The sequence below is a fragment of the Streptomyces sp. NPDC002676 genome, assembly GCF_053592455.1.
Window position 1 is genome coordinate 1 of the sequence record NZ_JBSFVT010000009.1, and the last position, 57,671, is coordinate 57,671.

At 72.7% G+C, this 57,671-nt stretch carries 35 protein-coding genes and 4 pseudogenes (1 of these 39 running past the window's edge); 19 read left to right on the plus strand and 20 right to left on the minus strand.

Annotation, left to right across the window (positions count from 1 at the left end; all coding sequences use genetic code 11):
* The 10 genes and pseudogenes from ACWD3E_RS24435 to ACWD3E_RS24480 all read left to right on the plus strand — a co-directional run.
* A pseudogene (locus tag ACWD3E_RS24435) lies at window positions 1–528 on the plus strand (fumarate reductase/succinate dehydrogenase flavoprotein subunit); the annotation flags it as partial.
* Window positions 525–1,280, plus strand: coding sequence for a succinate dehydrogenase/fumarate reductase iron-sulfur subunit (locus tag ACWD3E_RS24440; protein ID WP_451389688.1), 756 nt, complete (start codon window positions 525–527; stop codon window positions 1,278–1,280). The pseudogene ACWD3E_RS24435 and the gene ACWD3E_RS24440, both read left to right, overlap by 4 nt.
* 330 nt (window positions 1,281–1,610) lie before the next feature.
* Window positions 1,611–1,964, plus strand: a complete 354-nt coding sequence (locus tag ACWD3E_RS24445) for a GYD domain-containing protein (RefSeq protein WP_451389689.1) — start codon at window positions 1,611–1,613, stop codon at window positions 1,962–1,964.
* A 121-nt stretch (window positions 1,965–2,085) separates the two neighbouring features.
* The gene (locus tag ACWD3E_RS24450; protein ID WP_451389690.1) at window positions 2,086–7,377 is read left to right on the plus strand and encodes a beta-ketoacyl synthase N-terminal-like domain-containing protein; all 5,292 of its coding nucleotides are present in this window, start codon (window positions 2,086–2,088) and stop codon (window positions 7,375–7,377) included.
* Window positions 7,374–10,826 carry a MupA/Atu3671 family FMN-dependent luciferase-like monooxygenase gene (locus ACWD3E_RS24455; protein WP_451389691.1) on the plus strand — a complete coding sequence of 1,151 codons (3,453 nt, stop codon included), beginning with the start codon at window positions 7,374–7,376 and terminating at the stop codon, window positions 10,824–10,826. The genes ACWD3E_RS24450 and ACWD3E_RS24455 overlap by 4 nt, the downstream gene beginning before the upstream one ends.
* On the plus strand, window positions 10,823–14,236 hold the full coding sequence (locus ACWD3E_RS24460; RefSeq protein ID WP_451389692.1) for an amino acid adenylation domain-containing protein: 3,414 nt from the start codon (window positions 10,823–10,825) through the stop codon (window positions 14,234–14,236). The genes ACWD3E_RS24455 and ACWD3E_RS24460 overlap by 4 nt, the downstream gene beginning before the upstream one ends.
* Window positions 14,233–15,774 (plus strand): annotated as a pseudogene (locus tag ACWD3E_RS24465) (condensation domain-containing protein); the annotation flags it as partial. The gene ACWD3E_RS24460 and the pseudogene ACWD3E_RS24465, both read left to right, overlap by 4 nt.
* Before the next feature lie 135 nt (window positions 15,775–15,909).
* Window positions 15,910–16,464: pseudogene (locus tag ACWD3E_RS24470) on the plus strand (AMP-binding protein); the annotation flags it as partial.
* Window positions 16,465–16,566: 102 nt separating this feature from the next.
* A pseudogene (locus tag ACWD3E_RS24475) lies at window positions 16,567–19,539 on the plus strand (MupA/Atu3671 family FMN-dependent luciferase-like monooxygenase); the annotation flags it as partial.
* Window positions 19,540–19,569: 30 nt separating this feature from the next.
* Window positions 19,570–20,376, plus strand: a complete 807-nt coding sequence (locus ACWD3E_RS24480; protein WP_451389693.1) for a methyltransferase domain-containing protein — start codon at window positions 19,570–19,572, stop codon at window positions 20,374–20,376.
* Window positions 20,377–20,705: 329 nt separating this feature from the next.
* Here ACWD3E_RS24480 and ACWD3E_RS24485 read toward each other — a convergent pair whose 3' ends face one another.
* The 18 genes from ACWD3E_RS24485 to ACWD3E_RS24570 form a co-directional block, all read right to left on the minus strand.
* Window positions 20,706–21,554 carry an alpha/beta fold hydrolase gene (locus ACWD3E_RS24485; protein ID WP_451389694.1) on the minus strand — a complete coding sequence of 283 codons (849 nt, stop codon included), beginning with the start codon at window positions 21,552–21,554 and terminating at the stop codon, window positions 20,706–20,708.
* Window positions 21,551–23,035, minus strand: coding sequence for a 3-carboxy-cis,cis-muconate cycloisomerase (gene pcaB, locus ACWD3E_RS24490; RefSeq protein WP_451389695.1), 1,485 nt, complete (start codon window positions 23,033–23,035; stop codon window positions 21,551–21,553). The genes ACWD3E_RS24485 and pcaB overlap by 4 nt, the downstream gene beginning before the upstream one ends.
* Window positions 23,036–23,102: 67 nt before the next feature.
* Window positions 23,103–25,046: an FAD/NAD(P)-binding protein gene (locus ACWD3E_RS24495; protein WP_451389696.1), complete on the minus strand. Its 1,944-nt coding sequence runs from the start codon at window positions 25,044–25,046 to the stop codon at window positions 23,103–23,105.
* The gene (locus ACWD3E_RS24500; protein ID WP_451389697.1) at window positions 25,043–25,879 is read right to left on the minus strand and encodes a 4'-phosphopantetheinyl transferase superfamily protein; all 837 of its coding nucleotides are present in this window, start codon (window positions 25,877–25,879) and stop codon (window positions 25,043–25,045) included. Before ACWD3E_RS24500 ends, ACWD3E_RS24495 begins: the two co-directional genes overlap by 4 nt.
* Entirely contained in the window at window positions 25,876–28,101 is a 2,226-nt protein-coding gene (locus ACWD3E_RS24505; protein ID WP_451389698.1) for an anthranilate synthase component I, read from the minus strand. The genes ACWD3E_RS24500 and ACWD3E_RS24505 overlap by 4 nt, the downstream gene beginning before the upstream one ends.
* 130 nt (window positions 28,102–28,231) lie before the next feature.
* Window positions 28,232–29,863: an FAD-dependent monooxygenase gene (locus ACWD3E_RS24510; protein ID WP_451389699.1), complete on the minus strand. Its 1,632-nt coding sequence runs from the start codon at window positions 29,861–29,863 to the stop codon at window positions 28,232–28,234.
* A gap of 5 nt (window positions 29,864–29,868) precedes the next feature.
* Window positions 29,869–31,410 carry a class I adenylate-forming enzyme family protein gene (locus ACWD3E_RS24515; protein WP_451389700.1) on the minus strand — a complete coding sequence of 514 codons (1,542 nt, stop codon included), beginning with the start codon at window positions 31,408–31,410 and terminating at the stop codon, window positions 29,869–29,871.
* A gap of 5 nt (window positions 31,411–31,415) precedes the next feature.
* Complete coding sequence (locus tag ACWD3E_RS24520) at window positions 31,416–31,673, minus strand: phosphopantetheine-binding protein (RefSeq protein ID WP_451389701.1); 258 nt, start codon at window positions 31,671–31,673, stop codon at window positions 31,416–31,418.
* Between the two features lie 112 nt (window positions 31,674–31,785).
* Window positions 31,786–34,044: an MMPL family transporter gene (locus ACWD3E_RS24525; protein WP_451389702.1), complete on the minus strand. Its 2,259-nt coding sequence runs from the start codon at window positions 34,042–34,044 to the stop codon at window positions 31,786–31,788.
* 47 nt (window positions 34,045–34,091) lie between these two features.
* Window positions 34,092–35,087, minus strand: coding sequence for a transglutaminase domain-containing protein (locus tag ACWD3E_RS24530; protein ID WP_451389703.1), 996 nt, complete (start codon window positions 35,085–35,087; stop codon window positions 34,092–34,094).
* Window positions 35,084–36,646: a class I adenylate-forming enzyme family protein gene (locus ACWD3E_RS24535; RefSeq protein ID WP_451389704.1), complete on the minus strand. Its 1,563-nt coding sequence runs from the start codon at window positions 36,644–36,646 to the stop codon at window positions 35,084–35,086. Before ACWD3E_RS24535 ends, ACWD3E_RS24530 begins: the two co-directional genes overlap by 4 nt.
* The gene (locus ACWD3E_RS24540) at window positions 36,646–36,930 is read right to left on the minus strand and encodes a hypothetical protein (RefSeq protein WP_451389705.1); all 285 of its coding nucleotides are present in this window, start codon (window positions 36,928–36,930) and stop codon (window positions 36,646–36,648) included. Before ACWD3E_RS24540 ends, ACWD3E_RS24535 begins: the two co-directional genes overlap by 1 nt.
* 59 nt (window positions 36,931–36,989) lie before the next feature.
* Window positions 36,990–38,135 (minus strand): SDR family oxidoreductase, encoded by a 1,146-nt coding sequence (locus tag ACWD3E_RS24545; protein ID WP_451389706.1) that lies wholly within the window; start codon window positions 38,133–38,135, stop codon window positions 36,990–36,992.
* 148 nt (window positions 38,136–38,283) lie between these two features.
* Window positions 38,284–39,168 (minus strand): alpha/beta fold hydrolase, encoded by an 885-nt coding sequence (locus ACWD3E_RS24550; RefSeq protein WP_451389707.1) that lies wholly within the window; start codon window positions 39,166–39,168, stop codon window positions 38,284–38,286.
* Window positions 39,169–39,483: 315 nt separating this feature from the next.
* Entirely contained in the window at window positions 39,484–41,478 is a 1,995-nt protein-coding gene (locus ACWD3E_RS24555) for a BTAD domain-containing putative transcriptional regulator (RefSeq protein WP_451389708.1), read from the minus strand.
* The gene (locus ACWD3E_RS24560; RefSeq protein ID WP_451389709.1) at window positions 41,475–41,681 is read right to left on the minus strand and encodes a hypothetical protein; all 207 of its coding nucleotides are present in this window, start codon (window positions 41,679–41,681) and stop codon (window positions 41,475–41,477) included. Before ACWD3E_RS24560 ends, ACWD3E_RS24555 begins: the two co-directional genes overlap by 4 nt.
* Window positions 41,678–42,592 (minus strand): helix-turn-helix domain-containing protein, encoded by a 915-nt coding sequence (locus ACWD3E_RS24565; RefSeq protein WP_451389710.1) that lies wholly within the window; start codon window positions 42,590–42,592, stop codon window positions 41,678–41,680. The genes ACWD3E_RS24560 and ACWD3E_RS24565 overlap by 4 nt, the downstream gene beginning before the upstream one ends.
* Before the next feature lie 289 nt (window positions 42,593–42,881).
* Window positions 42,882–44,252, minus strand: coding sequence for a class II 3-deoxy-7-phosphoheptulonate synthase (locus tag ACWD3E_RS24570; protein ID WP_451389711.1), 1,371 nt, complete (start codon window positions 44,250–44,252; stop codon window positions 42,882–42,884).
* A gap of 622 nt (window positions 44,253–44,874) precedes the next feature.
* On the opposite strand from ACWD3E_RS24570, the gene ACWD3E_RS24575 reads away from it, so the two are divergent.
* From ACWD3E_RS24575 to ACWD3E_RS24605, 7 genes are all read left to right on the plus strand, one after another.
* Window positions 44,875–46,098 carry a beta-ketoacyl-[acyl-carrier-protein] synthase family protein gene (locus ACWD3E_RS24575; protein ID WP_451389712.1) on the plus strand — a complete coding sequence of 408 codons (1,224 nt, stop codon included), beginning with the start codon at window positions 44,875–44,877 and terminating at the stop codon, window positions 46,096–46,098.
* A 199-nt stretch (window positions 46,099–46,297) separates the two neighbouring features.
* Complete coding sequence (locus ACWD3E_RS24580; protein ID WP_451389713.1) at window positions 46,298–47,050, plus strand: GntR family transcriptional regulator; 753 nt, start codon at window positions 46,298–46,300, stop codon at window positions 47,048–47,050.
* Window positions 47,051–47,383: 333 nt separating this feature from the next.
* Window positions 47,384–47,575, plus strand: coding sequence for an SPOR domain-containing protein (locus tag ACWD3E_RS24585; RefSeq protein WP_451389714.1), 192 nt, complete (start codon window positions 47,384–47,386; stop codon window positions 47,573–47,575).
* A 68-nt stretch (window positions 47,576–47,643) separates the two neighbouring features.
* On the plus strand, window positions 47,644–48,072 hold the full coding sequence (locus ACWD3E_RS24590; RefSeq protein WP_451389715.1) for a (deoxy)nucleoside triphosphate pyrophosphohydrolase: 429 nt from the start codon (window positions 47,644–47,646) through the stop codon (window positions 48,070–48,072).
* 291 nt (window positions 48,073–48,363) lie between these two features.
* Entirely contained in the window at window positions 48,364–48,798 is a 435-nt protein-coding gene (locus tag ACWD3E_RS24595) for an ATP-binding protein (protein ID WP_451389716.1), read from the plus strand.
* Window positions 48,799–49,116: 318 nt separating this feature from the next.
* Window positions 49,117–51,705, plus strand: a complete 2,589-nt coding sequence (locus ACWD3E_RS24600; protein ID WP_451389717.1) for a SpoIIE family protein phosphatase — start codon at window positions 49,117–49,119, stop codon at window positions 51,703–51,705.
* Between the two features lie 323 nt (window positions 51,706–52,028).
* Entirely contained in the window at window positions 52,029–53,630 is a 1,602-nt protein-coding gene (locus ACWD3E_RS24605; protein WP_451389718.1) for a TROVE domain-containing protein, read from the plus strand.
* A 15-nt stretch (window positions 53,631–53,645) separates the two neighbouring features.
* Here ACWD3E_RS24605 and ACWD3E_RS24610 read toward each other — a convergent pair whose 3' ends face one another.
* A complete protein-coding gene (locus ACWD3E_RS24610; RefSeq protein ID WP_451389719.1) occupies window positions 53,646–55,205 on the minus strand; it encodes a hypothetical protein in 1,560 nt (519 codons plus the stop codon).
* Window positions 55,206–55,284: 79 nt separating this feature from the next.
* Here ACWD3E_RS24610 and ACWD3E_RS24615 point away from each other — a divergent pair, with 79 nt between their 5' ends.
* The gene (locus ACWD3E_RS24615) at window positions 55,285–56,598 is read left to right on the plus strand and encodes a hypothetical protein (RefSeq protein ID WP_451389720.1); all 1,314 of its coding nucleotides are present in this window, start codon (window positions 55,285–55,287) and stop codon (window positions 56,596–56,598) included.
* A gap of 101 nt (window positions 56,599–56,699) precedes the next feature.
* Complete coding sequence (locus tag ACWD3E_RS24620; protein ID WP_451389721.1) at window positions 56,700–57,029, plus strand: hypothetical protein; 330 nt, start codon at window positions 56,700–56,702, stop codon at window positions 57,027–57,029.
* Here the strand turns inward: ACWD3E_RS24620 and ACWD3E_RS24625 are convergent.
* Window positions 57,010–57,671, minus strand: the 3' portion of a protein-coding gene (locus ACWD3E_RS24625; protein WP_451389722.1) for a succinate dehydrogenase/fumarate reductase iron-sulfur subunit. 109 nt of this gene lie beyond the right edge of the window; only the last 662 of its 771 coding nucleotides appear in the window; the start codon falls outside the window, past its right edge; the stop codon is at window positions 57,010–57,012. The two genes, ACWD3E_RS24620 and ACWD3E_RS24625, sit on opposite strands and share 20 nt — an antisense overlap.

Genomic DNA, 57,671 nt, shown 5'->3' on the forward strand with positions numbered 1-57,671 from the left:
CCCGGGCAGGGCGAGGTGGGTTCGGACCACCCCGCCGTCAAGGAGGTCGCGGCCGAGACCGAGGCGCGGCTGGCGAAGCTGCTGGCCGTGGACGGGGACCGTACGCCCGACTCGTTCCACCGCGAACTCGGCGAACTCATGTGGGAGTTCTGCGGGATGGCCCGAAGCGACGCCGGTCTGCGCAAGGCCCTCGACCGGATCCCGCAGATCCGCGAGGAGTTCTGGCGGCGCATCAAGGTCCCGGGGACAGGCGAGGAGTTCAACCAGTCGCTGGAGAAGGCCAACCGCATCGTCGACTACCTGGAACTGGCCGAGCTGATGTGTCTGGACGCGCTGCACCGCGCCGAGTCCTGCGGCGGCCACTTCCGCGAGGAGTCCCAGACGCCCGACGGCGAGGCGGCCCGCAGGGACGAGGAGTTCTCCTACGCTGCGGCCTGGGAGTTCACGGGCACGGGCGAAGCCCCGACCCTGCACAAGGAAGACCTGGTCTTCGAGTACGTCCACCCCACCCAGCGGAGCTACGCATGAAGCTCACCCTGCGCGTCTGGCGGCAGAAGAACGACACCGCGCCGGGCGCGATGGAGACCTACGAGGTCGACGGCATCTCCTCGGACATGTCGTTCCTGGAGATGCTCGACACTCTCAACGAGGAGCTCATCCTCAAGGGCGAGGACCCCGTCGCCTTCGACCACGACTGCCGCGAGGGGATCTGCGGGGCGTGCTCGCTGGTCATCAACGGCGACGCGCACGGCCCGGAGCGCACCACCACCTGCCAGCTGCACATGCGGTCCTTCAAGGACGGCGACACGATCGACATCGAGCCGTGGCGGGCCCGCGCGTTCCCGGTGATCAAGGACCTGGTCGTGGACCGCACGGCCTTCGACCGCATCATCCAGGCCGGCGGCTACATCACCGCGCCCACCGGTTCCGCTCCGGAGGCCCACGCCACGCCGGTGCCCAAGCCGGACGCGGACTACGCCTTCGAGCACGCCGAGTGCATCGGCTGCGGCGCGTGCGTGGCCGCGTGCCCGAACGGCGCCGCGATGCTGTTCACCTCCGCCAAGGTCAACCACCTGGGCGTCCTGCCGCAGGGTGCCCCCGAGCGCGAGACCCGCGTCCTCGACATGGTGGCGCAGATGGACGCGGAGGGCTTCGGCGGCTGCACGCTCACCGGCGAGTGCGCGACCGCCTGCCCCAAGGGCATTCCGCTCCCCTCCATCACCGCGATGAACAAGGAGTGGCTGCGCGCCGTCCGGAAGGCGAAGCAGCCCGCTTCGTAGGACTCCGTACGACGCGGGCAGCGCTTACGGCGACTCGACATTCACCAGGGAGTGCTGGGACCGACCCGGGCCAATGGCCCGGGTCGTTTTCGTGCGGTGACGGCGGTCCTGGCCGCTGGGCGACAGCGGGTGTCGTCTTGCTGTCACACGGTTGTTTCCGTAAAGGGCCCCGGGAAGCATTGTTGATCGTGATCCCGCACCGCGGCACGGAGTGAGCCTCCGCAGTGCGCCGCGAGCCGTTCTTCATGCGGCCCGCTTCTTCGCAGAGCATTCCACGCGCCCCACGAGTGCGCCCCGAGTGCGCCGTCCACCTATGCCCGGGAGGTACCCATGCAGTTCATGATCCTGGCCCGTTACACCCAGGACGTCGTCAAGACGATCCTCGAGGACCCGCGGGCCGTCATCGCGCGCGACGAGCACGCCTTCAAGTTCTACGGGGCGCTCGGCGGCACTGTCGTCAACTACTGGTTCACCCGCGACATCGAGTACAACTTCGCGGTCGTCGTGGACTTCCCGGATGTGGAGGCGGCGCACGCGGCCGTGCTGACCGGCTACTCCACCGGCGCCTTCGAGGAGGGCAAGGTCATCCCGCTGGCCTCGGCGGAGGAGATGGTGGGTGCGCTCAAGCGCGCCGCCCCGGCGGTCGAGCTCTTCTACCCGCCGCAGTCGCCGGACGCCAACTAGTCCTCAACCCACCCTCGAAGCCGGAGCGGTCACGGGCACCGCGCACGGCGGTTCCGGTGTCACGGCGAGGCGGACCAGTCGCCGTGCACCGGCATCTTCTGATGTTCTGAGAGAGGAAGACGTGAGCGGTATTCCCCAGTCAGCGCCGTCGGACGTGCCGTTCCGCACCCTGGTGGACCTCCTCAGGGCGCGGAGCGAGGACAACGGACGGCAGGTGGCGTTCAGCTTCCTGCCCGACGGCACGGCCGTCTCGCAGGAACTGACGTTCGCCGACCTGGACGTGAGGGCCCGGGCCATCGCGGCCCGCCTCCAGGAGATCGCCTCGCCCGGCGACCGCGTCCTGATGCTCTACCCCTCGGGGCCCGAGTTCGCCGTGGCCTTCTACGGCTGCCTCTACGCGGGCATGGTCGCCGTCCCCGCCTACCCGCCGCGCTCCGACAAGCACGCCGCGCGACTCTACGCGGTCGCCGAGGACTGCGGTGCCACGGTGATCGCGGCACCGGGCGCGCTCCACGACCAGCTGGCCGCGCGCGGCACGGACATGGCCCCCGCCACGTCCGCCCGCTGGATCGCCACGGACTCCATCCCCTCCGAGGCCGCCGACGACTGGCGCCGCCCGGACCTCGAGGCGGACCAGCTGGCCTTCCTCCAGTACACCTCCGGGTCCACCGGCAACCCGAAGGGCGTGATGCTCACCCACGCCAACCTGCTGCACAACCTCGGCATGATGGCGCACGCCATGGACCACGCCGAGCGCCCGGTCCTCGTCTCCTGGCTGCCCCTCTTCCACGACATGGGGCTGATCGCCAACCTGCTGCTGTCCCTGTACTGGGGCGCCCGGCTGGTGTACATGCCGCCCGAGGCGTTCCTCCAGGACCCGATCCGCTGGCTGCGCGCCCTGTCCGAACACGGCGGCACCTTCACCTGTGCCCCCAACTTCGCCTACGACCTGTGCGTACGCCGCACCCGCCCCGAGGACCGCGAGGGCCTGGACCTCAGCGGCTGGCGCATCGCGCTCAACGCCGCCGAGCCCATCAGGGCCGACACGCTGGACCGGTTCGCCGGCCTGTACACCGCGCACGGCTTCCGTGCGAGCTCGTGGTACCCGGCGTACGGACTGGCCGAGAACTCCGTGTTCGTCACCTCCGGCCTGGCGGGCGAGGGCGCGCGCGTCCACCACCTCGACGGCCTCGCACTCGAGCAGGACCGGGCCGTCCCGACGGAACCCGGTGCGCCGGGTGCCCGCGCGGTGCTCGCCTGTGGCCGCCCCCACCTCGACCAGCGCCTCCTCATCGTCGACCCCGACACCCGGATGCCGCTGGAGCGGGGCTCCGTCGGCGAGATCTGGCTGAGCGGGCCGAGCGCCGGTCAGGGCTACTGGCAGCGGCCGCAGGAGAGTGCCGAGGCGTTCGGCAACACACTCGCCGAGGATGCCGCGGGGGCCGGCGAGGCAGCCGGCTCGCTGCCGTGGCTCGCCACGGGCGACAAGGGATTCCTCGACGCCGACGGGCAGTTGTGCATCACCGGGCGCATCAAGGACCTGATCATCGTCCGTGGCCGCAACCTCTATCCGCAGGACCTCGAGCGCACCGTCGAGGACGCCGACCCGGCGTTCAGGCCGGGCTGCACCGCGGCCTTCGCCGTCGACGCGGAGGGCCAGGAGCGCGTCGTCGTCGTGCAGGAGGTCCGCCACGACGAGGTGGACGCCGAGCGGATCGGACCGGCGGTCGCCGCCGCACTCGCGGCCGAGCACGAGGTGACGCTGGACGCGCTGGTCCTGCTGCGCACCCGCGCCATCCCCAAGACCTCCAGCGGGAAGATCGCCCGCCGCGCAGCCAAGCAGGGCTACGTGAACGGCACCCTCGACACCGTCGCCGTCTGGCGCGCTGCGCGGCCGGCGCCCGTGGCCGCCGACGCCGCCCGGCGGGCCGGCGCGGGGGCGGCGCGGACCCTCCCGTACGTCGACGAGGTGATCGCCGTCGTCGCCGAGCACCTGGGCCTCGACCCGCGGGACATCTCCCCCCGCGAGAACTTCGCCGCCTACGGTGTGGACTCTGCCTCCGCGGTCGCCATCTCGGGCACGCTCCAGCGCGCCCTCGGCCGTCGGCTGCCGGCGGGTCTGCTCTACCAGCTGCCGACCGCCGAGGACGTCGCCCGCTACCTCGCGGGCGAGGAGCGTTCCGCGCGGACGCAGGCGGCGGAACGGGCGGGAGCGCCGGCCGCCGACGAGCCGATCGCCGTCGTGGGCATGGCCTGCCGTTTCCCGGGGGCCGAGGACGTCGGCGCGTTCTGGGAGCTGCTGCGGGACGGCAAGGACGCCATCACGGAGGTGCCCGCCGACCGCTGGGACGCCGCCGCGCTCTACGACCCGGAGCTGAAGCGGCCCGGCTCCATCAGCACCCGGTGGGGCGGATTCGTCGGCGACGTCGCCGGATTCGAGCCCGAGTTCTTCGGCATCTCACCGACCGAGGCCGCCGCCATCGACCCGCAGCACCGGCTGCTCCTCGAGGTCGCCTGGGAGGCGCTGGAGAACGCCGCGATCCACCCGGAGTCCCTGGCGGGCACCGCCACCGGCGTCTACGTCGGCATCAGCAACAACGACTACACGCGCCTGACCGCGGGCGCGGATTCCGCCCTCGACGCCTACTACGGCACGGGCAACGCGCTCAGCATCGCCGCGGCCCGGCTGTCGTACCTGCTGGACCTGCGCGGCCCCAGCCTCGCGGTGGACACGGCGTGCTCCTCGTCGCTCGTGGCCGTGCACCAGGCGTGCGAGTCGCTGCGGCGCGGCGAGAGCGCGGTGGCCCTCGCCGCGGGCGTCAACCTCATCCTGTCGCCGGAGATGACGTCGGTCTTCTCGCGGGCCAACATGATGGCGGCCGACGGCCGTTGCAAGGTGTTCGACGAGCGCGCCGACGGGTACGTGCGGTCCGAGGGCTGCGGTGTCGTGGTCCTCAAGCCGCTGTCCCGGGCCCTGGCCGACGGCGACCAGGTGCTCGCCGTCGTCTCCGGCTCCGCCGTGAACCAGGACGGCCGCTCCAACGGACTCACCGCCCCGCACGGGCAGGCCCAACTGGACGTCCTGCGCGACGCCTGGGACGCGGCCGGGCTCGACCGCGACCGCCTCGGCTACGTCGAGGCGCACGGCACCGGCACCGCGCTCGGCGACCCCATCGAGTTCGAGTCGCTCACCGGCGCGCTGCGCGAGGGCCGGGACGGGGACGTGGCGCCCTGCTACGTCGGGTCGGTCAAGGCCAACATCGGGCACACCGAATCCGCCGCGGGCATCGCCGGGTTCATCAAGGTGGTCCTCGCCCTGCGGCACGGCACCATCCCCGGCCAGATCCATCTGAACCGCCTCAACCCCCACATCGCCGACCTCGACACCCCGCTGACCGTTCCGACGGCCGCGCAGGAGTGGCCGCAGGACCGGCGCACCGCGGGCGTCAGCGCCTTCGGCTTCGGCGGGACCAACGCGCACGTGGTGCTCACCGAAGCCCCGGCCACCGTCGAAGCCCCGGCCACCGCCACAGCAGCCCCCGCCGGCGACGCCGGAGCCGCGGACGCCGAACCGCCCACCCCCGAGGTGCTGGTCCTGTCCGCCCGCACCCCCGACACGCTGACCGCCCTCGCGAGGCGCTACGCGGACGCTCTCGGCACCGCCGACCCCGTCGCTCTCGGCGACGCCGTCCACACCGCCGTCACCGCGCGCACCGTCTGGCCGCACCGGCTCGCCGTGACCGCCGCCGACGCCGAGGAGGCACGGCGGACGCTGCTCGACTTCGCCGAGCGGGGCAGGACGCAGCAGGACGCCGCCGTGGGCCGCGCGCCCCGCCGGAGCGGCCCGCTCGCCTTCCTCTTCACCGGGCAGGGGGCCCAACGGCCGGGCATGGGCAGCGAGTTGTACCGGACCGAACCCGTCTACCGCGAGGCGTTCGACGCCTGCGCCCGCATCGTCCAGCACCACTTCGGCTGGGACCTGCGCGATGTGGTCGACGACGCCGAGGCGCTGGCGCGCACCGAGTACGCACAGCCCGCGATCTTCGCAGTGGAGTACGCGCTGGCCGCCCTGTGGCGCGCGTACGGGGTCGAGCCGGACACGATGCTCGGACACAGCGTGGGCGAGTACGTCGCGGCCTGCCTCGCCGGGGTGTTCGAACTGGAGGACGCGCTGTTCCTGCTCGGGACGCGAGCCCGGCTGATGCAGGGCCTTCCGGCCGGCGGCGCCATGCGCGCGGTACGGGCCGGGGAGCCGGTGGTTCGCGAGGTGCTTGCCCCGTACGCCGACCGCGTGGCCGTGGCCGCGGTGAACGGCGCCGACGAGGTCGTGATCTCGGGTGCCGCGGACGCCGTGGACGCCGTGGCCGAGGCCCTGCGGGAGCGCGGGCACAGCTCCGCATCGATGCGTACTTCGCACGCCTTCCACTCGCCCCTCGTCGACCCCGTGCTCGACGAATTCCTCCGCGTCGTGGAGCAGGTGGCGCTGCGTCGCCCGAAGGTGCCGCTGGTGTCCTCGCTGACCGGGCGGCCGGAGGACGCGCTGCCGGCCACCCCCCAGTACTGGGTGGACCAGCTGCGGCAGGCCGTCCGCTACGCCGACGGGGTCGCCGCGCTCGTGGAGAGCGGCTGCACGACGGGCGTCGAGATCGGACCCGACGCCGTGCTCGCCCCGCTGGCCCGGCGCCTCACCCGGGGCGTCGACGGGGCGCGCTGGATCCCCTCTCTGCGCGCCGGCAAGCCCGACCGGCGCTCGCTCGCCCAGGCGCTTGCCGCCTCCTGGACCGTGGGCGTGCCGGTCGACTGGCAGGAGGTACGCAGGGGCCGGGGCGGCAGCCGCCGCGCACTGCCCGGCTACCCCTTCCAGCGGCGCCGGTTCTGGCTGCCGGACCAGCTGTCCGGCAGGGGAGCCGTCGTGGCGGGGTCCTCCGCGCAGGCCGACCGGTCGGCGTGGCACCCGCTTCTCGGACGGCCGTTGCAGCCGGTGGCGGCGGAGCCCGGGCGGCACGTCTGGCAGCGGGTGCTCGCCCAGGGCCAGGTGGCGGTGCTCGACGACCACCGCATCCAGGGGCGCGTCGTCGCGCCGGGGACCAGCTACATCGAGATGGCGCTGGCCGCCGCCCGCGAACTGGACCCCGGGGCCCGCTACGTGCTGCGGGACGTGCGCTACCACAGCATGCTCAGCGTCCCGCCGGACGGGGCGCGCGTCGTCCAGGTCAGCCTGCACGGCTCGCCGGGCGGGGAGCTGGCCTTCAGCGTCCACAGCCAGGACGAGGCCGGTGGCTCCGACTGGACCCAGCACGCCAGCGCGCAGCTGGTCGGCGTCGGCCACGGGCCGGCGGACGACGGCGGCCCGCGCGGCACCACGATCAGCGGCCCGCGCGGCACCACGGGCAACGGGGAGGGTGAGGCATGAAGTTCAGCCTGATGTTCTTTGCCAGCGACGAGAACTCCCTGACAGGGGCGGACCGTTACGACCTGCTCGTCAAGAGCGCGCGCTTCGGCGACGAACACGACTTTCTCAACATCTGGGTGCCGGAGCGCCACTTCACGCAGCTCGGCTCGCTCTACCCGAACCCGGCCCTGCTGCACGCCGCCCTCGCCCGCGAGACCCGGCGCATCGGCCTGCGGGCGGGCAGCGTCGTGGCACCACTGCACGACCCGCTGCGGGTCGCGGAGGAGTGGGCGGTCGTCGACAACCTGTCCGGCGGCCGGGTGGGCATCTCGCTGGCCTCCGGCTGGAACCCGGGCGACTTCGCGTTCTTCCCCGAGCGCTACGCCACCCGCAACGCCTACCTCAGCGAGGCCATACCGACTCTGCGGGCCCTGTGGCGCGGCGAGCAGGTGCCCGCCACCAGCGGCACCGGCGACCCCATCCGCGTACGCACCTATCCGCGTCCCGTCCAGGACGAGCTGCCGCTGTGGCTGACCGCCGCGAGCTCGCCCGCCAGCTTCACCAAGGCGGGCGCGTCGGGCGCGAACCTGCTCACCCACCTCCTGGACCAGGGCGTGGAGGGGCTCGCCGAGAACATCGCCCTGTACCGTGCGGCGCGCGCCGAGGCGGGCCTCGACCCCGCCGAGGGCCGGGTCACCGTCATGCTGCACACCTTCGTGGGCGAGGACGCCGATGAAGTGACGCAGCTGGCCAAGGACCCCTACTGCAGGTACCTGAAGGGCAACCTGGGCCTGCTCAAGGGCCTGGCCCGCAGCCGGGGGCACGGCAACGACACGGACATCAGCACCCTGCCCGACGAGGAGCTGACCCGGTTCGTCTCCTTCCTCTACGACCGGTTCGCCGCCGAGCGGTCCCTGATCGGCTCCCCGGACTCGTGCCTGCCCCTGGTCCGCCGCCTCGCGGCCGTCGGCGTCGACGAACTCGCCTGCCTGCTGGACTTCGGCCCCGCGGCCGACGAGGTGCTCTCCGGACTGCCGCACCTGGACCGGCTGCGCTCGCTCGCCGAGACGGACACCGAGGTGCTGGCGGTCATGGCGGACCGTGCGCATGGAGACGTCTCCGCTCCCGTCGTACGGGCGGCTGTTGATTTCAGCCCCGGGGCGCCCGCAGCCGGCTGGGACGATGCCGATGCCGTGATCGCCCGCAGCGTCACCGAGGTCGATGTCGAGGACTTCTTCGCCCGCATCGAAGCGGCCGGTGCCGCCTACGGCCCCGAGATGCGCTGTCTGGAACAGCTGTGGCTCGGCGAGCGCGAGGTCCTCGGCCGGCTGACCGTGCCCGGCGATCCGGCACAGGGCGCGTACGAGTTCCATCCGGCTCTGCTCGACAACGCGTTCCTGCTGCTCGGTGCGCTCGCCCCGGGCGCCCTGACCGGTTCGGAGGCGCTCGCCCTGCCCAACGGCGTGCGGACCTTCGAGACGCTGCGCCGGCCCGAGGGCACCGTGTACTCCCACGTCCGGCGCACGCCCGGGGCGGAGCAGGAGGGCGAACTCGTCGCCGACGTACGGCTCTTCGACGCGTCCGGAACCGTCGCCCGCGCCGAAGGGCTGCGGATGCGCCTGGTGGAGGCCGGCGACGAGCACCGTGACCCGGGCGCGGAGCTGGCCTACCGCACCGACTGGACCGAAGTGCCCGAGCCCCCTGCCGCGACGGACGGCGCTGCCCCGGGGCGCTGGCTGGTGTTCGCCGACTCCCTGGGTGCCGGTGACGCGCTGGCCGCCGAACTCACCGAGTCCGGGCACCAGGTGGACGTCGTCAGCACCGAGACGGCCCCGGACGCCGTGGCGATCCGCCGCGCGCTGTACCAGGCGGTCGCCACCGGGCCACTCGACGGTGTCGCGTTCCTGTGGCCGCTGGACACCCCCGAGCCCGCGGACGGCGACGCCACGACGCAGTCGGTCGAGGACGCCCAGGCGTACGGCGGCGAAGCGGTCCTCGCGCTGATCCGCGCCGGACTCGAGCTGGACGACCCCACACGCTGCGGGCGGCTGTGGCTCGTCACCCGGGGCAGCCAGCCCGTCGCCGACGGTGAGGTCACCGCGCGCGGCGTGCTCCAGTCCCCGGTGTGGGGCCTCGGCCGGGTTCTCGCCGTCGAACAGCCCGACCTGTGGGGCGGGCTCGTCGACCTCGACCCGGCGCGGAAACCGGACCGCGCGACGGCACGGCTGCTGGCGTCCGCGCTGCTCGGCCCCCGCGACGGCGCGGAGGACCAACTCGCCGTACGCGGGGACAAGTTGTTCGCCCCGCGTCTGGTGCGCGACACGGCCCTCGCCCACCCCGCCGACCCGCTGCCCCGGCTCGACCCGGCCGGCACCTACGTGCTCACCGGCGGCCTCGGCGACCTCGGGCTCGTCATCGCCCGGCGCATGGCCCGGCGCGGCGCCCGCCACCTGGTCCTCACCAGCCGCGGCGGAGTACGCACCGACGCCCAGCGCGAGGCGGTGGACGAACTGGCCGCCCTCGGCGTCCGGGTCCACACCACGGCCATGGACGTGGCGTCCCTCGCCGCTGTCCGGGCGCTGCGCGAGGAGCTGGCCGTCGCCGGCCTTCCCGACGTCGTCGGCGTGGTCCACCTCGCGGGCCTCGTCCGCGGGGCGCTCCTCGGCGACCTGGACACGGAACGGCTGCGCGAGGTGGCCGCGCCCAAGATCGCCGGTTCGTGGAACCTGCACCAGGTCTTCGGCGACGCACGGATGTTCCTGCTCGTCTCGGCGCTGCCCGCGGTCTTCGGCCCCGTCGGCGTCGGCGCCGCCAACTACGCGGCAGCCAACGCCTTCGTCGACGCCCTGGCCCAGCACCGCCGGGCCCGGGGCGCGGCCGGCTCGGCCCTCGGCTACGGCCCGTGGAACCACGTGGGCATGGCCGTCCGGGAGGAGGGCCTCGACCAGCTGGCCCGGGTGGGCGTGGGCAGCATGACGCCCGCGGAGGCACTGGAGATCCTCGACCGGGTCCTCGACAAGGACCCGCGGCAGACCACGGTTGCCCGCCTGGACTGGGCCGGCGTCTTCGAGGCCTTCCCTACCGTCCGGCACACCCGCCAGTTCGCGGGCTTCCTCGCCGAGGCCGGCGACGCGGGCTCTGCCGAACTCCTTGCGAAGTGCGCCGGAGCCGACGCAGCCGAGCGCACCGGGATCATCTCCGGGTACCTCACCGACCGCATCGTGGCCGTCCTCGGCGTCGACGCGGCGGAACTCGACCCGCAGCAGCCCATCACCGAGCTGGGCCTCGACTCCCTGATGTCCCTGGACATGCGCAACCGCATCAAGACCGACCTCGGCGTGGTCGTACCGATCGTGCGCTTCCTGGAAGGCGTCAGCGTCGAGCAGCTGACCACGCACGTGCTCGACCTGCTCGCCGACGTACTCGACGAGCTGGACGACACCGCTGAACGAGAGGAGATCACGCTGTGAACGGGGGACAGCGGCCCTCCGGGGTCTACGAGGACCTCGCGGGCCTGTTGGACGACGTGGATGCCGCCCGCATACGGCTCACGGTCGACGGCGGCGAGCTGCGGGTGTCGGCGGCCAAGGGCGCCCTCACGCCGCAGCTGCGCGAGCGGCTCACCGACCTCAAGCCGGAGCTCGTCGCGCACCTCAGCGCCCGCGCACGGGCCGCCGAACCCGTCGTCGCCCGGCCGCGCGACGGCCGCACCTTCCCCCTGTCCGCCGGACAGGAGGCGCTCTGGCTCCTCGACCAGGTCGAGGGAGGCGAGTCGACGTACGTGATCAGCGGCGGCGTACTTCTGGAAGGGCCGCTGCAGCACGAGACGCTGATCACCTGCCTCTCCCAGGTGGCCAACCGGCACGAGGCGCTGCGCACCGGGTTCCGCACCGGGCCCGACGGGACGCCCCACCAGGTCGTCCTCGACCCGGCGCCGCTGCCCGTACGCCAGGAGGACCTCAGCGGGCTGCCGCAGGAGGAGCGGGAGCGGGAGCTCGTCCGCATCGCCCGGCAGACCGGAAGCGAACCCTTCGACCTGGCCGCGGGACGGATGCTGCGGGCCACCCTCGTGACGACCGGGCCGCAGGAGGCACACCTCGTCCTGGCCGTCCACCACATCGCCGCCGACGCGGCGTCGCTGTCGGTGCTCTTCCGCGAACTGTTCGTCCTGTACGAGGCGGACGCCGAGCCCTCCGCGCTGCCGCCCCTGTCCCTGCACTACGCGGACGTCGCCGAATGGCAGCGTGAGGCACTGTCCCCGTTCACCGCACACCAGCAGATCACCTACTGGAAGCGGCAGTTGGACGGTGCGCCGCCCCTGCTGGAGCTGCCCGCCGACCGTCCCCGGCCCAGCCGCCAGTCCTACCGCGGCGACCTCGTCGAGTTCTCCCTCGGCCCCGGCACCGCGGCCCGCCTCGCCGAGGTCGCGGCCCGGGCCCGCGTCACCCCCTACGTGGCGCTCCTGGCCGGCTGGGCCGCCGTACTGGCCCGCGTCAGCCGTGCCGACGAGGTGGTCGTCGGCACCCCGGTCAGCAACCGCGACCACCCGCAGACCGCGTCCCTGGTCGGCTTCTTCGTCAAGACCCTGCCGCTGCGTGTCGACCTGACCGGCGCCCCCACCTTCGAGGAGCTCCTGGGGCGCGTCCATCGCGCATTCCTGGAGGGCCTCGGCCACCTCGACGTGCCGTTCCAGCGCATCGTGGCCGAGACCAGCCCCCAGCGCTCCCTCAGCCACTCCCCGGTGTTCCAGGCCATGCTGACGCACTACGAGGCCCCGTTCGCCACGCTGGAGTCGGGGGGCGTCAGGGTCAGCCGGTCCGACGTGCACAACGGCACCGCCAAGTTCGACCTGACGCTGTTCGCCGAGGACCGGGGCGAGGAGCTGGCCTGCTCGCTGGAGTACGCGCAGGACCTCTTCGACCGGGCGACGGCGCAGCGCCTCGCCGACGCGTTCCAGGAGTTCCTCGGCGCGGCCCTCGACGACCCGGGGGCCGAGCTGTCCCGGCTCCCGCTGCTGAGCCCCGCGCAGCTCCAGGAGACCGTGGCCGCCGCCGAAGGCGCGGCCCGCACCGTGGACCTGGACCGGCCCGTGCAGCAGTACGTCACGGAACAGGCCGCGCTGCGCCCGCACGCGCCCGCCGTGACCTTCGCCGGAGAGTCGCTGACCTACGCCCAGCTCGACGAGGACAGCACCAAGCTGGCGTCCCTGCTGCGCGCCGGAGGGGCGGCGCCCGGCGTGCTCGTCGCAGTCCACGCCCACCGCTCGCTGCGCCAGATGGTGGCGCTGCTTGCCGTGCTGAAGTCCGGCGCCGCGTTCCTGCCCCTCGACCCCGACCAGCCGGCCGAGCGCATCCAGCAGATACTCGACGAGGCGGGCCCCCGCCTCGTGCTCAGCGACACCGCGCTGGACCTTCCCGAGTCCGGCGGCCCCGCACTGCTGCGCCTGGACGAGCTCGACTGGTCCGCCGAGCCGGGCGACCAACTCGCCCCGGTGACCGGCCGGGACGACCTGATCTACGTCCTCTACACCTCGGGCTCCACCGGCCGCCCCAAGGGCATCGCCATGCGGCACGGCCCCCTCGCGAACCTGCTGGCCTGGCAGACCGCCACCTTCCCCTTCACGCCGGACGACCGGGTGCTGCAGTTCAGCCCGCTGCACTTCGACGTCTGCATGCAGGAGCTGTTCGGCACGTGGGCGGCGGGCGGCACCGTCGTCCTGGTCGACGCGGACACCCGCCGCGACGCGATGCGGCTGCTGCCCTACCTGCGGGACCAGGGCGTCAGCCGCCTGTTCCTGCCGTTCGTGGCGCTGCAGCAGCTCGTGGAGGTCGCCGCCGCCCGCGACCTGTGGCCGACGGCGCTGCGCGATGTGTTCACGGCCGGTGAACAGCTCCAGATCACCGAGGAGTTGCGCACGTTCTTCACCCGGACCGGAGCCGGACTGCACAACCAGTACGGCCCCTCCGAAGCGCATGTGATCACCTCGCACACCCTCCAGGGCCCGCCCGAGGAATGGGAGCCGCTGCCCGCGGTGGGCCGTCCCATCGACAACGTCCGCGTCCACGTGCTGGACCCGCACGGCGTACCCGTCCCCCAGGGCGTGGCCGGCGAGGTGTGCGCGGCCGGGCCGTGCCTCGCCCGGGGCTATCTGCACCAGGACGCCCTGACCGCCGAGGTGTTCGTCGCCGACCCCTTCGCCGAGGGTGAGCTGATGTACCGCACGGGCGACCTCGCCCGCTACCGCGCCGACGGCACCCTGGAGTACCTCGGGCGGATGGACCACCAGGTGAAGGTGCGCGGCTTCAGGGTCGAGCCCGGTGAGGTCACGGCGGTGCTGATGGCCCACCCGGGTGTCAAGGAGGCTGTCGTGGAGGCCCGCGGCAGCGGCGTTGCCCAGGCGCTGATCGCCTGGGTGGTGCCGGGCGGCGACCTGCCGGGCACCGAGGAGCTGCGCCGCCACTGCGCCGAGCGGCTCCCCGAGTACATGGTGCCCACCATCTTCGTACCGCTCGACGCCCTGCCCCTGACCATCGCGGGCAAGGTGGCGCGCAAGCTGCTGCCCGAGCCCGAGCGTGCGCAGTCGACGGGGCGCGAGCCGGACACCCCGCTCGAGAAGTCCGTGGCCGCCGTCGTCGCCGAGGTGCTCGGCGTCGAACGCGTCGGCTGCGACGACGACTTCTTCCAGCTGGGCGGCCACTCGCTCGCCGCTACCCGGGTCGCCCTGCGGCTCAGCGCCGAGCACGGCGTCGAGCTCACGGCACGGGCCGTCTTCGCACGGCCCACCGTCGCCGGGCTCGCCGAGAACGTGGAAGTGCTCCTGTGGGCCGCCGCACAGCCGGCCGCCGACACCGATGGGGACAGGGAGGAAGGGGAGCTGTGACCGCGCCCGCCGATTTGCTCACCGAGCTGCGCGCCCGCGACATCCGCCTCTGGGAGGAGGACGGGCGGCTGCGCTTCAGCGCCCCCGCCGGCGCGCTCGACGACGCGTTGCGCAGCCGCGTGCGAGAGCACCGCGACGCGCTGATCACGCTGCTCAAGGAGGCTCGGGGAGGCCGCGCCAAGGCGACCCGGCCGCCGATCGGCCCAGCAGCCGTGGAGAACGGCCGACTGCCGCTGTCGTACGGGCAGGAGCGCATGTGGGTCATGTCCGAGATGCTCCCGGACAGCGGCGCGGCCGCCTACGTGCTGTCCGGCCGCGCCACGCTGGACGGGGACGTCGGCCCGACCGCCGTGGCCGCCCTGCGGCTGGCCCTCGCCGACCTCGTACGCCGCCACGAGGCGCTGCGCACCGTGGTGCGGGTCGAGGGAGACAAGCCCTACGGTCACGTTGTCGAGGACTGCGAAGTGCCGCTGTCCGAGCAGAACCTGACGCAGGGCCGGACGATCGAGGAGGTCGCGGCCGAGGAGGCGCGGCGGCCCTTCGACCTCGCCCACGGACCCCTGCTGCGCGCGGCCCTCGTCCACGAGCGCCCCGGCCGCGCGCACCTGCTGCTCTCGGTCCACCACATCGCGGTGGACGCCTGGTCGCTCGGCGTGCTCTATCGCGACCTGGCCGCGCTCTACGCGGCGCGGGTCGGTGACGCCCCGGAGCCGCCCGAGCTGACGGTGCGCTACGCGGACTACGCCGCCTGGCAGCGCACCCACCTCACGCCCGAGGCGCTCGGCCCCGAACTGGAGCACTGGACCGCCACGTTGGCCGATGCGCCCGGCCTGCTGGAGCTCCCCGCGGACCGCCCGCGTCCGGCCGTCCAGTCCTACCGCGGCGCCGCCGTGCCGTACCACCTGCCCGCCCCGCTCATGGAGCGCGTGCGAGACCTGGCGCACCAGCACGGCTGCACCCCGTACATGGTGCTGCTCGCGTCCTGGTCGGCGCTGCTGTCGCGGCTCAGCGGCGCGGACGACCTCACCGTGGGCACCCCGGTCGCCGGGCGGATACGTCCCGAAGTCGAGCCGCTCATCGGCTTCTTCGTCAACACGCTGGTCCTGCGGGTGGACGCGAGCGGCGACCCCGCGTTCGAGGACCTCCTCGGCCGCGTCCGCACGACGTCGCTCGGCGCCTTCGACCACCAGGACCTGCCCTTCGAGCGGCTGGTCGACGTGCTCCAGCCGGAGCGCACGCTGAGCTACAGCCCGCTCTTCCAGCACATGTTCATCCTCCAGAACGCCACCACGGAGATCCTCCAGCTCCCTGGCCTTCAGACGCACTTGGAGGAGGTGCACACCGGTACCTCCAAGTTCGACACGACGCTCATCGCCGAGGAGGGGCCGGACGGCCTGCACGGCGTCCTGGAGTACGCGACCGACCTGTTCGACGCCGCGACGGCCCGCCGCTGGCTGGGCCACTGGCGCACCTTGCTGGAAGCGGCCGTGGCCGCCCCGGACACCGCCCTGTCCGCGCTGCCGCTGCTGGAGGAGGACGACCGGCACCTGATGCTGGAGCGGTGGAACGACACCGCCCTGCCGGTCGAACCCAGCACGGTGCATGCCCTGGTGGAGCGGCAGGTCGCGAGGACCCCGGAGCGCGCAGCGGTCGTCCAGGGCGACGCGTCCCTCACGTACGCGGAGCTCGACGAGGCCTCGGACCGGCTCGCGGCCCTGCTGCGCGAGCGCGGCGCCGGAGCGGGGGTGCTCGTCGGGCTCTGTCTGCCGCGCACACCCGACCTGGTCGTCGCGCTTCTCGCCATCCTCAAGTCCGGTGCCGCGTATGTGCCGTTGGACCCAGCGGCCCCCGCGGAGCGGAACGACTACATTCTGCGTGACGCCCGGGCCCGCCTGCTGGTGACGGTCTCGGCGCTGCGGCCCACGCTGAGCTGCCCCGAGGACACCGGGATCCTGTGCCTCGACGAGCCCGACGAGCCCGACGAGCCCGACGAGCCGGACGAGCCGTACGGGACAGGGGAGCGGCCCGAGCCGGGCGCCGACGCCCGGCCGGAGGACCTGGCCTACGTCATCTACACCTCGGGCTCCACCGGCCGCCCCAAGGGCGTCATGGTCGAGCACCGCAACGTGGTCAACTTCTGCGCCGCGATGGACGAGGAGTTCGCCGCCGACGGGGTCGGCACCTGGCTCGGCGTCACCACCGTCTCCTTCGACATCTCGGTGCTCGAACTGGTGTGGACCCTGACCCAGGGCTCGACCGTGATCCTCCAGCCCGACGCGGCACGCGCTCACGCACGCCGCCCGGGCAAGGTCGCGGACCTCAGCCTGTTCTACTTCTCCAGCTCGACGGAGACCGAGGGCCAGGCGAAGCCCGGCGCCTACCGGCTGCTCCTCGAAGGGGCCAAGTTCGCGGACACGCACGGCTTCGAAGCGGTGTGGACGCCGGAGCGGCACTTCCACGCATTCGGCGGCATCTACCCCAACCCCGCCGTCGTCGGCGCCGCGGTCGCCACCGTCACCGAGCGGGTCGCCGTGCGTGCGGGCAGCGTGGTCCTGCCGCTGCACCACCCGCTGCGGGTCGCGGAGGAGTGGGCGGTCGTCGACAACCTGTCCGGGGGCCGGGTGGGCCTCTCCCTGGCATCCGGCTGGCAGGCCGACGACTTCGTCCTCGCCCCGGACAACTATGCCGACCGCAAGCAGGTCATGCTCGACGGCATCAGCACGCTGCGCTCCCTGTGGGCGGGCGAGGCGGTGGAGCTGCCCAACGGTACGGGCAAAGCGACGGCCGTCAGGACGCTGCCGCGTCCCGTGCAGCGCGACCTGCCCATGTGGATCACCGCGGCCGGCAGCGAGGAGACGTTCCGCGCGGCCGGCGAGTCCGGTTGCAACCTCCTGACCCACCTGCTGAGCCAGGACCTCGACCAGCTCGCCGAGAAGATCGCGATCTACCGGCGGGCGCGGGCCGAGGCGGGCCACGAGGGACCGGGCCGGGTCACGCTCATGGCGCACACGTTCGTCGGCGAGGTCCCGGAGACGGTCCGGGACACGGTGCGCGGCCCGTTCCGCGACTACCTGGCCTCGTCCCTGGGTCTCATCGGCAACCTCGCGCGCGCCCTGGGCCTCGGCGACGACCTGAAGAACCTCGCCGACGACGACCTCAAGGTCCTGCTCGACCACGCCTTCGAGCGGTACTACGGCACCGCCGCGCTCTTCGGCACCCCGCAGCGGGTGGCCGAACTCCTGGACGCCATCGCCGACATCGACGTCGACGAGGTGGCCTGCCTCATCGACTTCGGCGTCGACGACGACGCGGTGCTCGACGCGCTGCCGCTGCTCGCCACGGCGCGCGACCTGCACGCCGACCGGAACGCCGCCCCGGACCTCACCGTGCCGGAGCTCATCGAACGGCACGGCGTGACCAAGCTGCAGTGCACGCCGTCCCAGGCCGCGATGATCCTCGACGAGACGGGCGGCCCGGAAGCCCTGGCCAAGCTGGACCTGCTGCTCCTCGGCGGCGAGGAACTGCCGGCCCGGCTCGCCGAGCGCATCACCGCGGCCACCGGGGCACGCGTGCAGAACATGTACGGGCCGACCGAGACCACCATCTGGTCGAGCACGCACCGCGTGGACGCGACGGGCACGGTGCTCATCGGCAGGCCCATCGCGAACACCGCGCTGTACGTCCTGGACGCGCACGGCACTCCGGTGCCGGTGGGCGTCCCGGGCGAACTGCACGTCGGCGGCGCCGGCGTCACCCGGGGCTATCTGGACCGGCCGGAGCTGACGGGGGAGCGGTTCCTGCCCGATCCGTACGTGGCCGACCCGAAGGCGCGCCTGTACAACACCGGCGACCTCGTCAAGTACCGGCCCGACGGCTGCCTGGAGTTCATCGGCCGCACCGACCACCAGGTCAAGGTGCGCGGCTACCGCATCGAACTCGGCGAGATCGAGGCGGCGTTGGGCTCCCACCCGGACGTCGCGCAGGCGGCGGCGACGGTCCACGGGACCGGGGCGGAGCGGCGGATCTCCGGTTACGTCGTGGCCCGTCCGGGCGCCGCGGTGAGCGGGGCGGCCGTGCGCGGACACGTCGCGGCACGGCTGCCCGGGTACATGGTGCCGTCGTCGGTGCAGACGCTCGACGAGCTGCCCTACACGCCCAACGGCAAGATCGACCGCAAGGCGCTGCCCGCGCCGTCCCGCTCCGCACACCCGGACCAGGGCTTTGTCGCCCCGCGGGGACTCACCGAGATGCGCCTGGCTGCGCTCTGGGGGAAGGTGCTCAAGGAGTCGTCCATCGGCATCCACGACAGCTTCTTCCAGCTCGGCGGGAACTCGGTGCTCGCCGTGGGTCTGCTGGCGGAGATGGAGCGCCAGTTCGGCCGCCGCCTGTCGCTGGCCACCCTCTTCCAGGGGCCCACCGTCGCGGAGCTGGCGGTCGCCCTCGCCCGCGGCGAGGACACCGCCCGCCAGTCCCTGGTGCGGCTGCGCCCCGGCGGCGACGTCCCGCTGTACCTGCTGCCCGGCGCGGGCGGCAACCTCATGTACTTCCACGAACTGGTCAGCTCCCTGCCGGAGCAGTTCGCGGTGTACGGCCTCCAGCCGTCCTTCGGTGAGGACGTCGACGCCTCGTCGCTGGTGCACGAACTCGCCGATCAGTACCTGCCGCTGGTGCTCAAGGAGCAGCCCGAAGGGCCGTACCGCTTCGTCGGACATTCCTTCGGCGGCCACGTCGGGATGGAGCTGGCCCGGCGGCTGCGGGCGTCGGGCCACGAGGTCGCGCTCGTCGGCCTGCTGGACACCGCGGCCCCGCTGCCCGAGCGAGCCGAGCACTTCGAGGCGTGGGACCAGGCGACCTGGCTTGCCACGCTGGTACGCGTCTTCGAGCGCCTCTTCGGCCGCTCCCTGGACGTCACCCATGCGGACCTGGCCGCACTGCCGGACGAGGAGCAGATCGCACACCTGCGCCGGGCGCTGACCGAACGGCAGGTGCTGCCGCCGGAGTTGGACGACGACGTCCAGCTGCGCGGCTTCATCCGCACCTACATCGCCGACCAGCGCAGCCTGCACACACCGTCCGAGCCGTACGACGGAATCCTGACCTTCTTCCGTGCCGCCCAGCTGCACCAGGACAACGTGCCCCCCGAGGCCCTCGCCTGGATCCTCGACGATCCGGCGCGCGGCTGGGGCAGGTTCACCTCGTGCCCGGTGGCGGTGCGGGAAGCCCCTGGCGATCACCTGACCATGCTGACCAGGCCTTATGTCGCCGACCTGGCCAAGAGTATCGGCGACGCCGCAGACATCTGACATCCGCGTCCAACGAAGGAGAAACGACGCATGACCACATCGCTGGTGGACCTCCTGGCCTGCCCCGTGTGCTCGGCCGGCCTGGAGCAGCGCTCGTCCTCGGAGATAGCCTGCACGTCCTGCGGCCGGCTCTCGCCGGTCAACGACGGGTACGTCGACATGATCCAGGAGCCCGGCAAGCCCGACCCCGCGGCACCGACCACGGCGCAGGCCCTCATGGAGAGCAAGGCCTTCGTGCGCCTCTACGAGACGGTCATGCGGCCGTTCTTCGCACGGCTCTTCGCCGGGTTCGGCAGCAATGTCCCCGGCTACGCCGAGGAGTTCCAGGTCTACCACGACTGGCTGAAGCTGAACGAGAGCCGCCAGGGCGCCTGGCTGGACCTGTCCTGCGGCGCCGGCTACTTCACCGACCGCCTCGCGGGGGCGGTGCCGGACGCGACGGTGGTCGGCCTGGACATCTCGGTGGCGATGCTCCGCAAGGCCGAGCAGGAGACCGTCGGCCGGCCCAACGTCCGTCTCGTCCGCGGTGACGTGCGCGGGCTGCCGTTCAAGGACGGCGTGTTCGACGGTGTGAGCAACCCCGGCTCGCTGCACCTGTACGCGGACCCGGAGGCGGCCTACCGGGAGGTGTTCCGCCTCCTCAAGCCCGGCGGCGTGTACACGGCGAGCACCTTCGCGCTGAACGACTACGTGAGCAGCAGGATCGGTGTGAAGATGACCGGCATCCGCCGTACCGACCTGTCGACGCTTCCCGATCACCTCGAGAAGGCAGGGTTCGTCAACTACCGCCTGATGAAGTTCGGTTCGGCGTTCATCTTCGCAGTCACAAAGCCCTGACAGAGACCGGATCAGCCAGGGTCTGACTAGCCGGCTTTGCTACGCCGCTTCCGCAGACCCCGTTGCCACCCCGTGCCGGGAGGCCCACTGCTGGACCTTCACGACGTGGGCCTCCCGGAGGCCCACGTACGGGTCCGGCTGGACAAGCAGCGTGGGACGGCCGCAGGCGGTCCGTTCGGCGGCCCAGGTCCTCCGCGAATCCGTCTTCGCAGGGGTGGGCGCATCCGATCGGGCAAAGCGGTCATGGCTCAGCGGCAGGGAGTCGGCGAGGCCCGGGCCAGGAGATCATCAACAGTGCAAAGGCGGCCTCCCGGAGGGGGCCGCCTTCGTCATGGGCGGTTCGTGGAGTGGCCGTCGTCTCCGGCCGGACCGCTCGCCGTGGTGTCGAGAATGAACCGCGCCACGGCCTCCGGCGCGTCGTGCATCGGCAGGTGGCCGCACCCCGCCAGGACGTGCGGCACGGTCCCCGCCGGAAGCTCGTCGAGGAACCGCGCCTGTCCCGCGCGCAGGACCACGTCCCGGGAGCCGAACGCGAGCCGCACCGGGACGCCGATCTCCCGTCCGCCGGTGAACCGCGTCGCGCTGACGGCCCGCCAGGTAGCTTCGAAGCCGCGGGCGCCGGCCATGTCCTGGGCCGCGGTCCTCGCGTCCCGGTACGGCACCCGGGCCGGACGGCCGTAAATGCCCGCGAGCAGCGCCGTCCGCGTCGGCGCCGTACGCAGCAGGGGCGCCGCCGGTCCGGCCAGCCACGGCGCGGCCAGCCGGCACGAGCGCAGCAGCAGCCGGGTGGTCCACGGGGTGCGGTCCTGCCACAGGCCCGCCGGGGACAGCAGGCTCAGGGTGCGGACCCGGCCGGCCAGGGCCAGTTCCAGGCCCACCCAGCCGCCGAGCGAGTTGCCGGCGATGTGCGCGGTCGCGATGTCCTGCGTGTCGAGGAAGCGGGCGACGGCCCCGGCGAGCGCCCGTGCGGTGGGCCGGACGGGCGACGGCAGTTCGGGACTGCCGCCGAAGCCGGGCAGATCGACGGCGAGGACCTCGTGCCGGGCGGTGAGCAGCCCGGCCACCGGTTCCCAGCACCTCCTGCCGCTGCCGATGCCGTGCAGCAGCAGGAGGGGTTCGCCGGAGCCGTGCCGGGAGTGGGCCAGGACCGGGGCCGGCCGGGGTGCCGCGGCGGTCATGCCGCCGCCCGGTCGTGGGCGGCCACCGCCCGGTCGGCCAGGTGCGCGGCGGCTCCGAGGTAGTGGGCCGGGTCGAGGAGGTCGCTCAGCTGCTCCGGGCTGAGACGGCGGGTGACCTCCGGGTCGGCCGCGAGGACCGTGCCGAGGTCCGTGCCGCGCCGGGCCGCCTCGTGCGAGGCGCCCGTCAGCAGAGCCCTCGCCTCGCCCTTGCCCAGCAGCGGGGTGAGCACTGCGGCGACGCGTTCGGAGACGATCTGGCCGCCGGTCAGGCCGAGGTTGGCGCGCATGCGGTCGGCGTGGACGGTGAGGCCGGCCAGGAGTTCCGCAGTGGAGTGCGCCGCGCCGCCGGCCAGCCGCAGGCACTCGCGCAGCGGCTGCCACTCCGCGTGCCAGGCGCCGCCGGAGCGCTCGTCCTCCGCGAGCATCGTGCCGAACAGCCCGGCGGCGAGGTGCGGTACCTGGAGCGCGGCCGAGCGCACGAGGGTGGCGAGCACCGGGTTCCGTTTGTGCGGCATGGCCGAGGACGCGCCCCGACCGGCCACGGCGGGTTCGGTGACCTCGCCGACCTCGGTACGGGCCAGCGACTGGACGTCGACCGCGATCTTGCCCAAGGCGGAGGTGAGGAAGGCGCACACCGCTCCCGTGTCGGCGACGGGCGTACGCAGCACATGCCAGGGCAGCACGGCCGGGGCCAGGCCGGTCTCCCGCGCGTACTCCTCCACCAGGCGGTCGGCGTAATCGCCCGCGGCGGACGCCGGGGTGGCGCCGTCGTGGCCGTGGCCGGCGTGCTCCAGGTAGCCGGCGAGCGTTCCGGCGGCGCCGCCCAGCTGTACGGGCAGGGCGGCGGCCAGGTCGTCCACGCGGCGCCGGGCCTCGGTCACCAGGTGCAGCCAGCCGGCGGCCTTCAGCCCGAAGGTGGTGGGCACGGCGTGCAGGGTCAGGGTGCGGCCGGCCATGGGGGTGGCACGGTGGGTGCGGGCCAGGGTGTCCAGGGCGGCCGCGCACCGGTCGAGGTCGGCGCGGATCAGGCCGGCGGCCCTCCGTACGACCAGCATGGTGGCCGTGTCCAGGATGTCCTGGCTGGTGGAGCCGCGGTGCACGTACTCGGCGGCGGCCGGGTCGTGGGCGGCGACCACGGCGGTCAGGGCCTTGACGAGTCCGACGACCGGGTTGGCCGTCTCCCGGGCCGCGCGGGCCAGCGCGACGAGGTCGAGCCGCTCGGGGCGGGCCGCCTCCCCGATGGCCCGCGCGGCCTCCTCCGGTACGGTGCCCAGCCGCGCCTGGGCTCGGACCAGCGCGGTCTCGGCCTCGACCATGGCCCCCAGCCACGCAGCGTCGGACACCGCCGCCTCCACGGGCGTACCCGCCCGCACCGGGGAGAGCAGTCCGGAGTCCGCCCCGGCCTCCGCAGGGGCCGGTACGGCAGGTGACGGAGCCGTCGGCTCCGGGGTGAGGGGGGCTCGGGGCGTCACGTCGAGCATGGGTATCCTCCTGCGATCGTGGTCGGGACCGCTGGTCATGAACGAGGCGGCGAGACCGGGTGGCCGGTCAGGCGGCTGTCTGCCGGGAAGTGCCGTGATCGTCCAGCACCTCCCGCAGCGCGGCTTGGGCGATGGCGTCGGAGTCGGTCAGGGTGACCGAGTTGACGCCGGGACGGATGCCCGCCGCGGTGACCCAGTGGACCGACTCGGTGGGCACACCGAAGGCGAACCGGCGTGGATGGGGCTGCCGGGAGGCGTCGAGGACCTGGAAGGGGCGGGGCGTGACCGCGAGCCCCTCGGTGTAGGTCCAGGTGCCGTCGTGGGTGGCGATCCGGTGCGTGGTGCACTGGCCGCTGTCCAGCAGGTGCCGCAGCAGCGGATCCTCGGTGCGGTTCAGCGAGATGTCGGGCAGCCGGGCCTCGATCAGCACCTCGGCGCTGACCCGGGAGCCGGGCACCGACGGCGAGTGGGCGTGGAAGCCGTCACGGTCGACGCCGACGTGCAGGCCGGGACCGACGATGTGCAGCACACCGGCCTCGATCAGCGCGGCCATCTCCTCGATCCGGGACGCGGGCGGCCCGATCGAGAGGAACGCGTTGAGCGGCGTGTACCAGCGGTCCAGGTGCTCGCGGTGGGAGTCGCCGTGCAGCCCGCCGTGGTCGACGACCAGCCGGATCTCGTTGCGCAGGTCCCGCAGCACGTCCAGCGCGGCCTTCAGCGGTCCGCTCACGTTGCCCCGGCGGGCCTCGGTGATGTCCTCGCGCAGATGATCGAGGAGCCAGGCGGTGAAGTCCCCGGGGCCGCCGAACTCCTGGTTGCCGTGGGGGTGGGCGATCCGGTCCCAGTCCCAGCGGTCCTTCTCCCCGAACTCGTATACGTCGAGTACGGCCTGCTCCGCGGGCGTGCCCGGCAGCGCGTCCAGGAAGTCCCGCTGGAACGCCTCGGCGCGGTCGGCCCGGCCGTTCGCGACCAGCAGCGTCCGGTAGTAGACGGTCTCGACCTCCTTGGCGACCAGCGGCCACACGTCCCGCAGGAAGTCGGTGCCGTGCGAGGAGCGCAGCCCGTCGATGACGGCGGGGGTGAGCAGCAGCGGCTCGTGCCGACCGTGCGGCCCCTTCTCGTTGTCGCCGCGCGCCTGGTAGGGCACTCCGCGCCGGGAACCCGCGTACAGACGGGGCTCGCGGCCGGAGGGCACATAGGCCAGACGTCCACGGTCGCGGGTGAAGGTGCCGCCGCGGCCGGTCGTGAGGAGCGCCATGTAGTCGAAGAAGTTCAGCCCGAGGCCCCGCAGCAGGACCGGCCGGCCGGGCCGGACGACGTCGAGGTCGACGTCAGCGGGGTTGGCCGGGGCGATGAGGGTATGGCCGTGGTCCTGGGCGAGCCGCACGAACTGCTCCTCCGCGGCCGTGGGCCGGGCCGGCAGGTGTCCCTGGGCCAGGACGACCGCGTCGAGCTGTTCCAGCAGGGTTCCGTCGTCGAGGGTGACGGTCTGGTGGGGCGGGCGTCCTGGAGCCCGGGTGCCCGTCCCGTCGTCCAGGGCGACGGCGCGGGCCTGGTGCGTGGTGACGGTCACGCACTCCGGCGCCCCCGCGACCGTACGGTCGAAGGCCCAGCGCAGGTAGTGGCCGTAGAAGGCCCGGGTGGGGTAGGTGTCCGGCCCGAGCGCCCTGGCCTCGGCGAGGACGGCGTCGGGGTAGTGCCCGGGAATGTCGCCGGCGACCAGGGCCTCGGCCCAGCCGTGCAGGCTGGGGCCCGGTTCCAGGGGGCCGACCAGATCGACGCTCTCGTCGGTGAACACCGAGATCTGCCCGGCCACCGTGTTCATCAGCAGGTGCGAGGACTGATCGGTGCGCCAGACCTGGCCGGCGCCGGGGGCCTGCGGGTCGACGACGTGGATGCGCAGGGCGGTGCCGGGGGTGGCGGAGCGGGCGGCGGCGCAGAGCCGCTCGACCACGGAGAGCCCCCGCGGTCCCGCTCCGATCACGCACACGGTGTGCTGTTTGGTGGTCATGTCTGCTTTCCGTCCTGGCGGATGCGGGACTGGATACGGAATTCGGTGCGGGGCCGGGGGCGGGAGGTCCGGCGGCCGGAGCCGGAGCCGGAGCCGGAGACGGAGCCAGAGCCGGTCGGCCGGGGCAGGGCGACGGCCGCGACCATGCGGCTGCCCACGACCGCGCAGCGGCCCTCGCTGCCGGGCACCGGGCCGCGCACGACGCGCAGCCGGACCGGTTCGCCCGGTGCCTGCCCGGCCGGCGGCTCGTCCCACTCCAACTCCACGGACTGGAACAACAGGCCCCGCTGGGCGTCGGACGGCAGAGCCTTGTAGAGGGCCTCCTTGACGCAGAACAGCCGGAGCAGGGCGCGGGCCGGGTCGGCCGCCGCGGCCAGGCGGCGGCGCTCGCCCGGGGTGCACACGTAGTGCACGGCGGTCAGCAGCTCCTCGCCCGTCTCCAGGGGTTCGATGTCGATGCCGAATCCGGTGCCGTGGTCGGGTCCGGTCACGCACAGGGCGACCCGGTTGGTGTGGCTGAGCGAGCCGGACACCCCGGACGGCCAGCGCGGCGCCCCCCGGGCGTCGGCGCTCAGCCAGCGGGGCGTGCCGGTCAGCGCCGCGGTGGCGCGGGCCGCGGCAAGCCGGCCCGCGGTGAAGGTCGCGCGGCGCAGCGGCGCGGTGTAGCCGCGCAGCAGCTCCCGGGCAGGCGCCGGCAGCTCGGCGAAGTCCAGCTCGCCGGTGTGGGCCTGGGCCGCGATGACCGGGGGCTCGAACAGGGCCGCGACCGCGGCCAGGTCGACGGGCTCCGGGGTGTCGACCGCCGGCGCCGGGCCCGGGAGCCGCGCGCTCACCGTGATGCCCCGATCTGCGGCCGGGTCAGGCGGGCGACCGCATTGTGCACGACGAGCCGGCCGGTGCGCCCGGCGTACGTCATGATCGACTCGGGGTGGAACTGGACCGCGGCGAACTGGTGTTGCGGTGCCTCGACGGCCATCGCGACCAGGCCGTCCTCGGTGGCGGCCGTGACCCGCAGGCTCTCGGGCAGCTCGGCCGGGTCGGCGTAGAGCGAGTGGTAGCGGCCCACGGTGAAGTTCTTGGGCAGCCCGTCGAGCAGCAGGGAGTCCGCCTCGGTGCGCCGGACCCGGGACGGCTTTCCGTGGACGGGTTCGGGCAGGACGCCGAGGGTGCCGCCGAGGTACTCGACGATGCCCTGAAGGCCCAGGCAGACACCGAACACCGGGATACCGAGCCGCTCGGCCTCGGCGAGCGTGGCCCCGACGGCGAAGTCGGACGGGGTGCCCGGGCCCGGGGAGAGCACGACCAGGTCCGGCCGCTGCTCGGCCAGCAGCTCCAGATGGCCGCCGCTGCGATAGGTGCCGACGTCGGCGCCGGTCTCGCGCAGATAGCCGGCCAGGCAGTGCACGAAGGAGTCGCGGTGGTCGACCAGCAGGATCCGCCGCCCGGAACCGGGCCGTTCGTCGACCGTGAGCCGGGGCGGCCGGGCCGCGGGCACGGCAGGCTCGTCCAGGACGGCGAGCAGCGCCTTCGCCTTCAGCTCGGTCTCCAGCTCCTCGTCCTCGGGCGTCGAGTCGTGCAGCAGGGTCGCGCCCGCGCGGACCGTGGCCACGCCGTCGTGCACGTGGATGGTGCGCAGGGTGAGGACGGTGTCCAGGCCGCCGTCGAATCCGATACGGCCCACCGCCCCGCCGTACCAGCGGCGCGGGGAGCGCTCGTTGCCTTCGATGAACTCGATCGCCGACAGCTTGGGCGCCCCCGTGACGGTGACCGCCCACAGGTGGGCGAGGAAGGCGTCCAGGGCGTCCCGGTCGGGCCGCAGCACCCCTTCGACCCGGTCGACGGTGTGGATCAGGGTGGAGTAGGTCTCGATCCGGCGCCGCGCGGTGACCCGCACGCTGCCGGGCAGGCAGACCCGGGACTTGTCGTTGCGGTCGACGTCCGTGCACATGGTCAGCTCGTGCTCGTCCTTTGACGAGTTGAGCAGGGTACGGATGCGTTCGGCGTCCTCCAGCGCGTCCCGGCCGCGCGCGATGGTGCCGCTGATCGGGGAGGACTCGACCAGCGCCGTCGGCCCGCCGGGTCCGGTCCGCGGGGTGACCCGGACGAACATCTCCGGCGAGGCCCCGACCAGGTACTCGCCCTCGGCGAGGTTCATCAGCAGGCTGTGCGGGGCCGGGTTGTGCTCGCGCAGGGCGCGGAACAGCTGCGCGGGGGTGCGGTGGACGAGGCGGTGGAAGGACTGGCTGGGCACCACCTCGAACAGGTCGCCGGAGCGGAAGAGCGGCCGTGCCGTCTCCACGACCCGCGCGTACTCGCCGGGCGCGTGGTCACGGTCCGGGGCGTGGGTGGCGGGTACGAACGGTAAGGAGGGCGTCGTACGGTCCAGGCCGTCGGTGCGGGAGGCGCCGACGCGGAACTCGTAGTCGTGCCGCACCGCCTCGTCGCTCGCCAGGTCGAGCTCGTACACGGCATCGGGCAGGTGCAGCACCATGTCGCGGTCGCCGGGCGAGCGTCGCTGGCGCAGCGGTACCGGGTCCACCTGGAAGATCAGGTCGTAGCCGAAGGCGCCGTACAGGCCGAGCAGCGGATCGTCGGGGATGGCCAGGCCCTGGACCACGGACCGGATCGCGGCGAACACGCCGACCTGGCGGGTGCGGTCCTCCTCCGCGAAGGTGCCGTCCGGCATGCCGCCGCGCACCCGCAGGGTGTCGCCGTCCGCCTCGGCTCGGCCAGTGGGTCCGACCGCGGCGGAGAACAGGGCCAGCAGGGTGGGGAGCAGGACGCGGCCTCGCTCGTTGAGGGCGGTGGCCTGTATCTCCTGTCCGGTCGCGGTGATCTCCACCGGCGGGTCGATGTAGCCGATGATCCGGCCGGGGCCGCGGAAGAGCAGCATGCCGCGGCGTTCGTCGAGAACGTCCTCCAGGGCGGCGCGGGTGGCGGCGGCGCCGCCGAGGTGCTCGGTGGTGCGGGCGACCTCGACTCCGACAGGTGTCGTCCACCGCCCGGGCGGGGCTGCCAGGCCGATATACGGCCGGGTGGATTCCAGCAGGGGCATGCGCCAAATTCCTTTCTCGGCCCCGGTGGTGTTCCGGGGCTGGGAAGTGGTCGGCCCGCGCGTCAGGGGCGGCCCGGGAACGGAGTTGTCGTGGCCCGGTCGGAAACACGGGCCAGCGGCGCCGGAACGGTCAGGCGCCGGTGGTCCATACGAAGTCGGCGCGGCCGGAGCGCACATGGGCCCAGCCCTGGCTCAGCTCGGCCGGGCGGCACACGTACGCGGTGCAGGTCCCCGCCGCCGTCAGCCGTTCGGTGAACGCCGATCGGGCCGTGCGGTCGGCGGCCGGCTGCTGCGCACCGGGTGCCACGGCGACGATGTCGAGCGGGACGGACCGGGCGAGCGCGCTGAGCGCGGTGACCGCGCGGGCCACGGGCTCCTCGGCCGGTGCGGGTGCCTCGACGAGCACCCCGAGGGCGGCCTCCGGCCACTCTGCCCGCAGCTTCCGCAGCTGCTCCCCGGCGGCCTGTACGGCCTCGTCGTCGGCGGTCGCCGCGACCAGCAGGGGCCCGCCGTGCCCGGCGGGGGGCCGTGCTCCGGGTGCGAGGAGCAGAGCGTCGCCGGGACCGGCGGGCCGGTCGGACGGCACCACCGCGGGGACCGGGCCCTCAGGCAGGGCGGTCACCCCCTCGCCGATCTTGGCCAGTTGGGGATCCAGCCGCAGCAGGACGTCGGCGGACGACTGCCCGGTGCGGGTGAGCAACCGCAGCATCAGCGTCGCCGGGTCCAGCGTGTGGTGCTCCTCGGGGTGCGTCCACATCCGCATACTGGCCCAGGCGGCCTGCTGTACGGACTCCACGATGGGCCGGCGGGTGGCCTCGTAGGCGGCGAGCGTCGCGTCGAGGTCGTCGCCGTCGGCGTGCTCGGCGAGCCGCCGGGCGAGTTCGACGGCGTCCTCCAACGCCATGGTGGTGCCCGAGCCGACCGAGAAGTGCGCAGTGTGGACGGCGTCGCCGAGGCCCACCACACGGCCGGCGGACCAGCGGGCGCTGGTGATCTGGGGGAACTCCAGCCAGCGCGAGCCGTTGCCGAGCAGCCGGGCACCGGCGAGGTGCTCGGCGAACACCTCGGCGCAGAACTCCATGGCCTGCTCGTCGTTCCAGCCCGGGGGCCGGGTGTGGCCCTCGGTGAACCCCGCCCGCTCCCAGGTCCGTTCGCCGAGCTCGACCAGGAATGTCGAACGGTCAGGGCCGTAGGGGTAGACGTGGGCGCCCAGCGGGCCGTGGGGGCTGTCCGCGAACAGGAAGGTCATCGCGTCGAAGGCGCGGTCCACGGCGAACCAGGCGTAGCGGTTGCGGGCCGGGGTGACGCGGGCCCCGAACTCTGTGGCGAGGGCCGTCCGGGTGCGGCTGCCGGCACCGTCGGCGGCGACCACGAGGTCGTAGCGCCCGACCAGGTCGGCCGCGTCCACCTCGGTGTTGAAGTGCAGCCGGGCGCCCGCCTGCTCCGCCAGCCCGTGCAGCGCGGTCAGCAGGGCGCGCCGTTCCACGGCGGCGAAGCCGTGGCCCGAGGAGCGCACGGACTCGCCGTCCCGGCGCACCTCCACGTCGTCCCAGCGGGCGCCGCGGTCCAGCAGGGCGGCCACCACGTCGGGGGCGGTACGCCGCAGCCGGGCCAGGCTGAAGCGGGAGAAGACCACACCGAAGCCGTACGTGGCACCGGCCGGACTGCGTTCGAAGACGTCGACCTCGTGGCCGCCGAGGCGGCGCAGCAGCAGGGCCAGCATGAGCCCGCCGGGGCCGGCGCCGATGCATGCGACTCTCATGGCGCTCACACTCCCCGGTCCCCGGGAGGCATCGGGGCGGCCCCCGGCATCCCGTCGGCGAAACGCTCCCGCAGCTGGCGGCGGAGGATCTTGCCCGCGGCACTGCGCGGGATCTCGGAGACGAATTCGATGCGCGCCGGCCGCTTGTAGCTGGCGAGTTCGCTGGCGCAGGCCTTCAGCAGACCCGCCGCGGACACGTCCTCGCCCTCGGCGACGACGAACGCCACCGGCACCTCGCCCCACTCCTCCGAGGGGGCGCCCACGACGGCCGCGTCGGCGACGCCGCGCTGGGCACCGAGGACCCGCTCGATCTCGGCGGGGTAGACGTTCTGGCCGCCGCGGATGAGGACGTCGTTGATCCGGTCGACCAGGTAGAGGTAGCCGTCGGCGTCCGCGTAGCCGAGGTCGCCGGTGCGCAGCCAGCCGTCGCGCAGGGTGGACTCGGTGGCCGCGTGGTTGTTCCAGTAGCCGTTCATCATGCCGTCGCCACGGACGCAGATCTCGCCGATCTCCCCGGCCGGCAGCGCCTTGCCGTTCTTGTCCTGGACCTCGATGTGGCAGCCGGGCAGCATCCGGCCGGCCGACCGCAGGCGCAGTTCCCGGGCGGCGGCGTCGGCACCGTGGTCCTCGGCCCCGCCGAAGACGACCGTGGCGATCGGCCCGCCGCCCTCGGTGATGCCGTAGATGCCGCGGAACGGGCAGGGGAAGCGGTCCAGGGCCTCGCGCAGCAGCTCCTCCGGCATGGGGGCGCCGCCGAACATGACGTCGACGAGGGTGGACAGGTCGGTGGTGTCGAACGCCTTGGTGCGCAGCGCGAAGCGGACCATGGACGGCACCAGGAAGGCGCGGGTCGCGCCGCGCCCGGCGGCCTCGGCGAGGAACCGCTGCGGGGCGAACTCCCTTTGCAGCACCAGGGTTCCGCCGGCCGCGAGCAGGGCCAGACCGATCACCATGGAGCCGTGGAACAGCGGGCACGGGTTGAGCATGACGTCGTCCGCCGTGAACCGGGCCTCGGCGGCCAGCGCCGTGTAGCAGGCCGACACGGAACGGTGGGTGACGGCGACGCCCTTGGCCCGGCCGGTGGTGGCCGAGGTGTGCAGGATCGCGAAGAGGTCGTCCTGCCGCGGCAGCGGCAGCGGCCGTCGGGCGGTGGCGAGCAGCTCCTCGTACGCGGGGCTGTCCAGGGCGATGCGCCAGCTGTCGCCGAACGCGTCGCCGAGCCGGTCCAGGACCCCCTGTTCGGCGATCACGCCGCGCGGCGCGGAGTTGGCGACGACGTGCTCGACCTCCGGGGCCGGGAAGGAGTGGTTGACGGGGCAGACGATCACCCCGGCCTTGCCGGCCGCGATGTACAGCTCCAGTACCTCGACACGGTTGGGCGAGCTGACCACCAGCCGTTCACCGGGCGTGAACCCGCGGTCCAGCAGACCGGCGGCCAACGCGTCGGTGCGCTCGTCGAGTTCGCGCCAGGTGAGCGAGATCCGCTCGTCGGCGACCGCGATGGCGTCGGGCCGCTGGCCGGCATGCCGCCGGACGAAGTGGGCCATCCACATCAGAGGGCCTCGTTCGCGGAGTGGGAGCGCGCGGTGAGCACCTGGTCGATGCCCTCGATGGTGTGCAGCGCGGTGAGTTCGTCGTCGTCGAGCGGACTGCCGGTGCGCTCCTCGATGGCGAGGGCGAGCCGGATCAGGTCGCCGGAGTTGAGTCCGGCCGTGGTCAGGTCGTCGTCCTTGCCGATGCCGTCAAGGAGTTCGGGCAGGTCAACGAACTCCAGCAGGAGCGCGTGGCCCGGGGTGAGCTGGTCGGACATGGGTCTTCCCCTCGGGTTTCGAATGGGCGTTTCGCTGGTGCGCGGTTGAGGCCGGCGGGGCCCCGGTGGCTGTGAGGCCCCGCCGGGAGAAGGGGTTGTGATGCCGGCCGGATCAGCGGTCGACGTCGGTGGGCGTGCGCCCGGCGGGCACGGCGGTGCCCTCACCGGCGAGCGCGGAGGCCGGGGCGTCCTCGCCCTCGCTCAGGCCGTAGCGCTCGTAGATCCGGGCCAGCGGGCGCGGCGCCCACCAGTTGTAGCGGCCGGCCATCCGCATGAAGGCCGGTACCAGCACGCCCCGGACGAGCGTGGCGTCCATCAGCACGGCCAGGGCGAGACCGAGGCCGAGCAGCTTCATGTACGTGATGCCGGAGACCAGGAAGGAGATGAAGACCAGGGCGATCAGCGCGGCAGCGGCGGTGACCAGGCCACCGGTGCGCTGCAGGCCCAGGGCGACGGCGCGGGTGTTGTCGCCGGTGCGGTCGTACTCCTCCTTGATGCGCGACAGCAGGAAGACCTCGTAGTCCATGGAGAGGCCGAAAGCCACGCAGAACATCATGATCGGAGTGGTGGCGACGATGCCTCCGGTGACGGTGAAGTCGCCGGTCAGCCACTTGAGGTTGCCGTCCTGGAAGACCCAGACCATGGCGCCGAAGGTGGCGGTGAGGCTGAGCAGGTTGAGCACGAAGGCCTTCACCGGCATCAGCACACTGCCCGTCATCAGGAACAGCAGCACGAACGTGGAGACGGCGATCAGCAGCAGGCTCCACGGCATGCGGTCGGTCAGCGAGTTCATGGTGTCCTTGAAGGCGGCGGCGGTGCCCGCGACCTTCACATCGAACGGCGCCTTCGCCTCCCGGACGTCGTCCACCAGGTGCTGGCCGGCGCTGCTGTAGGAGCCGACCTCCGGGATCACCGACAGCCAGGTGCCCTCGCCCTTGGCGTAGCGCTCGTTGATCGCGCCGGCCGGCGCGATCTGCTTGCCGTCGCTGTAGGAGCCGGTCACCGCGTCGACACGGGCGACGTGGTCGAGCTTCGACAGCTGTTCGGCGTAGGCCCCGACGCGCGCGTCACGGGTGGCGGCGTCGCCGGCGTGCTCGGCGACGACCATGAGCGGTTCCATCTCGCGGGCCGAGTAGTCCTCGACCAGGACGGTGCCCACCTGGTGGGCCTCGGCGTCCTTGGGCAGGGTGCGCTCGTCGGCGAGGTTGAGATGGATGTTGAGGAACGGCGAGCCGAGCAGCAGCAGAATCGCGATGACGCCGGTGGCCATCGGCAGCGGACGGCGCATGACCAGGGTGGCGAGCCGGTGCCAGAAGCCGCTCTCGACGTTCTGTTCGGCCTTCTTGCGGTTCCAGGACCACTTGTTGATGCGGGTGCCGATGACGGCGAGCAGCGCGGGCAGCAGCACCAGCGCGGCGAGCACCGCGAAGGCGACGACCGCGATGCCGGCGTAGGCGAAGGAGCGGAGGAAGTACATCGGGAACAGCAGCAGCGCGGACAGCGACAGCGCCACGGTGATCGCCGAGTACAGCACGGTACGTCCGGCGGTGCGCAGGCTGGTGGCTATGGCGTCGTTGACTGCGGCACCCTTGCGCAGTTCCTCCCGGTACCTGCTGACCACGAACAAGCTGTAGTCGATGCCGAGGCCGAGGCCCAGGCCGGTGGTGAGGTTCATCGCGAACACCGACACGTCGGTCAGCTCGACCAGCACCCGCAGCACCGCGAGGGCGCCGATGATGGCGACGATACCGACGGCCAGCGGCAGCAGGGCGGCGATCACCCCGCGGAAGATGAAGACCAGCAGGATCAGGGTCAGCGGCAGCACCAGGCTCTCGGCGAGCGCCAGATCCTTCTGGGTCTGCTCGTTCATCTCGCGGTAGGCCTCGGCCCGGCCGCCGAACTTGACCTGGAGGCCCTCGAAGCCGTCCTTGTAGTGCGGGCGCAGCTTGGCGAGGTGGTCGTCGACCTGGTCCTCGTTGCCCTTGAGGTGGGCGAGGAGGAGGACGGAGTCGGACTTCTTGGCGCGCAGCGAGGGGGCCTTGTCCAGCGTCCAGTAGGAGGCGGCCTCCTCGACACCCTCCTCGGCCGCGAGCTTCTTGGTCAGTTCGGCGCCCTTGGCGGCGGTGGCGGGGTCGTCGGGGCCCTTCGGCGTCTTCACGAGCAGGACGAGGTTGGGCTCACCGGTGCCGAAGCGCTCGCCGAGGATCTTGTTCGCCTGCGTCGAAGGCGCGTCGGGTACCTCGTAACCACCGGAGGACAGCTTGGCGTTGACCGCGCCACCGAGTCCTCCGGCCACGACGCAGAACAGCAGTCCTAGCCAGAGCACCAGCTTTCGGCGGCCGGTCGCCAGAGCGGCCAGCTTGTTGAACATACATTTCCTCCATGAAGCCCCGCTGGGGGGATGCGTCCGCCCGTTGATCAGGCGGGGGTACGGGGGGCGGGGAGTTGGCGGCAGTCGACGCGGACATGTCCGCCGGTGGGGCAGTGGTGGTCGGCCAGCGAGTCGTCGACGGACCGGTCCCAGGCCAGGAGCCGGTTGTGCACCGAACCTCGGGTGAAGTCGGCGAACTCGGGGTGGGTGGTCTGATGACGGGAGCCGAGGTAAGCCAGCACCGGGTCCAGGGGGAGCCAGCGGCCCTCCTCGAACACCTCGGTCCAGGCGTGCTCGACCCCGACCAGGCCGAGCAGGAATCCACGGCGGGTACGGGCGCGCAGTCCCGCTTCCTCGGCCCACTGCTGCATCTGCCAGGCGGCGACGACGCAGTCCACGGTGCGGTGCGCGATCGCGGTGGCGGGGCGGGCCCGGAGCGATTCGGGCACCCAGCCGTACTGGTACTCGCCGGAGACCAACCGGTCGAGCAGGTCGTCGTGGATGCGGCGGACCGCCTCGGTGTGTGGGGTGTCCCGATGGCCGCGGGTGGTGACCGTGGCCAGCATCGAGCCGGGCTGTCCGTCGCCCCGGGACCATTCGGTCAGCTGCCCCTCGAACAGTCCGGGCGAGGGAGCGGCCGGCTCCGCGGTGGCGGTGCAGCCGGGGGCCGAGCAGGTGGCGGTGAGCCGGATCCGGGTGACGCGCTCGGTCAGCCATTGGTCGGGCGTGCCGGCGGCCAGCCGCATGCACTGGCGTTCGCCCAGCTCGGCCAGGGAGCGGCCGGCGCGGGACTGGAGCCCGAGGTTCATCACGTCGTGGTAGTCGTAGCGGAGGCCGTCCGGGGTGTTCTCGGCCGGGAAGCCGGCGCCTACCAGGTGTTCCAGGAGGTCCCCGTCGATGCCGAGCTCGCGGGCCGCCTCCTCGTGGGGGAGTTGGGGGGAGCGGAACGCCTCGGGGACGGCGACGAGACGTTCCACCGCCGGGAGCCAGCTCAGCCAGAGTTCCTCGGCGGTGGTGCCCCGGCGCGACGCAGCCGTGGTCATCGCTCCTCCCCTGCGGACGCCAGCACCGGCAGGTCACCGGCGGCCAGCAGGCGCTTGACCTCCAGCCGCTTGACCTTCCAGGTGGCCGTGTGCGGGATGTCGTCCCACCGGCACTGCACGGGCGGCGCGAGTTCCGGCAGCCCGGCGACCGCGCGCTTCCAGGCGGCGAGGTCCAGTGGGGCGTCGCCGCGGGTGACCACGAGCGGGATCGCGGGACCCTCGTCCATGGGGATGATCACTGCCTCGGTGAGCTGCGGCAGGCTTTCGAGGATGTCGTCCTCGGCCGCCAGCAGGCTCTCCATGCCGCTGCCCCGGTCCACGATCCGGTCGTACAGGTGCAGACAGCCGCGATCGCTCATCAGGCCGTAGTCACCCATGGCCCACCAGCCGTCGACCCGCTGGTCGTCAGCGCCCAGATAGCTGGGGGTGATTCCGGAGGAGCGGGCGAAGATCTGGCCGGGGGTGCCCTTGCGGGCCCGGTTGCCGTCGTCGTCGAGGACCCGGATCCTGGTTTGCCCGGGGAGGGGCCGGCCGACGCAACGACCGTCCTCGCAACGGCTCTTCAGCCGGTGCGACTTGACGGTCACCGGTCCGGTCTCGGTCTGGCCGTACGCCTGGAGGTAGCGGGCGCCCGGCCGGGCCGCGGTCAGCAGGGTGCGGATGGTGCGGGGGTGGGCGGCATCGAAGGAGCTGACGAACAGCCTTACCTGTGCGAGGAGTTCGGGCTGCTCCTCGGCCACCTCCTCCCAGCGGATGAAGGCGTTCGGCACGGTCTCCACAACGCCCGGCCGTACCGCGGCGAGCAGCTCGGCCGCGTTCTGCGGCGCCGGGTCGGTGAGGAAGCCGAGCGGCAGACCGAGCGCGAGGACGGCCAGCATCCCGGACATGCAGCGGGCGTGCACCGGCGACATGCACATCAGGTACGGGTCGCGCACGCGCAGGGCCCGGCCGATGAGGACCTGAGGGCGGGCGTGGCCGGCGAAGCTGTGCACGGAGTGCAGCACCAGCTTGGGCACCCCGGTGGTGCCCGAACTGTGGGTGACCAGCGTCGGGGTGTCCTCGCGCGGCACCTCGGCGGCCGGGACCGCACCGCGCTCCGCGTCGAGCAGGGAGGACCCGTGCTCGCCGCGCGGGCCGACGTACCAGCGCGGGATGCCGGTGTCGACATGGTCCAGCACTCCGGCCGCCTCCGTCACGGCGTCGGTGAAAACGGCTGCCGGGGCGGCCCGCTCCGTCATGACGCCGAGCGGCTGGCTGCCGACGGCCGAGTGGACCAGCACCGGTACGGCGCCGATCCGGGCGCAGGCGAAGGCCAGCAGGGTGATGTCGAAGTTGGGCTGCTTGACGATCATGATGCGTTGACCCGCCGTGACGCCGGCCCCGGCTAGCAGGGCAGCGGCCTGCTCGACCAGGTCCGCGAAGGTGGCGTAGTCGAACGCCCGGCCCGCGTCCGGGAACAGGTCGAGGACCCGGTCGAGGCGGATGGGCACCGAGCCGTGGCGGCGGGCGGCCTCGGCCGGTGCGGTGGCCAGCGCGAGCCGGCGGTTCACGCGGGCCATCACACGCCTTCCGTGGAAGCGTCGGCCCGGCGGCCGAGGTGGTCGACGACGTGGGCCAGCAGCGCGTCGTAGGACGAGAACGCCTCCGTCGGCTCGTCCAGGTCCCAGGCGAGGCCGAAGCCGTCCTCGATGTCGGCGAGCAGGCGTATGAAGCCCGCCGAGGTGAGCCCCAGGTTCCACAGTGACGCCGCACGGGCCGCGGGGTCGTCCAGCGGCAGCGGAGCGCCGACCGCGTTCTCCAGCAGGCCGCGCAGCTGCTCCGCGACCGTCGTGCTGTCGTACATGTCTCCTCCAGTGACGGCCCGCGGTGGAACGCAGGCTCGGGGTCTTGTGACGGGCCGGATCAGACGGCGACCGGGTGGACGACCCGCTCGGAGCCGCTGTTCTCCTCGAAGCCGCGCAGGGTGCGCAGGTAGTAGAGGAGGTACTCGGCCACCTCGTCCTGTCCGAGGGGCGCATAGGACGCGTCGTCGCCGCAGACGGCGGCGGTGTGGGAGAGGTCGAAGCGCTTGTCGTAGCGCAGGTAGGAGCGGTAGAAGTCCATGCCGCCGTCGAGGGCCTCGTCGATCGCCGTGAAGCTGTCGCGGTCGTCCACCCACATCGGTTCGCGCAGGCCGATCAGCTCGAAGACCTTGGTGACCAGATCGTGGACCGTTATTCCCCCGGAGTTGCCGAGGTGGAAGTAGGTCTCCGGCGAGTCGGACAGGGCGATGGCGACCGCGTTGCGGGCGACGATGTCGACCGGGACGAGGTTGACGAGGGTGTCGGGCTCGGCCAGCAGCCGGACCCGGGCGTGCGACAGGTAGGTGCCGAGCTTGCGGGAGGCCATCTTCTTGAAGATCAGCACCTGGCGGGCGAAGCCGTACAGGCCCGACCAGTTCAGTCCGTGCCGGTTGGCGCTGTGGCCGATGACGACGGTGGGCCGCATGATGCGCACCCGCATGTGCTCGGCGGCCTCCGCGACGAGTGCCTCGCCCTGCATCTTGGTCTGCTCGTAGCAGTTGTTGGCCAGCGACTGGTCCGTCACCGGACCCTCGGCGATCCGGCCGGTGCTCGAGCCGGCGACGTAGGCGGTGCTGACGTGGTTGAAGGTGCGGGCGCCCAGCTTGCGGGCCAGGTCGAGGACGTTGGCGGTGCCCTGGACGTTCTGCTCCTCGATCTCGGTGCGGTACTCCTCCTCGTAGCGCAGCGAGGCGGCGCAGTGCCAGACCTCGTCGACGGCCGGCAGCACGGTGAGGTCGACGCCGCAGCCGTCGGCGGTCATGTCGCCGTGCACGGCCTTGGTCCGGCGCAGGATCTCCGGGCGCAGGTCGGACCGGCCGTAGCCGTCCGCCATGCCCGTGAGCACGTCGTGCAGGCGCGACGTTGCCTCCGCGTCGTCCTTGCCGCGGACCAGTGCGATGACGGGCTCGTCGGTCTTGTCGAGCAGTTCCAGGACGATGGCCCCGCCGACGAAGCCCGTGGCCCCGGTCAACAGACGTGTTGTCATGGGTGTTTGTCTCCAGCGTCGCGATGTGGTGTGCGTCGATCGGGTGCTGCTGTGACGCAGCGGGATGCGTTGTGGTGGGCGGGCGGTGCGGGGGCCGGCGGGTCCGGGATCGCCGGACCCGGGTCTCGCCCCGTGCTGCCCGTCCCTGCTAGGCGGCGCCGCCGACGGTGGCGGCGCGTCGCGCCTCCAGCTCATGCGCGAACTCGGAGACGGCCTTCTGGAAGCCCTGCGGGTCGTCGAAGAACGGCACGTGGCCGGCGTGCTTGAGGGTGATCGCCCGGCTGTCCGGGATCCGCGCGAGGGCGTCCTCGGTGACGGACTCGCTCCAGGCGAAGTCGCCGTCGCCGTTGATGATCAGCGTGGGGGCGGTGATGCGGCCGAGCGCCTCGGGGTCGTCCTCGATCTCCAGGGAGGCGATCAGGTTCTCCCGGATGGAGCTGACGGAGAGCAGGCTCAGGAAGTTGTCCTTCAGCGCCAGGTAGGCGGCGGTGCCCCCCTGGTGGATCATCTGGTCCGGGAAGACCAGCGGGTAGAGGTGGTTGAACAGCTGCTGGGTGCCACCGGATTCGAGGCTGGCCAGCCAGGAGCGGCTGATCAGCTTGCGGCGCAGGGAGCCGTTGGGCGAGAACGCCGGGCCCACCAGCACCAGACCGGCCACCCGCTCCGGGTACTTCAGGGCGAACTCACGGGCGATGAGCGTCGAGATCGAGGTGCCGACGAGGTAGGTCTGCTCGATGCCAAGGTGGTCCAGCAGCGCGCGCAGGTCCTCGACGTGGTCCATGAACGAGACCGGCTCCGGGCCCGGGTTGGAGGCCCCCTGGTTGCGCAGGTCGTAGTGGACGAGCCGGAAGTCGTCGGCCAGCGCGGTGGTGAAGTTCCGCCAGATCGGGCTGACGATGTAGAAGTTGTTCAGCAGGGTCACCGCCGGGCCCTCTCCGCTGTCCTCGTAGTACAGCTCGCCGCCGCCGGGCAGAGCGAGCGCCGAGTGGTTGAGGTAGCGGACGTCGAGCTGGCCGAACTGCTGGTCCGTCATGGGGTCTCCTTGGCTGTTTCGTTCGGTCGTGCGACGGGAAGCGATTCGGGCGGGCAGCCGTCGCCGGTGTCCAGACTCGGCCAGCCCGTTCAACACCCGCGCAAGGAGCGTCCAAGGGTGGGAAAGAGGGCTGGTCAAGGTGGGTTTACAGGGAGGCCGGCGGGGGCTTGTGGGGGCCCGGCCGGATTCCCTGTCAAGCAGGGCGACAAGCCGGGAACGAGAACCGGGTGCGTCCGGCGACCGGGCACCGGGAACCGGCCGGGAAAGGCGTACGCCCCCGCCGCAACGGGCAGGGGCGTACACCGGGTGCCGGAGTCACAAAGCGCCGGCGCGCCGGGCCGGGTACAGGGCCGGCCGCACCGGGCGGTCGCAGCCCGCCGGGGGCGGATCCGGGCACGTCCGGTCGGCCAACGGCACCACCCGCGCGCCCTCCCCCGCGTGCGCGAGGACACCGAAGCGGATCAGCTCCGGGACCCGGAAAGTGGCCGAGTTGCCCGGCGGACCGCCGGCGAGGACAAGGACGTGCCGGTCCAGCAGCCGGCCCACGACCGACTGGGCGCTCCAGGTGTCGAGTTCCAGCACCTGCTTGACCTGTTCCGTGCCGAAGGGGCCGGGGCCCGCCGTGGCGAGCAGGAACACCGACCTGCGCAGCCAGGGCGCGAGCCGGGCCAGGGCGCTGTCCGCCCGCGCCAGCGCGGCGCAGGCCTCGTCCTGAAGCTCGGCGACCAGCCGGTCGTCGTCGAGCAGGCCGGCGGCCAGGTCCGCGAGCGTCCACATGGGACGGGCCGCGTACATCTCGCCGACGGCACGCAGCATGAACGGATGGTTTCCCATGCGGGCGACTATGTGCTCGAGCGCCGTGCGGTCCCCGGCGATGCGCTCCTCGCCGACCAGCCGGCCGAAGAACGAGGCCGCGTCCTCGGCGCCGAGCGGCCCGAGGGCCAGGCGCCGGGCGCCGGGCAGCCCGGACAGCCGGACCCGCGAGGTCACCAAGGTCAGGCAGGCGGCGCCGCCGGGCAGCAGCGGGAGCACCTGGTCGGTACCGGCGGCGTCGTCGAGCAGCACTAGCAGGGACCGTTCCCGGGCGGCGGCCCGGAAGAGCGCGGCGAGCCCCTCGGTGTCCTCGGGCTGCCGTGGCCGGCCGATGCCGAGTCCGTCGAGCAGGGACCGCAGGACGGTCTCGGGGGTGCGCGGCCGGTCGGATCCGTCGTGCAGGGACGCGTACAGCAGCCCATCGGGGAACCGTCCGGCCAGCGTGCGGGCCGCCCGCACGGCGAGCGCGGTCTTGCCGACGCCCGCCGGCCCGAGCAGGGTGATCACCTGGGGACCGGGCGCGTCGAAGCGCTCGGTGATCTGCCTCAGTTCCTCCTCCCGGCCCACGAAGTCACCAGTGTCCAAGGGGAGTTGGTCCACCGCGGGGCGGCAGGGCGCGGGCGGCGGTGTCGTGCGCGCCGTACGCCGTACCGCCACCTGCTCCGGCGCCGCGGCCGAGGGCAGCACCTCGCGCAGGACGTCCTGCTGGAGCTTGCGAAGCCGTTCGGACGGCTCGATGCCCAGCTTGTCCACCAACCGCTGCCGCAGCCGCAGATACGCGTCGAGGGCCGTACTGCGCTGTCCGGACCGGTTCGCGGCGATCATCAGCTGCGCGGTGAACCGCTCGTCGAGCGGATGATCCACGGTGAGCCGGCGCAGCTCCGCCACCAGCGCCTGGTGACGGCCGAGTTGCAGATCCGCCTCGATGCGCAGCTCCAGCGCGCCGAGCCGGGCCTCGCCGATCTGCGCGATCCGCGCGGTCAGCAGCGGACCGGCCTCCAGGCCGGCGAACGGCTCTCCGCGCCACAGCGCGAGCCCTTCGCGCAGCAGCTGGGCGGCGTCCTCGGGCGCGCCGGAGCCGAGCGCCGTGCGGGCGCGGGCCACGCGCTGCTCGAACTCCCAGAGGTCCAGCTCCCCCGGACGGGCCGTCAGCCGGTAGCCGCCGGGTCCGGTCTCCAGGCGTTCCTCGGAGCCGGTCGTGCTGCCCTTGAGGACCTGACGCAGCTGGTAGATGTAGGTCTGCACGGTCTTGCGGGCGAGCCGGGGCGGTTCCCCGTCCCACAGATCCTCGACGAGGGCCTGGGTGGACACCAGGCGGTTGGCGTCCAGCAGCAGTACGGCCATGGCCCGCCGCGCCATCGGCGCCGTGAGAGTGCGCCGCTCGCCCCCCACGTGGACCTCCAGGGGGCCGAGCACCTTGATACGCAGGCCCTGCGTGTCCCCGGCGGCTTCGCGGGCCGCGGGGGCCGCCGTCAGGCCGCTGCTCATGGGCCTCATGGCGTCCTCCCCCGGTTCGGGGCCGAGGCCCGGTCCGGTACGGTCCCGCTCGCCGCCGCGCTGTGGTGCGTTACCGGTGCGGCGGGCAGCAGCGGGCCGGGGGAGGACACCTCCGGCGGCAGTCCGCCGGGCACGAGCAGGCCGAGGAAGTGCTCGACCGCTCCGTAGCGCGCCGTCTTGGCGGCGTTCGTACCCGCGGTCATGAGGGGGCTCCGCAGCGCTCGGCGGATTCGGTGTGGAGACGGTGCTCCGCGGCGCGCCGCTCTTTGCGGAACTCGCTGGGAGTGACGCCGTAACGGCTGCGGAAGAGACGGCTGAAGTGGGACGCCCCGTACAGGCCGGCCCGTTCGCCGATCAGGGCGACGGGCAGGTGGTCGAGGGAGGGGTCGGCCAGTTCCGACCGACAGCGCGCCAGCCGCTCGTCGCGGATCCAGCGGGCCGGGCTGACGCCGTATTCCTGGAAGATCTTCTGCAGGTAGCGAAGGGAGATGTTGTGCCGGCGGGCGATCTCCACGGGGCTCAGGTCGGGCTCCGCTAACCGCTTGCGCGCATGGGCCTGGATCCGCAGCATCAGAGCCTGGCGGGCGTCCTCGCCGTCCGCGGCGACCTCGCGCATCCGCTCGACGAAGAGCACCGCGGTCAGTCCGGCGACGCTGCCCCCGAGCAGATCGACGGCCGTCTCCACTTCCTCGCCGTGTCGGTCCAGGCCTTCGAGTAAGCTGCTCAGAAGGGCCGCGGCCCCCTGGTCGCCGCTCCAGGCGAGGGCGGTCAGCTGCCGGGTGTCGGCGGCGGTGAGGCCGACGAGCGAGTGCGGCACCATGACGTCGACCATGCGGAACTTCTCCGGCATGATCACCTTGAACGGGCGGCCGGTGTCGAAGCATATGAGCTGCGGCGGGCGTATCGCCGCGTGGCGGCCGTCCTGGAACACCCACACCTCGCCGTCCAGCGGCCGGCACATGCGCAACCGGGGCTGCTCCCTGTCGTCTATCTGCCGACCGGACCGGACGAGCTCCCTGGGACCCCCCTGGACCAGCGAGACGGTCACCTCGCCGAAGCGGTGGCGCACCGCCGTCCCGTCCAGAACTTCCTCGTGACTTTTGACGATCTGCACTCCGCCGCCCCCGGTCGGCGGATCGATTGAGCACGTGCGCGCCTGGCGAGGTTTCACCCCGCTGACACTGTGCATGACTTACCCCCTGTTTGGCACGAGCTTTCGATCGAGCCATGACAGAAAAACATACCGGCATGCAGGTTTGCTACTTTGATCAAGATGTGGGCGCGCCGGGCGCGGGAAGGGTGGCGGGCCGGTGGCGAGTTCCGGCCGAACTTCCCGCGCGCCGGTCCGTACGCCGGTTCGTGCGCCGGTTCGTGCGTCGGTTCGTGCGTCGGGGGGAGAGGGCTCAGGCGGCCTCGGCCATCGGCGGGCGGACGTCGGTGGGCACGGCACGGTCCCCGTACAACTCCGCGACCTGGAAGGCGAGATCGAGCGCCTGGTAGCGGTTGAGCCGTGGGTCGCAGGCCGTCTGGTAGCGCCGGTGCAGGTCGGTGAGACTGATCGGGTCCCCGCCTCCGACGCATTCGGTCACGTCGTCGCCGGTCAGCTCGATGTGGATGCCGCCCGGGTGGGTGCCCAGTGCGCGGTGCACCTCGAAGAAGCCCGTCACCTCGTCGAGCACGTCGTCGAAGCGGCGCGTCTTGTGGCCGCTGGCCGCCTCGAAGGTGTTGCCGTGCATCGGGTCGCAGATCCAGGCGATCGGTGCGTCCGCGGAGCCGGCCGCATCGACGAGTTCCGGCAGGACGTCGCGGACCTGGTCGCGGCCCATCCGGGTGATGAACGACAGACGTCCCGGCTCCCGTTCGGGGTCCAGCCTGTCGATGAGCGCGAGCACCTCGGCCCGGGTGACCGTCGGTCCCAGCTTGACGGCCACGGGATTGCGCACGCTCGCGGCGAACTCCACGTGCGCGCCGTCGAGTTGGCGAGTTCGCTCACCGATCCAGATGAAATGCCCCGAGGCGTCGTAGCGCTGCCCGGTGCGGGAGTCGGTCCGGGTCAGGGCCTGCTCGTAGTCGAGCAGGAGTGCCTCATGGCTGGAGTAGAACTCCGCCAAGTGGAGCTCGCTGGGGTCGGCGCCGCAGGCGGCGAGGAAGGCCAGCGTGCGGTCGATGTGCCGGGCGAGGTCCTCGTAGCGCGCGCCGATGGGAGAATTGGCGACGAAGTCCCGGTTCCACTCGTGTACTTGGCGCAGATCGGCGTACCCGCCGGTGACGTAGGCGCGGATGAGGTTCAGGGTGGCGGCGGAGGCGTGGTACATCCGCTTGAGGCGCTCCGGATCCGGCCGGCGGGCCTCGGCCGTGAACTCCAGGCCGTTGACCGCGTCGCCCCGGTAGACGGGCAGGGTGACCCCGCCGCGCACCTCGACCGCGCGGGAACGCGGCTTGGAGTACTGGCCGGCAATTCTGCCGATCTTCACCACCGGGACGGAGGAGGCATAGGTGAGGACGGCGGCCATCTGGAGCAGCGTCTTGACCTTGTCCCGCACCTGATCGGCGCTGATCCCGTCGAAGGTCTCGGCACAGTCGCCGCCCTGGAGCAGGAACGCCTCGCCCCTGGCCACCCGGGCGATGCGGTCCTTCAGCTGGTCGCACTCGCCGGCGAACACCAGCGGCGGGCAGGTCGCGAGTTCACCGAGGACGTCCCGCAGGGCGTCCGGGTCGGGCCAGTCGGGCTGCTGGGCGGCCGGAAGAAGGCGCCAGGTATCCACATCCGTCATGCGTTGATCAGCATTCATGTCGGGCTGAGCCTCACTCTTGTCCGGGAAGGGTTGGTTCGGCGATCGGTGCCGTGCGGGTCCGCGGACCACGAGTCCGCGGGTGCGGAGCGGCCCTCCCGCCGTCGCCGGCGCCCGCCTCGCCGGGGGATGTGCGAGAGGGAGCGGTCGGCGGGAGAGCCGCGGCCAGGGGAGTGCGGACGCGGGCCGAGCGGTGTCACGCGCGGGTCACGGCCCCCATACCCGGCCGATGTCCCGCTGTCCGGACCGTGTACGACCCCGGACTCACCGCGATGACGGCGACTCTACGGACGCCCCTGCGGACCCGGTTGCCGCGCCGCGCACCGACCCTTGCCGAATCACGCGCGATCGCCGTTCGTCCGGAACCCCCGCTTCGGCACGCGCGGAACCCGCCCATCTCTGCTGGGACCGCAGGCCGCAGGTCCGCGCACGACAACAGCGGTGCCGGCAAAGGGCGCTGGGCGGACCGGTCGGCCGGCCCGCTCCTGCCACTTTCACGCAGAATCTCTTGCCCGTTCGCGTCCGGGGGCCGTCCCCGTCACGCCGCCGGGCGAAGGTGAGGGGCGTATGGACACAGGGTCCCGCCGGAACCGAGGAGACATGAATGGCCCCGCACGGTGACGACGTACTGGTGACAGGTGTGGGTGCGGTGACGCCACTGGGAGCAACCGCCGCCGCGTCCTGGGACGGGCTGCTGGCCGGACGGTCGGGCGTCCGCGCGCTCGACGACGACTGGCCCGCGGATCTGCCCGTGCGCATCGCCGGTACCGTGGAGTCCGACCCGGCCGAGGCCCTCGGCCGCGTGCAGGCCCGCAAGCTGGACCGGGGCGAGCAACTGGCCGTGGTCGCCGCCCGCGAGGCATGGCTGGACGCGGGCCGCCCCGCGGTCGAACCGGAGCGGCTGGCCGTCGCGGTCGGCACCGGCATCGGCGGCGTGCTCAGCGCCCTGGGCCAGGACGACCTCTACGAGAGTTCGGGCATGCGGCGCCTGTCACCCTTCGCGGTGCCGATGCTGATGCCCAACGGACCGGCCGCGTGGGTCTCCATGGAACTGGGGGCCCGGGCCGGAGCCCGCACCCCGGTCAGCGCCTGTGCCTCCGGTGCGGAGTCCATCGCGCTGGGGCTGGACCTGATCCGGGCGGGCCGTGCGGACGTGGTGGTCGCCGGAGGCACCGAGGCCTGCTTGCACCCGTTCATGGTCGCGGCGTTCGCGCAGATGAAGGCGTTGTCCGTGCAGGACGGCGACCCGGCGGCCGTGTCCCGGCCGTTCGACGCGGCACGGTCCGGATTCGTGATCGCCGAGGGCGCGGCCCTGGTGGTGCTGGAACGCGCGGAGTTCGCCCGGGCGCGCGGGGCACGCGTCTACGGTGCGGTGGCGGGAGCGGCCGTGCACTCCAGCGCGTATCACATCACCGCGTCCGACGCGGAGGGCCAGGTGCAGGCGATGAGGACGGCGTTGGCCGACGCGGGCCTGACAGCACGGGACATCGGACACGTCCAGGCACACGCCACCTCCACCCCGAGCGGCGACCTCGCGGAGGCCGAAGCGCTGACGAAGGTCGTCGGCGAGGAGGCGGCGGTGACGGCTATCAAGTCCATGACAGGACACATGCTGGGCGCGTCCGGCGCGTTCGGCGCCGTCTCGGCGCTGCTGTCCCTGCACCACGGGGTCGTACCGGCGGTGCGCAACCTCCAGGAGCCGGATCCGGAGCTCCGCCTGGACCTGGTGCGGGGCGAGAACCGCACCGGCCGGTGGAACGCGGCCCTCGCGAACTCCTTCGGCTTCGGCGGCCACAACGTGAGCCTGGTCATGACGCACGCCGCCTGAGCCACGGACCTGGGAGACGACGGCCGAAGCTCCGCAACGCACGCAGGTGTGACCGCGGCTGTAGAGGGGAGAAAGTGCCTGGGCAGAGCCCGCCCCGGCCTCATGTCATCACATCGAGTGAATCTCTGGCCTTTACTTGCATGCCACAACCCACGGTTGCCAGTCTGTTGCTGTCTGTACAACCTGATGGGAGCGGCCAGTGACTTTCGGTGAGCAGCCGGCCTACCTGCGTGTCGCGGGTGATCTCCGCAAGAAGATCGTCGACGGTTCGCTGCCGCCCCACACCCGCCTGCCCTCCCAGGCCCGCATCCGCGAGGAGTACGGCGTCTCGGACACGGTCGCGTTGGAAGCCCGCAAGGTGCTGATGGCCGAGGGCCTGGTCGAGGGCCGCTCCGGCTCGGGGACGTACGTGCGCGAGCGGCCCGTGCCCCGGCGGGTCGCCCGCTCCGGGTTCCGCCCGTCCGGGGGAGCCACGCCCTTCCGGCAGGAGCAGGCCGACGCCTCGGCGCGCGGCACCTGGGAGTCCAGCAGCGAGCAGGCCGAGGCCGGTGCCGTCATCGCCGAGCGGCTCGCGGTCCAGCCCGGCGACCGGGTCATGCGCACCAAGTACCTGTTCCGGGAGTCCGGCGAGCCGATGATGCTCTCCACCTCCTGGGAGCCTCTCGCCCTCACCGGCCGCACGCCCGTGATGCTGCCCGAGGAGGGCCCGCTCGGCGGCATGGGCGTGGTCGAGCGCATGCGCGCCATCGACGTCATCGTGGACAACGTCACCGAGGAGGTCGGCGCCCGCCCCGGCCTCGCCGAGGAGCTGCACCTCCTGGGCGGCGTCCCGGGCCATGTGGTCGTCGTCGTCCAGCGCACGTACTACGCCTCGGGCCGACCGGTGGAGACGGCCGACGTCGTGATCCCGGCCGACCGCTACCGGGTCGCGTACCACCTGCCCGTGAAGTAGCGCACGCCATCGTGAGGTAGCGCACACCTGTACGGCGCGTACACCGGGCGTGCGGCCGTCCAGCCGGCCCCGTCCGCCGTTGCAATCCGGCCGTTTTCCCAGGTGACCCCCGGTGTACCCGGCATGCCCCGGACCCCGGGCAGCCTCGTGCGCCGGGGCGCGTTCGGCATCGTGCGCCCCTGACGTTCTGGCTGGTTGCGTACCTCTTTGTGAAAAGCCGTATTCGCTCCGTAAAGGTTGGGCGTACGCTCAGGCATATGCGTATTGCGGTTTCCTTGGGCGGGGTACGGCGGGGACCCGAGAGGGGAAGGGGCGATGGGGGCGGTGAGAGCCATGAGTGAGGGCACGGTCGCGTTGCCCTGGATCGTGATACGGCAGGACGACACCGGCAATCGCTACCGCGTCGGCCGGTACGCGACGCGGGCGGAGGCCCAGAAGATCGCCGACAGTCTCGACGACCGCGGCCACAAGCAGGTCTACTGGGTCGAACGCATCGGCCAGAACGATGACGGCGCGCGCAACTGAGCGGCCGTAGCGGGGATGGGGACAGCGCCCGGAACTGACCATCTGTGCGCTCCCGTAGGCTCCGTCGCATGACGGAACGGATCGTGGTGGTGGGAGCCGCCCTGCTCGACGAGGGCCGCCTGCTCGCCGCGCGCCGCAGCGCGCCCCCCGAACTGGCCGGACGCTGGGAGCTGCCCGGCGGCAAGGTCGAGCCGGGCGAGCTGTCCGAGGACGCCCTGGCACGCGAACTGCGCGAGGAACTCGGCGTCGACGCCGAGCCCGTCGAGCGCGTGCCGGGGGAGTGGCCCCTGAAGCCGCCGTACGTCCTGCACGTCTGGACCGCCCGGCTGCGCCCCGGCTCCGGCGCCCCGCAGCCCCTCCAGGACCACGACGAGCTGCGCTGGTTGACTCCGGCCGAGGTCTGGGACGTGGAGTGGCTGGACCAGGACGTGGCGGCGGTGCGGGAGATCGAGTCGCTGGCCGTGCTGCCGGCCGAGCGTGGGGGAGGGTGGGCCTAGGTCCTGTCGTCAAATTCCTGCCTGCCGCGCGACGCCTGGCACGCGCTCCCCCAGAGGGGGGACCCCCATCGTCGACTCCCTCCTCCGCCTTGCAGCTGCACGCACCAGACGCCGCGCGGCCCGCCCTCCGGGCGGACGACGGGAATTCGACGACAGGGACTGGGCCGGGGTGCTCGTGTCGGCTGTGCGGGGCGCCTCGTACGCCGTTCGTGCCACAGTGCGCCCTCCCGCGCGGTACTGCGACCCGAATATCGGGTATGTGCTCATTAACCCCACGAAACCGGACATGGGGTGGGCTCGCTGTCCTGGGAAGTGATCGGAGTGATCGACACCGAAGGCGCCGGCGCCGGCGCCGAGTGGGTCTTTCCCGCGGAAGCCGGAGCCGTGCGCACCGCGCGGGCCGCTGTCCGGAGCCAACTGCACGGCTGGGACCTCGACTGCCTCTCCGACCTGACGGCGCTGCTCGTCAGCGAGCTGGTCACCAACTCCCTGCGGCACGCCGCCGGCCCCATCGGCGTACGGCTCGTCCGCCCGGCCGGGCTCGAGGACACGCTGCGGGTGGAGGTCTCCGACCCGCTCCCGGACCTGCCGCGCGAGCGCCCCGCCCGCCCCGAGGACGAGGGCGGACGCGGACTGCAGCTCGTCGCGGGCTCCTCGCGCCGCTGGGGCACCCGTCCCGGCGCGACCGGAAAGACCGTCTGGTTCGAACTGGCGGTGCCCCGCTGATCCGGTAACGGGTGCCGCGGGGTGAGACGGGGGCAGAGCAGGGGCAGAGTGGGGGCACACCGGGGCACGGGGGGTGTACAGCGGCAACTTCGCCGTCCATCAGGCAAGCCGCGCGCTCGGTTCACGTTCAAGTGCGTGATTCGAGGGCGTGTTCCCTGGTTAGAAGACTGGAAGTGTTTCCATGGCACGGTCCGAAAAGCACCTGGACCGAGCTGTGATCGTGAACACCGTGTCGTGCGGCGCCGTAGTGCTGGATACTGCGGGCAGCCGCCTCCGGTGACCGGTACCGGATGCGGTGAGCTGGAGGGGACGGTTCGCGTGAGCGAGATACCAGCGAAGGCCACGGAGTCCGAGGACCCGTCGGGCGGCGCGAGGAACCAGGCGGCGGAGGCTGCCACGGTGCCTGGCGATGCCATGTGGCAGAGCAGTCCGCCCGGCTCGATCTACGACTACATCAAGGTCGCCTCCTTCTCCATCAGCCCCGGCGGCCTGGTCGAGCAGTGGTCGCTCCGTGCCGAGCAGATCTTCGGCATCCCGGCCGAACACGCCGTCGGAATGGACCCCATAGAGGCCTTCATCGACCCCGACCTGCGCGACCGCGGCCAGCGCAAGATGGCCGAGATCCTCGACGGGCGGGAGTGGACCGGGGTGGTGCCCTTCCGGATGCCGGACCGGCCCGACGGGACGCGCGGCGAGGAAGGGCTCGCCGAGGTCTACGTCATGCCCACCCGGACCGCCGAGGGCGACAAGGCCGCCGTGTGCATCGTCGTGGACGTCCGCACCCTGCGCAGCATCGAGACCGACCTCGCCGCCTCGCAGGCCATTTTCGGTCAATCCCCCTTCGGCTTCCTGCTGATCGACGCCGACCTCAGAGTCCGCCGTGCCAACAACCGCTTCGCCTCCATCTTCGGCGGAACCCCGGACGACCACCGGGGCAAGGGAGTTCACGACTATCTCCCGCGCAACGAGGCGGAGCGGGTTCTGGCCACGCTGCGGCGGGTGCTGGAGACCGGCGACTCCATCACCGACATGCATGTCACGGGCTTCGTGCCGGGCTCGGAGGAGCGGCGGCACTGGTCCATCAACCTCTACCGCGTGCACAGCGGCAGCGGCAGGCCCATCGGCATCGCCTGGCTCGGCACCGACATCACCTCCCGCCGCGCCGCCGCCCGCGAGGCAGCCGCCGCCCGCCGCAACCTCGCCCTGCTCAACGAGGCCGGTGCCCGTATCGGCAACTCCCTGGACCTGGAGACCACGGCCCGTGAACTCCTCGACGTGGTCGTCCCAGGCTTTTGCGACCTTGCCACCGTCGACCTCTACCAGGGGCTGCTGACCGGTGACGAGACCCCGCCGGGCCTCGCCGACGGCAGCGCCGCACTGCGCCGCGTCGCCTTCGCCAGCGCCGTCTCCGACCTTCCCTTCAACAGCTGCGCCGACCCCGTCCCGGTCGGCGCGATCCACCACTTCGCCTTCAACTCGCCCTGCGCGGACGCCCTGCGCACCGCCCGGCCGCGGTTCGATCCTCCCGAGGAGGGCGGCCTGGTGCACTCCGTGCTGGCCGTGCCGATGGTCGCCCACGACACCGTCGTGGGCCTCGCCCGGTTCGCGCGGACCAAGGGCAGCGAGCCGTTCGGCGACCGCGACCGGGACCTCGCCGTCGAGCTGGCGGCGCGCGCGGCCGTCTGCATCGACAACGCCCGCCTGTACCGGCGCGAACACGAACGCGCCCTGATACTGCAACGGTCCCTGCTCCCGCCCGGTGACCCCGAGGCCTCCGGCCTGGACATCGCCTGCCGTTATCTGCCCGGCAACGCGGCGACGGAGGTCGGCGGCGACTGGTTCGACGTCATCGAACTCCCGGGCCACCGCACCGCGTTGGTGGTGGGCGACGTCATGGGCCGCGGTCTACGCGCGGCGGTGGCGATGGGCGAACTGCGTACGGCAGTACGGACGCTGGCGCTGCTGGACCTGGAACCGGCGGAAGTCCTCTCCGCGTTGGACGAGATCGCGCGCGGCCTCGGCACCCCCGGGGGCGTCCAGCAGGCCACCCGCACCGCCAGCCGGCCCCGCACCGCCGACCTCTCCGAGGTGTACCTCGCCACCTGCGTGTACGCGGTCTACGACTCGGTCACCAGACGCTGTACGTTCGCCAACGCCGGCCATCTGCCCCCGGTGCTGGTGGAACCGGGTGAGCCGGCGCTGATGCTCGACGTGCCGCCGGGCATGCCGCTCGGCGTCGGCGGTGAGCCCTTCGAGGAGGTCGAGGTCGAACTCCCCGAGGGCGCGCTGCTCGCGCTGTACACCGACGGTCTGGTCGAGTCCCGCGACCATCCGCTCGACGAGGGCCTCCAGGCGTTCGTCGGGGCGCTCACCGACCCCTCCCGGCCCCTGGAGGACGTCTGCGACCACGTCCTCAACACCCTCGACACCCATCACGGCGAGGACGACATCGCCCTGCTGATGGCCCGGGTCCAGGGCCTGCCCGCCGAGTCCGTCGGCGACTGGACGCTGCCGCGCGAGCCGCGCAGCGTGGGCCGCGCCCGCGAGTACGCCCGCGCGCAGCTGCTCAGCTGGGATCTGGAGCCGCTGGTCGACACGACGGAACTGCTGGTCAGCGAGCTGGTGACCAACGCCCTGCGGTACGGCGAGGGAGACATCAGGCTACGGCTCCTCCTGGACCGCACACTGGTGTGCGAGGTCTGGGACTCCGGCCTGGTCCAGCCCCGCCGCCGCCGCGCCCGCGACACGGACGAGGGCGGCCGGGGGTTGCAGCTGGTCGGGCTGCTCAGCGCGGCGTGGGGCTCCCGGCGGACGCCTCGCGGCAAGACGGTGTGGTTCGAACTGCCGTTGCCCGGCGGGGAACACGGCCTCACCGACCCGGCGGAGGCGTTGCTGAGCCTCTTCTGAAGAGCCGACACGCCTTCGTGTGCCCCACATGGCCCTCCCTCCCCGGGGCCGACGGCGCCCATGTCGGAGTCCGAGAACGGGCCTGCGTTAATCGCTGGTGTGCAGCCTGGTGGCCCTTGTAGCTTGGCATCGCGACCGCGCCTCCGATGCGCTCGGCTGCGGCTACTTCCTTCTGACGACCAAGTGACGCCGCCGCCCCCTTTGATCTCGGCAGGCGCGGGCGCTCGCACCGTCGGACCTTCTGGCCGGGCCGTCCAATCCTTTGAATCCAGGGGGATTCGCTGCCTCGTTACACCCCACGCGTCTCCAAGATCTGGTCCGAGATGCTCGTGGCCCCGCATGTCTCGGCGGCCGCCCGCTCCCTGGCCCCACCACGGCTCCACCCCGGGCCCGCCAGGCCGGACTTCCGCACCTACGAGGGTGGCCCGGCCTTCGTCCGGGAGCCCCGCGAGGAGCTCTTCCTCCTTGCGGTCGGCAACTTCGTCTCCCAGCGGACCTTTTACGAGAGCGGTGAGGAGCGGGACGACCGGTACGCCCGTCTCGTCGGTGAACTCGCTGTCCAGGACCCCGCGTGGACGGCCGGCCTGCTGCGCTGGCTTCGCGGCGAGGGCAACATGCGCACGGCGTCCCTGGTGGGCGCCGCCGCGTATGTGCGGGCCAGGCTGGAGGCCGGGGCGTCCGGAGGTCCCTCCAACCGGTCCGTGATCGACTCGGTGCTCCAGCGCGCCGACGAGCCCGGCGAGCTGCTCGCCCACTGGATCTCGGTGTACGGGCGGAACGTTCCGCAGCCCGTGAAGCGGGGCATCGCCGACGGCGTACGCCGGCTGTACACGTCCCGGTCCCTGCTCAAGTACGACACCGCGTCCAAGGGCTTGCGCTTCGGCGACGTGCTCAACTTGGTGCACGCCTCCCCCAGCCCGGACAAGCCCTGGCAGGGCGCGCTCTTCCGGTACGCCCTGGACCGCCGCCACCACCCGGAGCAGGCGGTTCCGCCGGCCTCCGACCACCTGCTGACCGCCCACCGGGCGCTGATGGAGTCGGCTGCGGACGAGCGGCGGGCGGTGGTGACCGGGCCGGGCGGCTCCGAGCGGCTGGCCGCGGCGGGCATGACGTGGGAGGCCCTGGCGGGCTGGCTCCACGGACCGATGGACGCCGCCGTCTGGGAAGCCGTGATCCCCATGATGGCGCCGATGGCGCTCCTGCGGAACCTGCGGAACTTCGACGAGGCGGGGGTCTCGGACGAAGTCGCGGCCCGGGTCGCCGCACGGCTCTCGGACGCCACCGAGGTCGCCCGGTCCCGGCAGTTCCCCTTCCGGTACCTGGCTGCCCACCAGCACGCGCCGTCGCAGCGCTGGGCGGCCGCGCTGGAACGGGCACTGGGCCACTCGCTGGCCAACGTACCGTCCCTGCCCGGCCGGACTCTGATCCTGGTGGACCGGTCCGACTCCATGTTCTGGGACACCGTCTCCGAGCGGTCCAAGCTGACTCGGGCGGACGCGGCGGCAGTATTCGGCACCGCGCTGGCCATGCGTGCCGAGCAGGCGGATCTGGTGGAGTTCGGCTGGAGCAGCGCAGAGGTGCCGTTCGAGCCGGGCGAGCCGGTACTCGAGGTGCTGAAACGGTTCCACAGTCTCGGAGGCACCCACACCACGAAGGCGGTGCGGACCCATTACCGGGAGCACGACCGGGTCCTGATCGTCACCGACGAGCAGGCCGCCCCCTACGGCCCCGGCGGGCCGGCCGAACCGGTCCCGGCCGACATCCCGGTCTACACGTGGAACCTGGCGGGGTACCGGCCCGCCCACGGCCCCACGGGCCCCCACCGGCACACCTTCGGCGGCCTCACGGACGCCGCTTTCCGGATGGTCGGCCTCATCGAGGCCGGCCGCGAGGCCGCTTGGCCGTGGGCCGCTGAGCCGGCCTGATCCGAAAGAAACCGCCTAGCCGAGCCGCCGCCGCCCCCGGGTCTCCGGGCCGCCGAAACTCCCCGGTGGGCCGCCGTCCGGTTCCTCGGCGAGGAGTACTCCGCCGAGGATCGCGCCCGCGAGCCCGGTGGCGTGCCCGTCCGGGCCGGCGTACGGGTTCCCGTGCGCCCGTACGTCCCGTTCGGCCAGCTCGCGGGCGCGCCGGGCCACCGTGTCCGCCCGCTCGGCGTCCCCCGTGCCGAGCGCTCGTACCGCCTCCGCGAGCCGCGCCCGCGCCTCCGCCTCCACCGCCCCCCGGTGCACGGCGACGAAGTCCTCGGCCGCGCCGACCGTCTCGCGTGCCACGAGCAGCTCGGCGACGTCCAGCACACCCGAGCGCCCCATCTCCAGCCGCGCAATCGCCCGCGCGATCCGGCGCAGCGCGTCCAGCGGGTCGTACGGCCCCTTCGTCAACTCCTCGCGTACGGCGGCCAGTACACCGTCGGCGTGGGCGAGCCGCGCGTGCAGCTCGCCGGTGGCCAGCGAGGGCACCTCGCCCGTGCGGGCCGCCGCGATCCGCGCCTCCGCGCCGGTCAGCGCGGCCGGTACCAGCGCGGCGGCCTCCCGCAGCCGGTCGTCCAGCCGCTCCACCCCGCCCACAAGGATCCCGGCCTGGGCGATGGCGCCCTCGGCGGCGCGCAGCTGCCGGGCCGCCCGCGCGGCGTCCTCCGCGTCGTCGGCCTGGCGGGCCAGGTTGAGATGGGTGGTGGCGAACACCAGCCGGTCCTTGGCCTGTTCGACGTACCCGGTGACCGATCCGACCGCCGCCGGCGTGTACCGGTCGTGCAGCGCCGCGAGCGTGCCCTGGGCCGTCGCCGTCCGCGCCGTCAGCTCCCGGAACCGGGCCTCGGCGACCCCCAGCGCCTCGCCCACGCCCCGCTCCAGCCCGCGCAGTTCGTCCAGGTCCGGCGCCGCCGCGTCCAGCCGCCGCCCCGCCTCCGCGCACCGCCCGACCACGCCCACCAGGGCCTGCCGCCGGGCCGCCGGATCCTCGGGCACCCCCTCCTCGTACCGCCGCCAGATCGCGAACGCGGCCGACAGTTCGGTCTCCGCGGCCCGCACCGCGTGCTCGAACGGCTCGAGGTCCGCCGGCCCGAACCGCGCGGCCACGAAGGACAGTTCCTCCCGGCTGGTGTGCACACAGTCGTCGGCGAGGACCAGCGCGGCACGGGCCTGCCGCTCCGACTCGGCCGACGCGGGAGAAGGTGGCCGCACGGACACCGTGGCGGGAGTCGTCCGGGTCCGTATTCGACGGGTGCGCCGCAGGTACCCGTACCCGGCGAGCACCCCGGCCGCGCCGACCGCGACGAGCGGCATGATCAGGTCGGCCCCGGACGTCCCGTCCCCCCGTGCCTGGGCGGCACTCGCGACCGCCCCCGAGGGGGCCACGGGAACCGGATCATGGTCGTCGACCGTCATCACCGGCAACACCAGCCACCCGGTCCCGACCACGACACCCACCACGGCATGCGCCACCCGCACACGTATGTGCCCCTTGGCGCGCCGAGGTCGGCCCCGGATCAGGGAGGACGTCACATTTCGGAGCGTATGGGCGACCAACCGGCTCCGCGAGCGGTGCTGATACGGCTGGGGGACGAGCGGAACAGGGGGCGCAATGGACGACGGGACGACGGCCGGGAGCGGGGCGGACGACAAGGGCAGGGCTGAAGGCAGCGAGGGCAGGGCTGAGGCCGAGGGCGAGGTCACGGCGGACGGTGAGACCCGGGCCGACAGCGACGACCGGCCGGCGGACGGGACCGGAGACCGAAGAGCACAGCCGACCCCGGACCGCACCGGACCGAAGGCCGCCGACGGCGAGACCGCCCCACAAGGGCCACCCGCACCCGACGGCGAAAGCAGCACGTGTCGTGCGGGTGAGAGCGAAACCGCCGATGGCGAAGCCGAGGCGAACCGCCCCCGCCGACGCAGGCGCCGCCGCCGCACCCTCCTCGCCACCGCCTTCCTCCTCCTGCTCCTCCTCCCCCTCCTCGCCGCGGAAACAGCCCTCCGCATCAACTACACCGGCACCCCCGGACAGGGCACCCAGACCCGCCACCGCGATGCCCTCTGGCTCGGCCACGCCTGGGTGGACGGCCGTAAGACCGCCAAGGACGTCGACGCGCTGGCCCACCGTCTGAAAGACACCGGCATCCGAGACCTGTACGTCCACGCAGGCCCCCTGGAACACAACGGCACCCTCCCCAAGTCGGCGTACCCAAAGGCTCGTTGGCTGATAACGGCCCTGCACGGCACAGCGCCCGGCGTCCGCGTCCAGGCCTGGCTGGGCGACAAGCTGGCCACCGAGGGACCCGACGGACTACGGCTGGAACGCCCCGCCACCCGTGCCGCCGTCCTCGCCTCGGCCCGCGAGATCCTCGCCGCCGGATTCCAGGGCACCCACTTCGACCTGGAGCCCCTCCACTCCGGCGACCGCGACTATCTCGCCCTCCTCGACGACCTGCGCGCACTCACCCATGCCCGGCACGCCGTCCTCTCCGTCGCCGCCCACCAGATCGACCCGCTGCCCGCGTTCCACTCCTTCTGGGGCGCGACCACCGGCCACCCCAAGTGGTGGTCGCAGGCGTACTTCGGCCAGGTGGCCCGCCGCGTGGACCAGATCGCCGTCATGTCGTACGACACCATGCAGCCGCTGGAGAGCCTGTACGGCGGCTACGTCGCCCAGCAGACGAGCCTGGCCCTGGAGGTCACCCCGGACACCACCGACCTCCTGATGGGCCTGCCCTTCTACCACGAGAACCGTTTCGGCCACTGGGCACACGCCGAGACCGTCCCGGCTGCCGTACGCGGCGTCCGCCTCGGCCTGTCCCGCACCGACGCCGGCCGTGCCCGCTTCGGCGTCGCCCTGTACGCGGACTTCGCGGCCACGGAGGCGGACTGGCAGGCGTACCGGGAGGACTGGTGCGCCTGACTCCATCGGAGTCCATCGGAGTCCATCCCTGACGCAATCCATACGCGCCATCGCCGAGTACAGGCTGGCGTGAACTCGACCCCGGTGGGAGCATTTTCGTCATGCACATGTACCTGGTGATCGCGGACCTGCTGGTCGTGACGCTGATGGTGGGTTTCGGTATCGCGGGCATCACGACCGGCTGGGTGGTCCCGTTCGGCCGGCACCGGGTCCTGCGGCCGAAGCTGTGGGGTTACGGCCAGCTGACGGCTGCGGTCGGGCTGTCCCTGTGGACGTTCCTCGGGACGATCCCGGGCAGGGCCGATCCGCTCCCGGTCCTCGGCTGGGTCGTGTTCATGGGGGGCATGGTCGTCCAACTGCTCGCCCAGGCTCCCGGCCGCACCCCGAAGACCGGCAACGCGAAGACCGGCGCTACGAAGTCCGCCTCCTGATCTTCGAGCCCAGCCACACCAGCGGGTCGTACTTGCGGTCGACCGCCGCCTCCTTCATCGGGATCAGGGCGTTGTCGGTGATCTTGATGCCCTCCGGGCAGACCTCGGTGCAGCACTTGGTGATGTTGCAGTAGCCGAGGCCGTGGTCGTCCTGGGCGGAGTTCGCGCGGTCCAGGCCGGTCTCGGCGGCCGAGTCCAGCGGATGCATGTCCAGTTCCGCGACCCGCATCAGGAAGCGCGGGCCCGCGAACGCCTGCTTGTTCTCCTCGTGGTCGCGGACCACATGGCAGGTGTCCTGGCACAGGAAGCACTCGATGCACTTGCGGAACTCCTGCGAGCGGTCCACGTCCTCCTGGAACATGCGGTACTCGCCGGGCCCGACCCCCGTCGGCGGCACGAACGCCGGAACCTCCCTGGCCTTCTGGTAGTTGAAGCCGACGTCCGTCACCAGGTCGCGGATCACCGGGAAGCCGCGCATCGGAGTCACCGTGATCGTCTCGGCGCGGTCGAAGACCGACATGCGGGTCATGCACATCAGCCGCGGGCGGCCGTTGATCTCCGCCGAGCACGAACCGCACTTGCCCGCCTTGCAGTTCCAGCGCACGGCCAGGTCCGGGGCCTGGGTCGCCTGGAGACGGTGGA

What these genes read in the sequence shown, in the direction of transcription:
- ACWD3E_RS24440 (WP_451389688.1), top strand. Translation starts at nt 525, where the DNA reads ATGAAGCTCACCCTGCGCGTCTGGCGGCAGAAGAACGACACCGCGCCG.
- ACWD3E_RS24445 (WP_451389689.1), top strand. Translation starts at nt 1,611, where the DNA reads ATGCAGTTCATGATCCTGGCCCGTTACACCCAGGACGTCGTCAAGACG.
- ACWD3E_RS24455 (WP_451389691.1), top strand. Translation starts at nt 7,374, where the DNA reads ATGAAGTTCAGCCTGATGTTCTTTGCCAGCGACGAGAACTCCCTGACA.
- ACWD3E_RS24480 (WP_451389693.1), top strand. Translation starts at nt 19,570, where the DNA reads ATGACCACATCGCTGGTGGACCTCCTGGCCTGCCCCGTGTGCTCGGCC.
- ACWD3E_RS24485 (WP_451389694.1), bottom strand. Translation starts at nt 21,554, where the DNA reads ATGACCGCCGCGGCACCCCGGCCGGCCCCGGTCCTGGCCCACTCCCGG.
- pcaB (WP_451389695.1), bottom strand. Translation starts at nt 23,035, where the DNA reads ATGCTCGACGTGACGCCCCGAGCCCCCCTCACCCCGGAGCCGACGGCT.
- ACWD3E_RS24495 (WP_451389696.1), bottom strand. Translation starts at nt 25,046, where the DNA reads ATGACCACCAAACAGCACACCGTGTGCGTGATCGGAGCGGGACCGCGG.
- ACWD3E_RS24505 (WP_451389698.1), bottom strand. Translation starts at nt 28,101, where the DNA reads ATGCCCCTGCTGGAATCCACCCGGCCGTATATCGGCCTGGCAGCCCCG.
- ACWD3E_RS24510 (WP_451389699.1), bottom strand. Translation starts at nt 29,863, where the DNA reads ATGAGAGTCGCATGCATCGGCGCCGGCCCCGGCGGGCTCATGCTGGCC.
- ACWD3E_RS24515 (WP_451389700.1), bottom strand. Translation starts at nt 31,410, where the DNA reads ATGGCCCACTTCGTCCGGCGGCATGCCGGCCAGCGGCCCGACGCCATC.
- ACWD3E_RS24520 (WP_451389701.1), bottom strand. Translation starts at nt 31,673, where the DNA reads ATGTCCGACCAGCTCACCCCGGGCCACGCGCTCCTGCTGGAGTTCGTT.
- ACWD3E_RS24525 (WP_451389702.1), bottom strand. Translation starts at nt 34,044, where the DNA reads ATGTTCAACAAGCTGGCCGCTCTGGCGACCGGCCGCCGAAAGCTGGTG.
- ACWD3E_RS24530 (WP_451389703.1), bottom strand. Translation starts at nt 35,087, where the DNA reads ATGACCACGGCTGCGTCGCGCCGGGGCACCACCGCCGAGGAACTCTGG.
- ACWD3E_RS24535 (WP_451389704.1), bottom strand. Translation starts at nt 36,646, where the DNA reads ATGGCCCGCGTGAACCGCCGGCTCGCGCTGGCCACCGCACCGGCCGAG.
- ACWD3E_RS24540 (WP_451389705.1), bottom strand. Translation starts at nt 36,930, where the DNA reads ATGTACGACAGCACGACGGTCGCGGAGCAGCTGCGCGGCCTGCTGGAG.
- ACWD3E_RS24545 (WP_451389706.1), bottom strand. Translation starts at nt 38,135, where the DNA reads ATGACAACACGTCTGTTGACCGGGGCCACGGGCTTCGTCGGCGGGGCC.
- ACWD3E_RS24550 (WP_451389707.1), bottom strand. Translation starts at nt 39,168, where the DNA reads ATGACGGACCAGCAGTTCGGCCAGCTCGACGTCCGCTACCTCAACCAC.
- ACWD3E_RS24555 (WP_451389708.1), bottom strand. Translation starts at nt 41,478, where the DNA reads ATGAGGCCCATGAGCAGCGGCCTGACGGCGGCCCCCGCGGCCCGCGAA.
- ACWD3E_RS24560 (WP_451389709.1), bottom strand. Translation starts at nt 41,681, where the DNA reads ATGACCGCGGGTACGAACGCCGCCAAGACGGCGCGCTACGGAGCGGTC.
- ACWD3E_RS24570 (WP_451389711.1), bottom strand. Translation starts at nt 44,252, where the DNA reads ATGACGGATGTGGATACCTGGCGCCTTCTTCCGGCCGCCCAGCAGCCC.
- ACWD3E_RS24575 (WP_451389712.1), top strand. Translation starts at nt 44,875, where the DNA reads ATGGCCCCGCACGGTGACGACGTACTGGTGACAGGTGTGGGTGCGGTG.
- ACWD3E_RS24585 (WP_451389714.1), top strand. Translation starts at nt 47,384, where the DNA reads ATGAGTGAGGGCACGGTCGCGTTGCCCTGGATCGTGATACGGCAGGAC.
- ACWD3E_RS24590 (WP_451389715.1), top strand. Translation starts at nt 47,644, where the DNA reads ATGACGGAACGGATCGTGGTGGTGGGAGCCGCCCTGCTCGACGAGGGC.
- ACWD3E_RS24605 (WP_451389718.1), top strand. Translation starts at nt 52,029, where the DNA reads ATGCTCGTGGCCCCGCATGTCTCGGCGGCCGCCCGCTCCCTGGCCCCA.
- ACWD3E_RS24615 (WP_451389720.1), top strand. Translation starts at nt 55,285, where the DNA reads ATGGACGACGGGACGACGGCCGGGAGCGGGGCGGACGACAAGGGCAGG.
- ACWD3E_RS24620 (WP_451389721.1), top strand. Translation starts at nt 56,700, where the DNA reads ATGCACATGTACCTGGTGATCGCGGACCTGCTGGTCGTGACGCTGATG.